The organism is Castellaniella sp., assembly GCF_036379515.1.
Lineage (GTDB): Bacteria > Pseudomonadota > Gammaproteobacteria > Burkholderiales > Burkholderiaceae_B > Castellaniella.
The window spans coordinates 1-55,354 of sequence record NZ_DASVGN010000014.1 but is presented as its reverse complement, the minus strand read 5'-3'; the positions used below and the strand labels follow the sequence as shown (position 1 = coordinate 55,354).

Genomic DNA, 55,354 nt, shown 5'->3' with positions numbered 1-55,354 from the left:
AGCAAGAACGGACAAGAGGGTTTTCATGGTCAAGGCGCAGGATCAATTCCAGGACATTCGCGATGCCATACGCGATTTGTGCTCTCAATTCGGCGACGAATATTTCCGGCATGTGGATGAGAAGCGGGGCTATCCAGCCGAGTTTGTCGACGCACTGACCAAGGCCGGGTGGCTGGCAGCGCTCATCCCGCAAGAATACGGCGGATCAGGCCTGGGCCTGACTGAAGCGTCCGTCATCATGGAAGAAATCAACCATGCGGGCGGCAACTCGGGGGCCTGCCACGGCCAGATGTACAACATGGGCACAGTGTTGCGCCATGGCTCTGAAGCCCAGAAGCAACAGTGGCTGCCCAAGATTGCCAGCGGTGAACTGCGCCTGCAATCCATGGCCGTCACCGAACCCACCACGGGGACCGACACTACCCGCCTGAAGACCACGGCCGTGCATAAAGACGGGCGCTACGTAGTCAACGGTCAGAAGGTCTGGATCTCGCGCGTGCAGCATTCGGACCTGATGGTGCTGCTTGCCCGCACTACTCCGTTGGACCAGGTCAAGCGCAAGTCTGACGGCATGTCCATCTTCATGGTGGACCTGCATCAGGCCATTGGCCACGGGCTCACGGTGCGGCCGATTCTGAACATGGTGAATCACGAGACCAACGAGCTTTTCTTTGAAAATCTCGAGATCCCCGAAGAGAACCTGATTGGCGAAGAAGGCAAGGGTTTCAAATACATTCTGGATGGCCTCAACGCCGAGCGTACGCTGATTGCCGCCGAGTGTATCGGCGACGGCTACTGGTTCGTGGACCGCGCCCGCAAGTACGTGAGCGAACGCATGGTGTTCAACCGTCCCATCGGCCAGAATCAGGGGGTGCAGTTCCCGATTGCCCGTGCCTACGTCAACGTCGAGGCGGCCAGCCTCATGCGCTATCAGGCCTGTGAGCTTTTCGATGCGCACCAGGACTGCGGCGCCCAGGCCAACATGGCCAAACTTCTGGCGGCGGATGCCTCATGGGAGGCCGCCAATGCCTGCCTGCAATCGCATGGCGGTTTCGGCTTCGCCTGCGAATACGACGTCGAACGCAAGTTTCGCGAGACCCGCCTCTATCAGGTGGCACCCATCTCCACCAACCTGATTTTGTCTTACGTGGGTCAGCATGTCCTTGGCATGCCGCGCTCGTTCTGAAGGAGATCCCCCATGTTGCCCTTGAAAGGCATGACGGTCGTCACGCTCGAACAGGCCATCGCGGCACCGTTCTGCACGCGTCAGCTGGCTGACCTTGGCGCGCGCGTCGTCAAGATCGAGCGCCCTGGCACTGGCGATTTTGCGCGTGGCTACGACGAGCGCGTGCGGGGTTTGTCCTCGCATTTCGTCTGGACCAATCGCTCCAAAGAAAGCCTCACACTGAACGTCAAGCACGGTGCGGCCGACGACATCCTGCAGCGCCTGCTGGCCAAGGCCGACGTGCTGGTGCAGAACCTCGCGCCCGGTGCAGCAGCCCGGCTGGGTTTGTCGTTCGAAGTGTTGCACGAGCGCTTTCCTCGGCTGATCGTTTGCGACATTTCCGGCTATGGCGACGAGGGCCCGTATCGTGACAAAAAGGCCTACGACCTTCTGATCCAGAGCGAATCCGGTTTCGTGTCCGTGACGGGGTCGCGCGATGAACCCGCCAAGGCGGGGTGTTCCATTGCCGACATTGCCGCCGGCATGTATGCATACAGCAATATCCTGGCGGCTCTGCTGCAGCGCGGGCAGACGGGCGAAGGCCGCCGCATCCAGGTGTCCATGCTCGAGAGCATGGTCGAATGGATGGGCTACCCCATGTACTACGGCTTTGACGGTGCCCCGCCACCGCCGCGCAACGGCGCCGCGCACGCCACTATCTACCCTTATGGCCCCTTTGCGGCAGGCGACGGCAAGACTGTCATGCTGGGTCTGCAAAACGAGCGCGAATGGCGCACCTTCTGCGAGCAGGTGCTGCAACGCCCCGAGCTGACCGAAGATGCTCGCTTTTCATCGAATTCTCGTCGTTCGGCCAACAGCGATGCGCTGCGGGCCATCATTCTCGATGGTTTTTCGACCTTGACGGTGGACGAAGTCGTCGCCAGGCTCGACAAAGCCAAGATCGCCAACGGCCACTTGAACGACATGGCCGGTGTCTGGCACCATCCTCAGCTGCAGGCGCGCCGCCGGTGGGCAACCGTGCAAAGCCCGGCGGGCGAACTGCCTGCGCTTCTGCCGCCTGGGGCCGATGATGTGGATGATGTCCGGATGGATCCCATCCCCGCCGTGGGCGAGCATACGCAGGCCATTCTGGCTGAGCTGGGTTTTGACGATGCTGTCATTGCGCAGCTGCGCACCGAAGGAGCCATATGACGATCCCCGCTTTTCTGCAGAACCTGGCGCTGCCCGTGGTGGCGGCGCCCATGTTCACGGTGAGCTATCCCGAACTGGCGCTTGCCCAGTGCAAGGCCGGCATCGTGGGTTCCATGCCGGCCCTGAACGCCCGCTCGCCCGAGCTGCTGGATCAGTGGCTCACGGACATCGCAGCCGAGCTCTCACGTCATCAGGCGCAGCATCCAGATGCCATCGTAGGGCCGCTGGCAATCAACCTCATCGTGCACGCATCCAACGCCCGGCTGGCTCAAGATCTGGACACCTGTGTGCGCCACCGTGTACCCATCCTGATTTCTTCGCTGCGGGCCCCATCCCCCGACGTGATTGCAGCCGTCCATGGGTACGGCGGCATTGTCCTGCATGACGTCATCAATTTGCGCCATGCGCACAAGGCGCTGGATGCCGGGGTCGATGGTCTGATTCTCGTGGCGGCGGGTGCGGGGGGCCACGGCGGCTTGCTCTCGCCCTTTGCGCTGGTGGGCGAAGTCCGACGTTTCTTTTCCGGGCCCCTGGTGCTGTCGGGCGCCGTGGCTTCGGGGCGCAGTGTGCTGGCTGCGCAAGCCATGGGGGCTGATCTGGCCTATGTGGGCACGCGCTTTATCGCCAGCGAGGAAGCGCACGCGGACCCGGCCTACAAGCAGGCCATCGTCGAATCGGCCGCTGCCGACATCATCTACAGCAATCTGTTTTCGGGTGTGCACGGCAACTACCTCAGATCCAGCATCGAGCGGGCAGGCCTGGACCCAGATCACTTGCCGGTGGGCGACAAGAGCACCATGGATTTCAAAACGGGTGGCTCTCGAGCCAAGACCTGGAAGGACATCTGGGGCGCGGGCCAGGGGGTTGGCCTGATCGATGACATCCCCACGACGGCAGAGATCGTCGATCGATTGACCAAAGAATACGAACAAGCCCGCACGCAGCTTGCACGAGGCGCAGTATCCACCGAGTTCTGTGGCAGTTGATAAACACCAAGGAGAGGCAAGATGATTCAAAAATTGAGCAGCCTGCTCGCGCTGGGCGCAGTGGCCCTGTGCTTTCAGGCGGGTCCCGTGAATGCCGAAGAGTTCACCGTGGGGGTCGACCTGCCCCTGACAGGGCACTTTGCCAAGCAAGGCCTCGGTCAGATGCGTGGCATCAAGATCGCGGTTGAGGCCTTCAAAGAGGCCTCGGGGGGCAAGGACAGCATCAAGCTGATCACCATCGACAACGAATCTCAGCCCGCCAAGTCGGTGGCTGCCGTCGAGAAGCTCGCCAGCCAGGGGGTCATTGCGATCACGGGCGGTTATGGGTCCAACGTGGTGAGTCCGGCCTCCGAGGCCGCCAACAAGCTGGGCGTGCCGTACGTGTCCAGCGGTGCCATCGCCGACAGCCTGACCAAGCGCGGCCTGAAGTACTACTTCCAGATTCTGAACACCGACGGCTATTCCAAGCCGGTGATCGAACTGATCAAGACTTTCAAGGTCAAGTCCGTTTCGCTCATCTACAGTACGGCCGAATCTACGTCTGCGCTGGCCAAGGATGCACAGAAGGGCCTGACGGCAGCAGGCGTGAAGGTCATGATGCACGAATACGAACCCAGCACGACCAATTTCACGCCCATCGTGAACAAGGTCCGACTGCAGGACAAGCCCGACATCCTGTTGATGGTGGGCTACCAGAACGAAGAAATCGGCATCTTGCGGGCGGCCAAACTGCTCAAGCCGACTGTCAAGGCAGTCGTGGGGACGTACGAGGTCGCCGTGCCCGAGATGGTCACTGAAAACCCCGATCTGGTGCAGAACGTCTTTGGCCTGTCGTTGCTGAGCTTCCCGGCCGAGTTCCCGACTCCGGACGGCAAGAAGTTCTCCACCATCCACCGGGCCTTGTTCCCCAAAGAGGATTTTGGCTACATCGAGGAATACGGCTACGCGGGGGCCAAGGTGGTCTTTGACGCCCTTCTGAAGGCGCAGGCAGCCAAGGAAAAAATCACGCATGACAGTCTGCGCGACATCATCGCCAAGACGGATGAAGACACGGTATTGGGCAAGATCCGCTTTGACGCGGGCGGCCTGAACACCGAATACATGCAGCACATCGGTCAGATCCAGGGCAAGAAGGTCGTGATCGTCTGGCCGGATGATCAGGCGACCGGAAAAATGGTGTATCCAGGCCTGCCGTGGTAGGTGCCTGAACGTCTGCGGGTCGGGCCTGGCTCAGGCCCGCAGGCTGCACATTCAGTAAAGGTTCTTCATGACTGATCTTATCCTACAGTCCATCTATTCCGGGATCTTGCAGGGTGGCCTTTATGCGCTCATCGGGCTGGGTCTGGCCCTGGTTTTCGGGACGATGAACGTCATCAATTTTGCCCATGGCGAGCTGATCCTGCTGGCGGCGTACATGGCCTATATGGTCGAGACCCAGCTCGGAATCAGCCCGCTCTTTGCCATTCCGGTGGCGCTGGTGCTGGTCTGCCTGTGCTCCGTGATCATTTATTGGCTCATCAGCCTGATTCGTGCGGATCGCGAGTTGAACTCGCTGATCCTCAGCTACGGCGTGGCGGTGATCATGACCAATGCCTTCCTGTTCATCTGGAAGGCTGATCCCCATTCGACCGGCTCGGCCTGGCTGCAGGATGCCTTCGTGGTGGGGCCGCTCTTCAGCATGCGCGCCCAGGTGCTGTTCTTCATCATTGCCGCCATTTTGCTGGTGGGGCTCTGGTGGTGGTTGTCGCGCAGCTGGTATGGCCGCGCGGTGCGTGCCGTAGCCAGCAATCGCGCGGCGGCCAAGCTCATGGGCATCAACCCCAACACCACCGAAATCATTTCCTTTCTGATTGCTGGCATCCTGGCCTCGTTTGCCGGGGTCGCCATCTTCAGCTACGAAGTGATTCAGCCGTCCATTGGCGAGTCGCTCACCATCAAGGCCTTCATCATCACCGTGCTGGCGGGCCTGGGCTCCATCCCCGGGGTGCTGATTGGCGGCATCCTGCTGGGGCTGGTCGAGGCTCTGACGGCGACGCTGTACAGCTCGGCGCTGCAAGAACTGGTGGCGATGGTGCTGTTTCTGCTGGTGCTGTTCTTCATGCCCAACGGGCTGTTTGGTCTCAAGGCAAGAAGGGGATGAGCATGCTGAATTCCAAAAAGACCGGGGTCTGGGTTGCCCTGCTCATCGTCGCTTATGCCGTTATTCCGTGGCTGCTGGGTAACAGCTATGTCATGAGTCTTCTGGTGGCGGCGCTCATCATCGGTGGCATTGCGCTCGCCTGGGCGCTCTTGAGCAACCTGGGCGGCATGCTGAGCTTCGGCCATTCGGCGTTCTTCGGGGTGGGGGCGTATGTCTCGGCCCTGCTCACCATGAAGGCAGGCGTAGGCGTCATGCCCGCCATGCTGATTGGTGGGGTGGGGGCGGTGGTGGCTTCGGTAGCGATGCTGCCGGTGCTGCGCCTGCGCGGGGTCTATTTTGCGCTGGCGATTCTGGCGTACGCCATTATCTTTCGTGTCATCGCGACGCAATGGGAATCCATGACGGGCGGCTCCGCGGGTCTGGCCAGCATCCCGCACCTGCCCACGGTCTGGGGGATGGATCTGTCCAGCCGGATCGGCAGCTACCTGGTGATCCTGACGCTGCTGGTCGTGTTTGCGGTGGTGTACAGGCTCATCTGGACGAGCCACTACGGCATGGCGTTGCGCGCCATGCACGGCAGCGAGGACGCCACTCGCGTGGTGGGCGTCAACAGCGTGCTGCTCAAGGCTCTGATGCTGTTCGTCTCGGCCTTCATGACCGGGGTGATCGGCGCCTTCAACGCGCACTACATCAACTTCCTGGAGCCCGATTATGCGTTCAGCGGCACCTGGGTCATCCTGCCTGTGGTCGCGGCCATCTTTGGGGGTTACCGAACCATCAGCGGACCTATCGTCGGCGCCCTGGTGGTGTATCTGGTCGACCAACTGATCTTCAAGGATTTCATTCCCGTGGGTCACCAGCTGTTGCTGGGGGCCTTGTTGGTCGCCATGATCATCGGCAGTCCCAGCGGCCTGGTGCCTCTGGTCACGCATCGGTTTCGGGCGCGTGCCTTGTCCCGATAAGCAACGAGAGTGGACATCCATGCTTAAACTTGAAGATCTCACGGTGCGTTTCGGGGGCCTGATCGCGGTCAATTCGGTCAGCCTGTCCGTCAATACGCACGAAATCCTGGGGTTGGTGGGTCCCAACGGCGCCGGCAAGACGACGCTGTTCAACGCCATCTCGGGGCTGGTGCGCCCCACCAGCGGGCACATTCTGTTCGATGCCGAGTCCATCGAGCGCATGCCATTGCATCGTCGGGCCCGGCTGGGAGTGGGGCGCACCTTTCAGGTGCCTCAACCCATGCAGGTGCTGACCGTGCGCGAGAACCTGCTGGTAGCGCAGCGCTTTGGGGCGGGGCGCGTCGACGCCGCCAAGCTCGACGAGGTTCTGGCGTTGACGAACCTGGCGGACAAGGCCGATTTCGACGCCGCCACCCAGCTGGCACTCACCGAGCTCAAGGCGCTGGAAGTCGCCAAGGCCCTCGTCACCGAACCCAAGCTGCTCATGCTCGACGAAGTGCTGGCGGGGCTGGAGACCGCTGGCAAGCAGCGGTTCATGACCATGCTCAAGGCTTTGCACGAGCGCTATTCCCTGAGCATCATCATCATCGAGCACGACATCGAGACCGTGAGCAATCTGTGTCACCGGGTGGCCGTGCTGAACTACGGCGAGCTCATCGCGGATGGCACCCCGGACGAGGTATTCCGGGACCCGGAGGTGATCAAGAGCTACACAGGAGCCGACCATGCTTGAAGTCTCCAACGTGCGGGCCGGCTATGGCGTGATCAACGTCCTCTGGGACGTGTCCATGCAGGTGCCCGAAGGGCAGCTGACGACCATCATCGGCCCCAATGGGGCGGGCAAGACCACTTTGCTGCGCGCCATCATGGGCCTGGTGCCTCTGACGCAGGGCTCCATCCGGTTTCAGGGACAGGCTTTCGAGAAGACGCCTACCTGGGAGATGCTGGGCCGGGGCCTTGCGATGATCCCCGAAGGCCGCATGATCTTCAAAGACATGTCGGTCGAAGAAAACCTGATTCTGGGCGCCTTTCCCAAGGCCAGTCGGGGCGACGTATCCACCAATTGCGAGCGCGCCTTCGAGATGTTCCCGCGCCTCAAAGAGCGTCGCCGCCAGATGGCCGGCACCTTGTCGGGGGGTGAGGCGCAGATGCTTGCCATGGGGCGCGGCTTGATGTCCAACCCCAAGGTGCTGCTCATCGACGAACCGTCATTGGGCCTGGCGCCGGTGATCGTCAACGAGCTGTTCGATACCTTGCAGCGGCTCAAGTCCGAGGGTCGGACGATTGTGCTGGTAGAGCAGAACACCCACAAGGCAGTGGGAGTGGCCGATCAGGTGCACCTGATGCGCAGCGGCAAGCTGGTGCTGTCTCAGGCCGCCCATGACGTAGACGTGGCCGAGCTGCAGCAGCGGTACTTTGCGCACTGAGTCATATCTTTTTTCTGACGTGGGGCTGAGTGGATGGAGGAGCGCTTGAGATGAGCGCTGCCACAGCTTCGGCGCGCGCTCGCCACTGGCGTGGCCCTGTCTCGTGGATGGATTCGCCGCTGGCATCGACGGCCACGGTCACGGGCATGTCACGCACCTCGAATTCGCGAATGGCTTCCATGCCCAGGTCTTCGAAAGCCAGCATGCGAGCCGACCGGATCGCCTTGGAGACCAGGTAGGCGGCGCCGCCCACTGCCGTAAGATAGGCCGATCCATGTTTCTTGATGGATGCGATGGCCTCCGGCCCGCGTTCGGCCTTGCCGATCATGGCGATCAAGCCCGTCTGTCCCAGCATCATGTCCACGAACCCGTCCATCCGGTTGGCGGTGGTGGGGCCGGCCGGACCCACGATCTCGTCGCGCACCGGGTCCACGGGGCCCACGTAGTAGATGACGCGGCCCCGGAAGTCCACCGGCAGGGATTCCCCGCGTGCCAGCATGTCGCGGATGCGCTTGTGGGCGGCATCACGGCCGGTGAGCATGTGCCCGGAAAGCAGCAGCCGCTCTCCCGCCTTCCAGGTGGCGATTTCTTCGCGCGTGAGCGTGTCCAGGTTGACGCTGCGGGCCGCCTTGTAATCGGGCTGCCAGTGGACTTGAGGCCATTCGGACAGCGAGGGGGGAGTGAGCTCGGCCGGGCCGTGGCCATCGAGCACGAAGTGGATGTGGCGTGTGGCCGCGCAGTTGGGGATCATGGCCACGGGCTTGGAGGCGGCGTGCGTGGGCCAGGTCTTGATCTTCACGTCCAGGACCGTGGTGAGGCCGCCCATGCCTTGGGCACCGATGCCCAGTGCGTTGACCTTCTGGTAGAGCTCGACGCGTAACGCCTCCAGTTCGTTTTGCGGGCCGCGTGCCAGAAGCTCGTGCATGTCGATGTCGTCCATGAGCGACTGCTTGGCCATGAGCATGGCCTTCTCGGCCGTGCCGCCTACGCCGATGCCTAGCATGCCGGGCGGGCACCAGCCTGCGCCCATGTGCGGCACGGTCTTCAGCACCCAGTCAACCATCGAATCGTTGGGGTTGAGCATGACGAATTGCGATTTGTTTTCGGACCCACCGCCCTTGGCGGCGACCTGCACGTCGACCGTGTCGCCCGGAACCAGTTCCACTTGCAGCACGCACGGGGTGTTGTCGCGTGTGTTGCGGCGATCGAAGAGGGGCTCGGCCACAATGGAAAAGCGCAGCGGATTGTCGTCGTCGCGGTAGCCTCGACGCACGCCTTCGTCGCAAAGTTCCTGCAGGCTGCGGCGCGTGTCGAAACGCACGTCCATGCCGATTTTCAGGAAGATGTTGACGATACCCGTGTCCTGGCAGATCGGGCGGTGCCCCTCGGCGCACATCCGCGAGTTGGTCAGGATCTGCGCAATGGCATCGCGCGCAGCCGGGCTTTCTTCGCGTTCGTAGGCGCGCGCCAGGTGGTGGATGTAATCCAGAGGATGGTAGATGCTGATGTATTGAATCGCATCTTCGATGGACTGGACGAGATCGTGTTCGGTAATCGTCGTCATGGTGATGCCTGTGTCAGTGAGTGGGTTCTGGAGGTTGAGCGCCCACTCGGTCATTGTCCCACCGAACCGTGGGGGGATTCATCCGGGAGGCGGGCGGGAGGGATGTGTCGGCGGCTTGCAGACGCTGCGCATGGTTTTCGGCCATGTGTCTGCGGTCTCCGGATCGCAGCGTGACGCCGATCTGGTCGAAGAATTCCAGGTAGCGGATAGCAAGACCCCGGCCGGTGCCGATGGCGTCGCGGAAGGCGGCGGCCGTGATCCAGCCGTCGGCCTGTTCCTGCGCGACGGACTGAGCGGTGTCGGCGAGACGAGCCAGTGTTTCGCGCAGGCAGAACCGGTTGGGCGCGATACGTCGCAACTCTCCGCCACGGCTCTTTCGGTGCAGGAAATCACGCAGCGCCTGCTCTCCAACCTGCAGTTGCCGGGCCAGATCCGGCAGAGGCGGGCACTGCGCTCCGGCCGCGCGCAGTGCTTCGCGCACGCGCAGCCACATCGCCTCATCCTCGGGGGTGGCCGTGCTGTCGTGCCCGGGTAGGCTCAGGAGATCGTTGGACAGAATCAGGTGCCGGCGATCGGCCAGGAGCCGTACGAAGGCGTGGAAGGCGAGTTCCGCCAACCCTGCGGCGATGGCCTCCCGCAGGCGATTCAACGGCATTCCCTGAGACTGCGGGTGCTCTTGGTGGAAGCTGCGCAATGCTGCGAGCACGGCGGCGGTCAGTGCTTCGGCCTGGCCTGGTGCCAGTCCCACGGGCGGGCGGGTATTCAGCACGACGGTGCGGGTCTTGCGCAGCGGCACCGCCATCCCCTCGGGCGTAAGGTTCAGCCCCTGCGCGTACTGGTCCAGATCGACGCCGGCCGTGCCCTGCTCCAGCAGGCCCGCCAGAATTCCGGACTCCGACGCGCGCTCATAGATCTGCCGCAGCGCCAGCGGCCGATCACGCCGCCGGCCTCGGCGGGGTGCAAAAGGGTTCAGCACCGTGCCGCCTGCCAGGGTGCGCCGTGCGCTCTGGTCGCGCAGAATGAAGCGGTCGCCCCACAGCGCGTGCATGGGCTCTTGCGGGATGATCTGCACCAGCCCCGAGGTGCCTGCCGGGATCTCGCCTTCGCCGGTCACGGCGATGCGCGCCGGGACGTCGCCCGTGCCGTGGTGCAGGTGGACAGGGGTCCAATGCCGCAGTGCGTGGGCCTCGGTGCCGAGCACCTGGATACGGGCATCGAAGCAGCCGGTGATGCAGTGTGTGGCCGTGCTCACGATCCACTGGCCGCGCGCGATCTCCTGTACGCCGATATCCGCCAGATTCAGGGCGCAGCGCTGGCCGCGTGTGGCATGGTCTGCCGACCGTCCATGGATCTGCAGGCTGCGGACTCGCACCCGCCGCCCCGCGGGCGACAGGATCAGCACGTCGCCTGCGCAAACTTGCCCGCTATGTGCGGTGCCCGTCACCACCGTCCCGATGCCGGGCAGGGTGAAGGCCCGATCGACAGGCATGCGGAATCCGTGCGTGGGGTCCTGGCGGGGGGCGGATCGCCGAGCGGCGTCGTGCAGCCACGCACTCAGATCGGCCATGCCTTCGCTCGTGCGCGACGACACGGCGAACATCGTGGCTTCGCGCAGCGTGGTGGCGTGCAGCGCCGCTTGCAGGGACTCGGTCACCTGCTGCACGCGCGCTGCCGGAACGAGATCCGTTTTGCTCACCACTACAGCGCCCACGCCTACGTGCAGCAGATCCAGAATGCGCAGGTGTTCTGTCGTCTGCGGCATGATGCCGTCGTCGGCCGCCACGACCAGCAGTGCAGCGTCGATGCCGGACATGCCTGCCAGCATGTTGCGGATGAAGCGCTCGTGGCCCGGGACGTCGATGAAGCTCACGGGCTCGCAATCGTCGAAATCCAGGTGGGCGAAACCCAGATCCAGCGTCATGCCTCGCTGTTTCTCCTCGGGCAGGCGGTCGGTGTCGATCCCGGTCAGGGCTCCGATCAGCTGAGTCTTGCCGTGATCCACGTGCCCTGCGAGTGCGACGATCAAGATGCACTCCCCATGGGTGGCAGTGCCAGTTGATCCAGGAACGCCCGCTCGCGGTCCGGGTCCAGGCAGCGCAGGTCCAGATACAGGCTGCCGTCGTGGACGCGTCCGATGACGGGGATGGGCAGGGCGCGAAAAGCGCGCGCCAGAGCCTGTGCATCCCGGGAGCCGATTTTGAGCGCATGGCTCTGGATGCCTTCAGTGGGGAGCGAACCGCTGCCCATCTGGGAAGTGACGGCCACGATTTCGACGTGGCAGCGCACACCCAGCGCCGTGCGCACCGGCGGCAGGAGCCGTTCGGCCTGCTCCTGGATGTCCGCCGCAGAGCGGGTGAGCAGGCGCAGCGTAGGCAATTCGTGGGCTATCGCCTCGGGGTGCAGGTAGAGACGCAACACGGCCTCCAGGGCGGCAAGTGTCATCTTGCCAGCGCGCAGTGCGCGCTTGAGCGGGTTGCGGCGCAACGGCTCCACCCACGCCTTGCGGCCCACGATGAGGCCGGCCTGCGGCCCTCCCAGCAGCTTGTCGCCGCTGAAGGTGACCAGGTCTGCTCCTTGGGCGAGCTTTTCCCGGGGTGTGGGTTCGTGCGGCAGGCCGTGGTGTTCCAGGTCGATCAGGCTGCCACTGCCCAGATCCGTGATGAGCGGTAGCCCGTGGCGGTGCGCCAGTGGCGCCAGTGCCGCTTCGTCGACGGCACAGGTGTATCCCTGGATGCGGTAGTTGCTGGCGTGCACCTTCATCAGCACGGCCGTGGCAGGCGTGAGGGCGGCCTCGTAGTCGGCCAGATGGGTGCGGTTGGTGGTACCGACTTCGACCAGGGTGGTGCCGGCGCGCCTCAGAATGTCGGGGATGCGGAATGAGCCGCCGATTTCGACCAGTTCTCCGCGTGATACCAGCGTCTCGCGTCCCGACGCCAAGGTATTGAGGGCCAGGAAGACGGCAGCGGCATTGTTGTTGACGACCAGCGCGGCCTCCGCCCCCGTCAGAGTCTGCAGAAGGGATTCCACAGACTGGTCGCGTTTGCCGCGCGAACCCGTGTCCAGGTCGTATTCGAGGGTGATCGGTTGCGCCATGGCGCGCGTTACGGCTTCGATGGCGGTCGCAGGCAGCGGAGAACGGCCCAGGTTGGTGTGCAGCACCACGCCCGACAGGTTGAAGACGGGCCGAAGGGCGGTTTGGTTGAGGGCCTGCAGGCGCGCCGCGCAGTGGCTGGCGCAGGATTGCGCCGAAATCGCTCCTTCGGTTGCGGGCTGGGTCCGGGCCTGGTGCAGCACGTCGCGGAGGCAGGCCAGCACTTGTGTGCGGCCGTGGTGCGCGATCAGGTGCAGGAAGGCCGGCTCGCGCAGGAGCGCGTCTACGGACGGAATCTGCCGACGCGGATCGCGAGGGGCTTTCATGCAAGGGGCGGTGTGGGTTGGCGGAAGGGAGTGGGAGTCGAACCCACGAAAGACTGCCAGGCAGCCTCAACCGGGTTTGAAGTCCGGCCGCCCCACCGGGGACGATTCCCTTCCTGGGAAATCATGATCGAGCACGCGCCTGAATGCCGAGGGCAGCGTGCCGAGCGTCTTCCAAAGCCTGTGTAAGCCCGCCCCCGAATCCGGCGCGCACCTGGCCGATGGCCCAGAGGCCGGGAAGCGCGGTTTCGCGGTGTTCGTTGGTGTGCAACGCGCCAGTGTCGTCCCGAGCGACGGTTGGAGGGGCGATTTCGCTATTGGGGACCAGCCCCGTCATGACGAAGAGGGCTGCGACCGGCAGGTCCTGCAGCGCGGTGGTAGTGGCCCGCGTGTCCTGCAGGCGCACGCCTGTGACCCCCTGGTCGTTGCCCAGCACGGCAGCAACAGTCGTGTGGGTGTGCAGCTCGACGTTGGGGGCGGCCTCGATCGGGCGCTGTGCCGCGTCGGGCGCCTGAAGCCGTTCGGACGCGCACACCAGATGGACCGTGGCGCATTCCCGCGCCAGCAGCAAAGCATCCTGTACGGCCCAGGGCCCGTCGCCTGCGATGGCCACGCTCGCACCGGTGTACAGAGGGGCGTCGCAGTCGGCGCATTCCGACACGCCCAAGCCCTCGAATTCCGCGGCCCCGGGGATCTGCAGTTTCTGCAGATGCGCGCCGCTGGCCACGACTACGAAGCGGGCGGTGAACGTTGCGTCACCTGCTGTCACGTCGAAAACGTTGCCATTGACCTGCATGGCCGTGACGGCATCCGGCACGCTGCGCACCCCTGCTTTCCGGTTGCGTACCGCCAGTGTGGCCGCATAGTCCATGCCAGACAGGCCGTTTGCCGGTTCGAAGTCCGAGAGTTCGTTGACGTTGATCACCAGACCGCCCGGGAAGCCGGGTTCGAACTGCGTGACGCTCAGGCCTGCCGCCACGAGCTCTCCCGCGCACGTCAACCCGGCGATACCCGCCCCAATGATGATGACGTCGCAGGGTTCAGTCATGTTTTCAGATTCTCCTGGTGCAGTCAGGGCGGGTCTCGTTCGATGAGAAGCGCCACGATGTGGGTGACGGCGGTCTTTGCCTTTTCGCGCAGGATTTCGTCGCTGTTGTTGGCGATCGGGTGGCTGATCACGGCAAACGGATACCCCGTCACGCCGTTGAGTTCTGCCATCAGCTGCGCGCTGCGGACGAACCGGTCCGTCATGATGCCGACGGCGGGAATCCCCAACCGTTCGGCCGCAATGGCGTCATGCAGACTGCACGACGAGCAAGAGCCTCAGTCACCAATGCCGGCGATGATGGCGTCGGCGCCTGCAATACTGGCCAGCATGGCTGCCGGTACCGGCTTGGTGGCATCGGGTTTTCGCACCCGCAGGAACTCGCGCACGCCGTAGTCGGCCCTCAGCCTTTCAGCGAGGGCGTCGAACAGCTTTTCCGTGCCGATCTTGGCGTTGTCGATCATGCCGATGACGGACCCTTTCAGGGAGTCCAGCGGTGCTGCGGGGTGAAAGTCCCCGTCATCGGCGGATAGCGTGGGATCCAGTACTCTGAGTGTCATAGGTGCTCCTCATGGGGCGGTCGTCTGGATGGGGGTGGTGACGGCCAGTGATTTCTTTCCATACCAGGGAGGCGCAATCACGCCAAATCCCCCGGCAGGCCCCCCGGCGGCAACCACGAGCAAGTCCTCGGGGGTGCGCAAAGCCTTGTAGATTCGTTCTTCATCCTTGCGGCCCGCCACGGCAGCCTTGCCCACGTCGCGCCATTGCCGGCGCTGCACCTGGGCATGCTCGAACGCGTAGCGGCGAATGTCCTGTTTGGTCCAGCCGGCCGCATTGAAGACCTCGCGGTGCTGCGGAGCCACGATCATGGCGTAATTGCCTTCCCAGATCGAGTATTCCAGCATGTTGCTGCGCATCGAGGCGCAATAGGTGTCCAGCAGCTCTTCGGGGTCTCGTGTCCACTCGTTCATGACCTGGTGGGGGGATTCCACGGACAGCACCGTGACCGCCGAGGTGCCGACGGGTACGCCGCGTTCTTGTGCCAGCGGCACCCATGCGCTGTCTTCTTCGTCTTCCGCGATGCAGAAGGTGAACTTGCCGGGGTGCCCCAGCGTAGCCCGGTCCAGCTGACCCGGCACACTGCCCAGGACGTTGATCAGCAGCAGGCGCACGGTGCGGCCGATACTGGCGTTGGCGCGGCATGCGTTGGCCAGTGCATTGTGCGTGGCATTCATGCCGAGCTGGCGGCGGATGGGCCCGTTCACGATCACCAGCGGCGCGGCGCCACCCGTGCTTGCCGTGCATCCGTGCAGCCCGAACTGTGGTTCGCACATGGCCTGGACCATGGCCCGCACCACGGGCATGTACTCGGGCAGACATCCAGCCATGACGGCTGCGATGGCTACTTTTTCAGCGCTGATGTGGCGCCGCCGTACAGGTTCGGTGCCGATGACGTCTGCGGGATCCAGCCCCATGGCTTGCACGAATGCCTGCACGCGCGCTTCTGTGGGCGCCACGATGGGCAACCCATCGGTCCAGCCGTTGCGCTGGTAGAGCTCGTTGGCCTCGAAGGCGTCGTCGACTTCGAGGACGGTGCTGGACAAAGATGCTTCGGCCATGCGCAGGTCTCCTGAGTGGAGAGGGCGTCCCGCGTAACGGGAACCCACGATGGTCCTATTGTCGTGCACGCGTCCAGGACTTCAATTGCGATTTCGTAAACACTCACTACAGTATTCAGAAAGAGCGGTTTTCTTGACAATGCTTGTGACCAACAGCTAATTTGACAAGACGCGATATTTCTGATTTTGCCCTTTAAGCGCGCTGTCATCTTCGGCGGTTTCTGGAGCCATAGGTCGTGAAAACATTACGGTCGCCGGGCGACACCAGTGGCCTTCGGAGGTAGACAAAATGAGTATTCTTCACAGAATCGGCCGCAAGACTCTATGGCCCGTGGCGGCCGCCCTGGTCGGGCTGGCCGTAGCCCCAGTGCCCAGCATGGCGGCTTCTCCCATCATCATCGGTGCCACCAGTTCCGATACGGGTCCCTTGTCGGCGGACGCCACAGAAAACCTGATGGGGATGAAGCTGGCCGTGCAGCAGGCCAATGATGCGGGCGGCTGGCTGGGGCGCAAGCTGGAGCTCAAGACCTACGATGACGAAAGCCAGCCTGGTACGGCCGTGCGGCTGTACACGCGTCTGATCACCGAAGATCACGCCAATCTGCTGGTCGGCCCGTATTCCAGTGGCATCAGCAAGGCCGTAACCCCACTGTTCAACAAATACAAGTTCGCCGCGATCGAGCCCGAGGCGTCGGACCCGTCCATCTTCAATTCCAGCAATCACTGGGCCATCCAGGGCCTGGCCAGTTCGCTGGGGTACCTGGAGCAGTTGCTGCCGTTGGCCAAAGAGCATGGCGCCAAGACGGTGGCCGTGCTGGGGCTGCAATCCACGTTCTCGCTGGCCTGCTATGACGCTCGCGTCGACCAGGCCAAGAAGCTGGGCATGAACGTGGTGTACAAGGCTACGTATTCCATGGCATCGGCCGATTTCAACGGCATGGCACTGGCCACCAAGAATGCCAAGCCCGACGTAGTCATCACCTGCACGTACTACCCGGATTCTGTCGGCATCGTAAAAGCGCTGCATGCACAAGGCTTCGCGCCCAAGTTCCTGGGATCCACCATCGGACCGGTGTCAGCGTCTTTCACCAAGGACGTCGGCCCGCTGGCCAACCGCATCTTCTCCAACACCTCGTGGTGGCCTACTTACAAGACCGCCGGCAATCAGGAATTCATCGCGGCGTACAAGAAGATGTTTGACGGCAAGGAACCCACCTACCACTCGGCGGCAGGTTACAGCGCCATCTACGTACTGGGCAAGGCGGTCGCGGCCACCAAGGGCCTGGATCAGGCCAAGCTGCGGGACTGGATGCTGAACCATTCCGTCGATACGGTACAGGGGCCTTCCAAGGTGAACAAGAACGGCCGCGAACTGGGGCTGTTGATGGAAATGGTGCAGGTGCAAAACGGCCAGCTCAAGCTCATCACGCCGCCTGAAAGTGCACAAGCCAAGCCCGAGATTCCTTATACGGGCCAGTAAGGAGCTGACTACCCGTGCTCCGCGCGTCGTGTCAGGCCCGAGAGTCTGCACGGCGCATGGCGCATGGTCCATTTGAAGACAGGCCCGCGAGCTGCGGGTTTTCATCAGGCGAGGGGCAGCGCCCATGTCGGCAGCGACAGCTTTGCAGATTCTGGTCAACGGCCTGTTGCTGGGCGGCACCTATGTGCTGGTGGCGCAAAGCCTCAACCTGATCTTCGGGGTCATGAAAGTCGTGAACCTCGCGCATGGCGGCTTCGTCGTCATCGCCGGGCTCTTCACCTTCTGGGCCGTCAATCACCTGGGGCTGCAGCCGCTGATAGCGTTGCCCATCGTCTTCGTGGGTGGGGCCATTCTGGGCGGCCTGCTCGAGCCCTTCATCATCGAGCCTCTGATGGGCAAGGGGCGCCAGTCCGAGCTGCTGAGCCTCATCGTGACCTTCGGTCTGAACTACGTGCTGACGCAGATTGCCCTGGTGTCCTTCGGGACGGACTACATGTCCGTGCCCTTTCTGCAGCGCACCTTCAATGTGGGCGGAGTCATTGTCAGCGCGGCGCTGCTGCTCACGGCGGCGTTTGCCGTCGCCATCACGCTGCTGCTGTATTTCGGGCTCAAGTACACGTACATCGGCAAGTCCTTGCTGGCGGCCTCGCAGAGCACCATCGGGGCGCAGTCCTGCGGCATTGATGTAGGCCGAGTGCGAGCGGTGGCCTTTGCGCTGGGGGTGGCCTTGGCGGCTGTCGCCGGTGCCCTGCTCATCATGGTGCAACCCATGTCGGCTTCGTCGTCCGATAGCCTCACGATCCTGGCCTTCGTGGTCATCGCGCTGGGGGGGCTGGGCAGCTATCGCGGTGCCACGGTAGCTGCCTTCGGCCTGGGGGTGGTGCAGGCCGCGGTGGGCTATCTGCTGGGCGGCAACGTCGAGGCCGTGCTTCCTTTTGTCCTGCTGATTGCGGTCATGGTGTTGTGGCCCAGGGGCATACAGCGGTCCGCCTGAAAATCTGAACCCGAGGGCTGCCATCGGCGCCGTCGGTCGTTGCGTATCAAGGAAGCTGCATGAGCTCATCCGAGTCCAAGGTTTCACCCTCGCATTCACGCAGAGTGCCGTTGCCCGCCATCGGGATGGTCATTGTCCTGTGCGTCGTCGGATTGGCGGTTCCGGCCTATGGCTCGGCCTACACGATCCAGTTTGCCACCGACATCATCCAGGCCGTGATCCTGGCCTATAGCTGGAACCTGCTGGCCGGCTATACCGGCTATCTTTCCTTTGGCCACGTCGCGTTCTTCGGCATCGGGGCCTATGCCACCGCCATGCTGGTGATGCACACAGCTGTGCCCTGGTACCTTTCGGTGTTCGTGGGCGGCATGGTCTCCGTCGCCGTGGCGGTGCTCGTGGGCCCCATCATGCTGCGCCTGCGCGGCATCCTGTTTGCCCTGGGCATGCTGGGGTTGGCGCGCATCATGGAGACAATCTTCACCGACTGGCAATTTCCGGGCGGGGCCGGGGGCACGGTCATCAGCGGCGACCTGACGCCTGTGGCGGTCTACGGGATCATGCTGTTGACCGGTGTGGCTGCGTTTGCGGCCAACCTTTTCATCGAGAAATCCGGCTTCGGGCTGGACGCCATGAGCGTGCGGGAAGACGAAGACGCGGCACTGGCATTGGGGGTGCCCACCAACAAGGTGAAGACACTGGTCTTTGCCCTCAGTGCCCTGTTTCCCGCCATTGCCGGCGGGCTGGTGGCCTGGAACCGCAGTTACATCGATCCGCCCAGCGCCTTCGACCCGACCATGGATCTGCTCACGATCGTGTTCGTGCTGTTTGGCGGCATCGGTACGCTGTGGGGGCCACTCATCGGCGCTGCCGTCCTGATGGCCGTGGCCGAGGTGCTGCTTGTCAAAGTGCCGGCCATCAAGCTCGCCCTATACGGCCTGATCGTGATCGTCGTCGTGCTGCGCCTGCCCGGCGGCGTCGTGTCGCTCATCAATCGGCTGGGCGGGCACCTGGTGCGCAAGCCGGTGCGCGTGCCGGAAACCTTCCCCGCTGACATCGAGCGACTGGCGCCGGCCGTTTCAAGCACGGCTCTGGAGGTGGTCACTGCGCGGCCGGTCCTGCAGGTACGGGATGTCAGCGTCCGCTTCGGCGGCCACGTTGCGGTGAACAAAGTGTCGTTCGAAGTGAACGAAGGCGAGATCCTGTGCGTGATCGGAGCCAACGGCGCTGGCAAGACCACCTTGTTCAATGCCATTACGGGTGCCGTGCCCATCAGCGAGGGTCAGATTTCGCTGTTTGGCAAGGACATCACCGCCGTTCCGCTGTATGGCCGCGTGCACATGGGCATTGCGCGTACTTTCCAGATCCCGCGCCTGCTGGGCGACCTCACCGTCTGGGAGAACGTGCTGGTGGCGGCGCGCCATGGACGGCAGTCGCACCGGGCCGCAGAGTATTCCGCCGCAGTCATGCATATTCTCGGACTGGAGGAACTCAAGCTCGAGCAGGCCGGCATGCTGAGTCCGGGCCGCCAGCGCGAACTCGAGATCGCCCGGGTGCTGGCGGTGCAGCCGGACGTGGTGCTGCTCGACGAGGTCATGGCAGGCATGACCCGCGACGAGCAGGAAACCGTGCGTAACGTCATCCGGCGCTTTCCAGAACTGGGGGTTCACGCCGTCATCTGTGTCGAACACGTCATCGCGGCCGTGGCGGATCTGTCCGATCGCATGCTGGTGCTCGATTTCGGGCACAAGATTGCGCACGGTGTGCCCGACGAGGTCCTCAACGATCCGGTGGTGGTCCGGTCCTATCTGGGAGACGTGGCATGACGCAGGTTCAGAATGCAGCTGCCGAGGCCTTGTCCGTCCAGGGGGTGAGCGCAGGCTTCGGGCCGCTGACCATCCTCAGCGACATTTCGTTTTCCGTGCATACGGGTGAGGTACTGGTCGTGCTGGGAGCCAATGGCGCTGGCAAGACCACGCTGCTGCGAGTCATTGCCGGGCTGGTGCCCGCCCGTAGTGGCCAGATCCGGCTGCTGGGCACGCCGCTGCACGGCAAGCCGCCTCACGTGGTGACCCGCCTGGGTATCGGCCACGTGCCCAGCGGCCGCGAACTGTTCCCCAAGATGTCAGTGGCAGATCACCTGGCCCTGGCCAGCCGCCTGTGCGCGCCCGAGCGGCGCGCCGAGGTGCGCCAGCGCGTCCTGGAGATGTTCCCGGTGCTGGAAGAGCGGGCGCAGCAGCTGGCCGGCACGATGTCGGGCGGGCAGCAGCAAATGGTGGCCATCGCTCGCGCCCTGATGACCGATCCGAAGATTCTGTTGCTGGATGAACCGTCCACTGGCCTGGCGCCCATCGCTGTCAAGGCGGTGTTCGAAACCTTGCCGCGCCTGAAGGCACATGGCGTGAGTACGATCCTGGCCGAGCAGAGCCTGACGCTGGGTTTGTCCTATGCCGATCGCGCGCTGGTGATGGACCATGGCCAGATCGTGCTGTCGGGCACTGCGAGCGAACTGGGGCACGACCGGCGGGTGGTGGATACGTACCTGGGACGGTAGGAGAAGAAGGCCACGATATCGGGCGCACGCTTTCTCGGCGACAGATTTGTCTCACAATTTCTGTTCCAATTGATATACTCGACTTGTATCAATTGAGAGCGACTTTTCATCATGTCCAGTCTTCCGAGGTATGTGCCCGAAGTCCAGGCCGAAGCCGATTTCTGGCAAAGCGTGGGCATTCCCCCGCGGGGCCAGAAGCTTTATGCCGCACTGGCCGAAGGGCTGCCCGCAGGGGTTTACGGGCGTCTGGCCGCATCCATTGGTCTTGGCCGGCAGGCGTTGGCCGTGTCGCTTGGCATCGCGCCCGCCACCTTGCAAAGGCGGCTGAAGTCCGGGCGCTTCAATCGCGATGAAAGTGACCGGCTCTATCGGCTGTCTCAAATCTTTGGCCGCACGCTTGAACTGTTCGAGGGCGATGCGCCGGCTGCCCGACGTTGGCTATGCGGTGCGGTGCGCGGCCTGGGTGGCGCGCGCCCCGTCGACATGGTGTCCACCTCGGCGCAGACCAATGCCGTGCTGGATCTCATCGGCCGGCTCGAACATGGCGTTTTTGCATGAGTTCGCCCGACGAGGTGGCGGCCTACCGTCTGGTAAAGAAAAAGTGGGCACGAAACGCATTCGATGGTGAAGGCGCCAAGCGCTATGGAGGCCGCTTCAATAGCAAAGGCCGGCCTTGCGTCTACTTGGCGGGCAGCGAGTCGCTGGCCATCCTGGAAGTGATGGTCCACCTGGATGACTATCAGCTGCTGGACCACTACGCACTCTTTCGGCTGGCTCTGCCGCTGAATTCGGTGCTGCAGCTGGATGGCGCAACGCTGCCATCCGACTGGCGCGAAGACCCCGCGCCGGCCGACACGGCTCGTCTTGGCGATGACTGGCTGTCGTCGGGCGCAAGCCTGGCTCTGGCTGTCCCCAGCACCGTCGTCATCCGTGAGACCAACTATCTGTTGAACCCCGCCCACCCCGATTTCGAGCGCGTCGTCAGCCAGGCGGAGCCTTTGTCGTTTACCGCAGATGCGCGTTTGCGGTGATGCAGGCCGCGAAGCGCTACCATAGGGTGAACGTGGAGGAAAGCAATGGCTATTCTGGGTATCCATCATCTGGGCCTGTCGGTGCGCGACCTGGACAAGACAACGGCGTTCTTCACCGAATGCCTGGGCTGGAAAGTAGTGCGCGAAGTGCCCGACTATCCGGCGAAGTTCGTCAGCAATGGCAGCGCGTTTTTCACGCTGTGGCAGACTGATCCGGGGGCGACGTCCTTCGATCGCAGAAAGAACCTCGGCCTGCACCACGTCGCGCTGCAAGTCAGCGACGAGACAGATCTGGATGCGCTGTACACAAAGCTGCAGGCCTATCCGGGGGTAGAGATCGAATTCTCACCCCAGCCGGTGGCAGGCGGTCCAGCCAAGCACTGCATCTTCCGCGAACCGAGCGGCATCCGGATGGAATTCTTCTGGGCGCCTTGAGGGCCTGAGGTCCTGCCTCTTCAAACCACGACGCCGTTTCTGACGCACCATCGATCCGCTGGCGCAGTGGCCACAGCCTGCGCGCCGTTGGCGGCCCGCACTGCCACGAAATTGGCCTTGTGGCCCACCGACAGGCCGTAGCCCTGCAGGCCTAGTACCCCCGCAGCCGCGTGGGTCGCCATATCCAGTGCCAGGAGCAGATCTTCATCTGTGTAGAACCCGGATCGGTAGCCGATCAGCATCGTGCGTTGCAGCATGTCGCCGTTGCCGTAAGGCCACCAGGCATCCTGGATGTTGTCGTTGCCGGCGAAGACCCGGACTCCGGCGGCACGCAGCAGCTTGATCGATGGGAAAGGCCGGTCGCCAGGCGCGTTCGTCATGATGGACACTCCGGCCTGCGCGAGGGTGTCGGCGGTGCGCCGGGCCTGGGCTTCCGTGACTTCGCCCAGCGAGTATGCGTGGCTGACGGCGACGCGCCCCTCCAGCTTGCGTTCGTGAGTGCGGCGAGCGATCTCGGTCAGCTGCGCCAGGCCCTGCTCCCCCGGTTCGTGCAGATGGATGTCCACCTTGGCGCCGTGGCGTTCAGCAATGTTGAAGATGACGTCCAGTTGCCCTTGGGCATCGCCATCGAAGACCGTGGGGTCGATCCCGCCGATGACGTCCGCCCCTGCGTTCATGGCTGCTTCCAGCACGTCGGCCGTGCCGGGGCACGACATGACGCCAGCCTGTGGGAAGGCCACCAGTTCGATGTCCACCCTGTCACGCCATTGTTCGCGCACTTGCGCCACCGCCTGCAGGTTTCGCAGTCCTGTGGTCGCGTCCACGTCCACGTGACAGCGCATGGCCTGGGTGCCGAACGATATGGCCTGCCGGACCAGCGCGTCGGCTCGCTCGGCGATCGGGCGCGCGGATGCCAGTTGAGTTTTTTCAGCGGCCAGGCGTGCTTTCAGGCTGGCAGCCGGCATGTGAGGATGCCAGCGGTCACCCACGAAGCTCTTGTCCAGGTGGATGTGGCCGTCAACCAGTGCAGGCAGCACGACCCGGCCTTGCAAGTCCAGGGTTTGACGCGCCTCCGCGGGCGGTGTTTGCTGTGCCGTGATGGATACCAGGATCCCGTCCTGCACGGCCAGTGCAAGAGGGTTGCCATGGATGTCGGCACCGTTGAAGAACCATTGATCGATCATTATCGTACTCGTACCGTTAGCCGTGCCACGCGTGCAGAAAGTCCAGCAGCACCTGTGCTGCGTTGTCGGCAGCGACATGCAGGAAGGTATCCATCTCGTTCTCGCCCGGCCCGCCGCCGGCCAGGTCGCTCAGCGAGCGGAAGGCAATGAATGGTACCCCGTTGCTATAGGCCACCATCGCGCACGCCGCGCTTTCCATGTCGAGCACGTTGGCGTGAAAGGTGCGATACGCGTATTGCCGGAAAGCAGCGTTGTCGACGAACGCCTGACCCGAGACCCCGTTGCCCCCTACGACCAGGCGCGGTGTTTGGCTCAGGCAGTGTTTTTGAGCGTCGCAGGCCTGTAGCCGCACGTTTTGCAGCGTACGGGCCACTGCCAGCATCTTGGGGTCCACCTCGAACCAGAATTTTTCCTGAAATTGAGTTTGGCCGGTGCGGCGCACGCGTACGTCACGTGGTTGCATCATGCCGTAGGGCGCGAATTCAGCCTTTCCTTTGGATGGCGGTGCCTGGAAATGCCCCGGTGAGGATTCGCGCATCATCACCACCTCCAGGTACTGGCCCCAGCGCTCGGGAACGCTCACGTCGCCAATGTGCAGGGTCGGATTGACCCCACCCGCGATGCCGCTGAAGATCAGTCGGCTGACGTGAAAACGATCAAAGAGCAGTTGCGTGTTCATGGAAGCATTCACCATGCTGATGCCGCTTAAAAGCAGCACCACTGGGTGCGATTCCAGCGTGCCCGTCGTAAATTCCACCCCGTTCACGGTAGTGGTCCTGGCATTCTGAAGCTTTGCTCGTAGCCGCGTGAGTTCGGGTGCAAACGCCGACATCACGGCGATGCGCGGCGTGGGGTCCAGCCATCCCGTGGTGGCTGACGTTTTGGAAATTGCAGGCTGCTGAGCGCTGGGTGCTGCGTATGACGTTGCGCCCAGCAACGCGCAGGAGAGGATCAGCGCGAGGGCCGCAAACAGGCTGGAAGGCTTGGTGGTGGTCATTGGCAGGGTTTACGGCTGCCATCGGCAGCGTGCAGTCCAGAATGGGGTTGGATGGCGTTCAGTGTAGTAGGCAAGAGAAAACTGTCACGGCTAATTTTCGCAGAAAATAGGTAATTTAGATAAAATAGTCTAAATCAGTTTATTCAACGGAGGCCACCGTGCCATTCTCGTCCGTACTCAGTCAGCTTCCTACCACTCCGGCGTCGATGCTCAAACAGAAGGGCTGGAAGAGCATTGTCCGCGAGTTGGCCACCGCTGGACGCATCGTGGTGACCAACCATCGGGAGCCAGAAGCGGTGATTTTGTCTCTCTCGCAATATAAAGAACTGGTTGAACGCACCCAACAAGTGGATGACACCGCAGGGAACGCGCTGGCTGCGTTGAGGCAGCAGTTTGATAAACGCCTGGCTGCATTGGATGCAGATGACGCATCTGACCGGCTGCGTGCCCTCATGCGTGCACCGGAGAGCCTCGTAGGAACGTCTGTCGCGTCTCGGGTTTCGCATCCCGAATGAGCCGTCCTACGCTCTACGTGCTTGCGGGCGTCAATGGTGCAGGAAAGAGCTCGCTTGGCGGATGCCTGCTCACGCGTGCGGGGCTGGCGTGGTACGACCCGGATGCGTATGCACGCGGTATTGTGCGCGCGCTGGGTGTGACGCAGATGCAAGCCAACGGGATGGCATGGCAAGAGGGTGTCAGACGATTGCAGAATGCACTCGCCCGCGGCCGTTCGGTTGCCATCGAGACCACGTTGGGTGGCAATACGATGGTCGGGCGCTTCGTGCATGCTTCAACAACCCACGACATCCTGGTTTGGTACTGCGGGCTCGCGAGCATCGAGAAACACCTCGAGCGTATCCATGCAAGAGTTGATGCTGGCGGGCACGACATTCCGGCGGAAAAGGTCCGTGAACGTTGGCGGCGCTCTGTAGAGAACCTTATTGGCCTGATGCCCTACCTGGCGCATTTAAGGGTCTACGACAATAGTCGCGATGCCGTCGGCGGTCGCCTGGCGGTGGAACCAGCGCTGGTCTTGAACGTTGTTCAGGGCGAAATCCTCTATCCATGCAGTGCCCATGAGATCGCCCGCACGCCAGATTGGGCGAAACCTATTGTCGAGGCGGCCTTTGAGCGGTAATCGTTCTGCTTTGTGCGCCCTCTAGAATCCGCCGCGCCTCGGCGCCATGGTCACGGTGGGGTGTTGCAAGCGTCGTTCAGTGGGTGGGAATTTCCGCCTGGGCGGCAAGCCAGAAGGCTTCTGCTGCCTTCCCGAGTGAGGCACGGTCGCGATATAGCCGGATCTCCAGCGCGATTGACCATTCTTCAGGCGCAGCCATGACGAGGCGGCCGCCTTCGATGTCGTCGCTGACAAGCATCTGCGGTAGCCAGGCGAGGCCTCGACCGTCGATTGCCATCACGCGCAGCACCGAAGCTAGATGGGCCGTCAGGACATTCGGTGTATACAGATGGTCAAGAATCTGCCCATTCAGCACGTGCAGGATGCGACCCAGGCCTGACTCGGCACTGTAGCTCAGCAAATGGATCTCGGTCGACTCGCCTCCGGCTGGAAGGCGATGCACCGGGCGACCATTCTTGTCGGGTGCTGATACCGGAATCAGCTGATCCGTACCGACGACCACATGTGGGCACCCAGCCTCATCCAACGGACCACGTACTTGAGCGTGGCCGTAGGCGAGCATGAATTGTGCCTTGCTCTGCAGGATAAGCGCCTCGCACTTCTGCTGAGTGTTTGAATCAAGCTGAATCGGTCCGACAGTTGTGCAAGTCTCCAGCGCACGCAGCCAGCGGGGCATGAAGGTGAACGACAGCGTATAGGTAGAGGCAAAACGCAGCGTCTTGGAACTTGCCTCGGCAATGGCGCGAGCTTCACCAGGGATACGGGTGGCCTCTGCCTGTAGATCCTGTGCTACCTGGCGAAACCATTGTCCTACTTCGGTCAGTCGAACGGGTTGCGAGCTGCGGTCAAACAAATCGACGCCGAGCCATTCTTCCAGAGCCCGCACCCGGCGGCTGAATGCCGGTTGCGTCATGTGGCGTTCGTCGGCCGCGCGCGAGAAGTTGCCGGTGGTTGTCAGCGCGAAGAAATCGTCGAGCCATGAGAAGTTTATGGTCATGACGATGCTTTCAAGGCATTAAAGACAAGATAAACGGCATTGGTCAAGACAAGGGTTTTTGATGATTATGTAGGAATTGTAATCTCAACCAATTCACAGGAAGCAGCCGTGAAAATTGTCGAAATTCGTGAGAAGACCGTCCCCATCAGCTCTGCCATCCGCAACGCCTATATCGACTTCAGCAAGATGAACCTAAGCCTTGTGGCTGTCGTCACCGACGTGATCCGCGACGGCAAGCCAGTGGTGGGATACGGCTTCAACTCCAATGGCCGCTATGGCCAAGGCAGCATGATGCGCGAACGCTTCATCCCTCGCATCCTGGAGGCTGCACCCGAAGACCTGGTTGATGCCAGTGGCGAGAACCTCGACCCGCATAAGATCTGGGCCGCAATGTTCAGGAACGAGAAGCCGGGCGGTCATGGCGAGCGCTCGGTGGCCATTGGCACTATCGACATGGCCGTGTGGGACGCCGTGGCCAAGATCGACGGAAAGCCGCTATTCCAGCTGCTTTCTGATCGCTACAGCGATGGCAAACCCGATCGCCAGATCTTTGTCTACGCCGCCGGTGGCTACTACTACCCCGGGCAAGACTACAGGAAGCTGCAGGACGAGATGAAGAGCTACATCGATCGCGGTTACACGGTGGTCAAGAAAAAGATCGGCGGCGCCTCGCTTGATGAAGACCTACGCCGTGTCGACGCCATCATGGAAGTCTTGCAGGACGGCCAGGGACTATGTGTAGACGCCAATGGTCGCTTCGATCTGGAGACGGCGATCGCCTATGCCAAAGCACTGTCTCAATATGACCTGTTCTGGTACGAGGAACCAGGCGACCCACTGGACTTCGAACTGCAGTGCACGCTGCGCCAGTACTACAAGAACCCGATGGCCACTGGAGAAGATCTGTTCTCGATGCAAGATGCGCGCAATCTGATTCGCTACGGCGGCATGCGCCCCGACCGTGACTGGTTGCAGTTCGATTGTGCATTGAGCTACGGCCTGGTCGAGTACCTGCGAACGCTGGAGATGCTGAAGGAACATGGTTGGTCACCCAGTCGTTGCATTCCACACGGCGGCCATCAGATGTCGCTGAACATCGCGGCCGGCCTTGGTCTGGGCGGCAACGAAAGCTACCCGGACCTGTTCCAGCCATTCGGAGGCTTCCCGGATGGTGTGAAGGTTGAAGGCGGCTACGTGACATTGCCTGATCTACCCGGAATCGGATTCGAGGGAAAAGCCGACCTATACCGCGAGATGCGGGCATTGTCGGATTGAGAGTCCGATCGGTGGGGCGAACGCGCCACATCAAACCAAAACGCAAACTGGAGACAAAACTATGCACGTGCTAAAGACTGTCCGCCGAGTTCCTGGCGGCATGTTGATCGTGCCACTCGTCCTGGCGGCGCTGATCCACACTTTCGCGCCTGGCGCGCTTAATCTTGGATCATTCACATCAGCCATCTTCTCGTCTCATGGCCTGGACGCCATGATCGGACTTCAGCTATTTTTTATCGGCACGCGGTTCAAGGTGCGTCAGGCCCCCGAGGCAATCAAACGCGGCGTGGTTCTGATGCTTGCCAAGTATGGTGCCGGCGCCATCCTCGGCTTGGTTATCGCCCACTTCTTCGGTCTGGGTGGCATCCTGGGTATCTCCGTGCTTGCGATTGTATCGACGGTCACTGGTGCCAATGGTGCGCTTTACCTCTCGCTTGTCAGCGAATGCGGGGATACCGAAGATTCCGCAGCGATGTGCATTCTCAACATTCACGATGGCCCGTTCCTGACGCTCCTCACCCTGGGCGTCACTGGCCTCGCCCACATCCCGGCGATCAGCCTCCTGGCGGCCGTGTTACCACTGCTGATTGGCGCCATCCTAGGCAACATTGATGAAGATTTCGAGAAGCTGTTTGCACCAGGCCTTGCTGTAGTCATACCCTTCATTGGCTTTACAATCGGCGCCAATATCAACCTCGGAAATCTGCTCCACGCCGGAACCAGTGGAGTCATTCTCGGGTTGACCACGATTGTCATCGGGGGTGGCGCAGCGATTCTGGCTGACCGCTACATTCTTCGTCGTCCGGGGTACGCCGGGGCTGCGCTAGCCAGTTCGTCCGGAAATTCGATTGCCAACCCAGCCATTGTTGCCGCGCTGGACGTCAGCTACCATCCGTTCGTGCAGCAGGCCACAATCGAAATCGCGGCATCCGTTGTGCTCACAGCTATCTTGGTGCCTTTCCTGACCTCATACTTCGCTATGCACTTCGGTGGTGGGATCGGTGCCGACGACAAAAGTTCTGGTACACAGGTCATGGATGTCTATCCAGAAGGGTAGAACTGGGCCACCACTCGACGCCGGAGGTATCGCCTGGGCTTTCGCGCAAATTTTCGCTGGATCGCGAGACAGGCCTGCGGATGCTGCTGGGCGCAAGCGGATTCAGCAACTACGTGGATATCTGCGAAGGCATGGAGCGCCAGGTTCCGGCGCTTCGGCCCACAAACGCTTGAGGCGATGCAGCCGCTCGCGTTCCAGGGTGTCAGCCAGCGGCTCGGGAGCGTGGCCCAGCGCAACAGAATCGGCGGCCACGGCTTGCACGGCAGCGCTCAGGCGCGATGATCCTGCCCGCCACCATTCGGCCAGCAGTTGATCGGGGGAATAGACATCCAGTCCTTGGCGCCGCAGCTCGGATCGATCGAAGTCCTTCAGATTCCACGTCATCACCTGTACGGTGGGGGTGCCCTGCAAGCCGCAGCGCGCTCGCCGTGCCAGGCCGGCCGCGATCACGTGAAGATCCTTCGGGTCGCTGTAGCGCAACCCGACTTCGTAGGGGGCGGTGTTGGTCTCCATTGCGCTGGGGAAGCGCTGGTTCATGGCGTCCCATTGTGCCGCCAGTGTTTCGGGCGAAATCTGCCACACGCGTGCTGCGTTGCGACGCCATTCTTCGCCGATGCGTTCGGTCCAGATCGGCTGGAATACGTCCTGGTCAGCCACGCGCAGCAACAACTGGCGCTGCAGTGTGGACATCAGCACACAGGCATCGAGGACAACGAAGGGGGGTTGGAGCAGAGCAGAGGGCGCCACAACGCGGATTTTACTGCCCAGCCCCCCATGGTGCTACAGGCTCGAAGCGCAGCTGCACAAAATCAATGAACGTGTGTGGCGGCGGCCCGCCGGACGAGGCCGCTCAGGACCATGCTGATCCCCAAGCAAGCCGAAGCGGGCACGCCGGTTCCGCAACTCTGCCGGGGGAATCTTGACCGATCTTCGGTTCACGGTTGAAATTGATAGTATTGTTGCGGCGGCTCGTTCAGCCTGAAACCAGATCCAGGGGAGACTTGATGGGGCAGAGCCTCGAAATGCTGTTGCGCAGGCTTTCGGTACGGCAACGGACGATGGCAGTCATCGCTGTGCTGTTACTGCCGCTGGCCGTGCTCAGCGCAGTGAGCATGGTGGTGTTGAACGAGCAGGAGATGGCCTTTCGCGATTCTGTCGAAGAATCCATCCATGGGCTGATTCCGCTCACTACGCTCGAATATTATCTCCAGCAGGCATTGGTCGATGAGCTGCTGGCCGAGTCCAATGACTCGGTGCCGGGCTTTGCCGGGCTCACACAGAACATCGACAAGAGTTTCTCCGGCATCAGTGTGGGTCTAGACAGCGCAGACGTACCCAAAGGCGCCCTCGAAGACGCACGACAGTCCTGGATGCAGGCACGGCCGGCTGTTCGTCGCCTGGTTCAGCAGGTGCACGACCAGCAGGCGTCCGACGCTGCAACGGCTCTTCACACGCGCGCGGAACTGGAGCAGGCGGCTCAGGATATTTCAGATGCGCGTGTGGCGCTGTCCAATGCGCTCAGGGCGCGGTACGACAATGCGGCGTCACAGCGCAAGAGCCAGCTGCACTGGTTGATGTGGAGCTGGGTGCTGACGTTGACGGTGGCCGCGTTGCTGGCCATGGTCTTCCTGCGCTCCTTGCTGCGGCCATTGCAGGCGTTGACGCGTGCTGCTCGCCGGGTTGATGACGGCCAGACGGGGGTTCGGGTCGATATCAGTGGGCGAGACGAATTGGCTGTTCTGGCCGATTGCTTCAACCGGATGACGGCCAATTGGGAGACCACCCAGGCCCACCTCGAGACCGAAGCGGCCAACGATCCGCTCACCGGGCTGCTCAATCGTCGGGGCATCCTCTCCCGGCTGGACGCTGAGCTGAAGCAGCATCGATTGCGCGGTCAGCCATTGAGCATCCTCGCGATGGATCTGGATCGCTTCAAGTTCATCAATGACCACTATGGTCACAGCACGGGAGATCGTGCCTTGATGTGGGTTGCCGAAACTGTGCGAGGCGTATTGCGTGAAACGGATCACCTGGGGCGTCACGGTGGCGATGAATTCATTGCGGTCCTGCCGCTGACCGACCACGCCAAGGCACTGGAAATTGCTCGCCGGATTGGTGCGGTTGTGGGCGAAGCAGCTGCTCGAGAGGCGATCTATCCCAAGATCACCATCGGTGTGTCCACCATGCCTGAAGATGGCGACCAGGCCAGGCCACTGCTGGAAGCGGCAGACTCCAGGCTTTACGCGCAGAAGAATCGTCGCGTCGTAGACGATGCAGTCAGCAGAGATCAGCCTTCATAGTGGTGGATGCGTTGCAAGCTCAGCCCAGGCGCACCTTGGTGACTTGTCGGTTTGTCCGTTCAGATAGCCTGGTGTCAGTTGGCTGGCTTGAAAGGCGCGGGGATCCGGCTTGCGCCCTGGCGCTCGACCATCCAGCCAGGGTAGTAAGGAGGAAGCGCACTGACGGCATCCAGGCGGTCCAGCTCGTCTGCATCAAGGACAATGTCAGCTGCGCCGAGATTGTCGTCAAGCTGATCGAGCCGCTTGGCGCCCAGAATGACGCTCGTGACGTGCGGCCTGGAGAGCAGCCAGGCGAGCGCAATCCGCGCAACGGACACGCCACGCTTGGCGGCAATGGTCCGCATGGCTGCCACGCACGCCCAGGCCCGATCGAGATCGACAGGCGGAAAGTCGAATTTGGTGCGCCGCGCACCTTCTTCAGTGGTTGCGCCCGGACCGTACTTGCCTGAGAGCAGGCCGCCCGCGAGGGGAGACCAAACGAGCAACCCCATCTGCTCTTCGGTGACAAGCGGCACCAATTCGCGTTCCACATCGCGCCCTGCGATTGAATAGTAGGCTTGCAGCGTCTCGAAGCGGGCGGCGTGCAACGCCTCGCTCAGCCCGAGCGCTTTGCCGATCTTGCCGGCTCGCCAGTTCGAGACGCCCACGTAGCGCACAAGCCCTTGCCGCACGAGATCGTCCAGGGCCCGCAGGGTTTCTTCGATCGGCGTGATGGGGTCGTTGGCATGAATCTGATAGAGGTCGATGTGGTCGACCTGGAGCCGCTCCAGACTTCGCTGAACGGAATCCATGATATGGCCGCGCGACGCGCCCTGGTCGTTCGGCTTTGTGCCCATCACGCTCGCTGCTTTCGTGGCCAGCACGATCTCATTGCGCGGCACGCCGAGGTCCTTCAGTGCCTGCCCGACCACACGCTCGGATTGCCCGAGGGAGTAAACGTCGGCGGTGTCGATGAAGTTGATCCCTGCGGCAAGCGCACGGGCGATCAGCCGGGTTGCATCCTCCTGGCCGACCGCGCCGATCGACGCCCACATGCCCGCGTCTGCCTTGCCCAGTGTCATGGTGCCGAAGCAGAGCTCCGATACGTACAGGCCCGTGCGGCCCAGTCTCTTGTACTTCATGACGATTCACTCCCAAGTTGACCGAATCAATGAGGCTGGGCGTCAGCCGATCCGCGACGTTTGATGACTTCGTCCTGGACGTGCGTACCGCACTCATCGAACTGGGTTCGGGTCGCGTCGATTTCCTCTGCAGAAAATGCTACCACCGCTGCGCCTCAGTGATTGTGCGAATGTTGGTGATGGATGTCCGGGTAGTGCGGGTGTGTGTGAGTCAATGCGTCATGATGGTGAGGATGGGAATGGGGCTCCTTGCCGTCCCAGGCAAATGTGTGTTCGTGCTGATGATGCGCATCGTGCCTATGCATGTGGCTATGCTCCAGCGGCTCATGCGTATGCTCATGCTCATGGCGTTCTTGGACATGTAGCCAAACACCGAGGGCCATCAGCGCTGCTGCCACCCAAAACAATATGCCAGGCATATCCGGCCACAACACCAGGGAGATAATCACACCAAACAACGGGGCCACCGAAAAATAGGCGCCGGTCCGTGCCGTGCCAAGTGTCCGCAGCGCTACCACGAAAAGCGTCAAACTCAGGCCGTAGCCGAAGAGCCCTATCACCAGACTGGAGCCTAAGGCGGCCAGCGAAGGCAACGATGCCCCGGTGATAAATGCCAAGGCTGTGTTGCTGGCTCCTGCCAACAAACCCTTTAGGCAGGAGACCAGCATGGCGTCATTTGTCGAGACCTTGCGGGTTAGATTGTTGTCTATCGCCCAGCACAGGCATGCCCCTACGATGAGCAGCGACCCTGCCGAGAAGGTTTTTCCACCCGGCTCCCACGACAGCAAGACACCGCCGATGACGATGGCCGCCATACCCAGGACTATTCGGTAATCAGCATTTTCTTTGAATATTACCCAGGCGATTACAGCCGTCATTACGCCTTCGACGTTGAGCAGTAGTGATGCCGATGCGGCACTAGTCTGCACCAGACCAAGTATTAGCAGTGCCGGACCGAATACGCCCCCAAACAAGATAGCGCCAAGGAGCCAGGGCAGTTCTGCAGGTGGGATATGTAGAACTTTCGAGGGATAAACGCTCTTGTCACGTATCAGGTGGCGCAATGCGAGCAGGATAGCCAAGCCGATGCCACTACCTAGATAGAGCAGGCCTGCCAACAGCACAGGAGTGACATTGCCGATCAGCAACTTTGCCAGTGGGGTGCTGGCACCGAATAGGAGCGCTGCAGCAAGAGCAGGCGTAGCGGAGCGAATCGACATGGTACTGGTAGATTACTATTCAGGCAGATATTTCGTATGGCTTGCAAGCGGGCGACCGCGTTGGGTTGGAAGCCGCAATTTACGATTGTCCGTTTCCGACCCTGAAGGGACTGATCCTGTTTATGCGCGGTAGCTAGCGGCTCGCTGCGACAGCCGCCCCGACGAAGTGGCCAAAATAGTTCGCTACCGCGCTCAAAACCCGAAAATCGTTGCGTAGCGCTCAGGCTTGAAACCAACTTCAATGCCGTGCGGCATCGTCAGCACCGGGCGCTTGATCATCGTTGGCTCTGCGACCATCAGGTCAATCGCTCTGACTTCATCCAGACCGTCTCGTGCCGCTTCGGGCAGGGCACGGAACGTCTTGCTCGCCTTGTTCAGTATCTTGTCGAGCCCCGCTTCGGCAACCCACGCCGCGACTTCGGCGCGGGTGATGCCCGCGACGCGATAATCGTGGAATGTGAAATCAATGCCATGCACACCAAGCCAAGTGAAAGCCTTCTTCATCGTGTCGCAGTTCTTGATTCCGTAGATGGTAACCGTCATGTCGGATTGCTCATTTTTGGGGTGTGGATCTTTTCTTGGACGGTGTACGTAGACAGCAGGCCTAGTGCGTGACGATACTCGATGGGACAGCAACTGGCCAGTGAGACCTTTATCCGGCGCTCGTTGTGTCGATGAATATAGGCATCGATCAGCGGTTTTTTTGGATGCTCATGGTGCGCGATCTGCTGACTCGGCTGAGGGGTCGTCGGCCTGGTTGGAATGGTGGTGGGTCGTGAGGGCCGCTATCATCGCAAAAGAGTGCATCTCGTTCGCGTCGGAGCCTCAGGCGAGTCACTCTGTATAGCGTTGACTGTCAGCGTAGGGACTTCTCTTTTGAGGCATCGATGGATGACCACTCATGGCCGCTTCTGCTTTACATTAGAGGTCTGCTTGATAATCCAGATGTGCTGAACGGCAAGGCGCTCGTCATCGCACTCGAAGTAACCTTGCCCCACGAACCTGGCTTGCTTCTTACCGACGCCAAAGATTTCTTCAGGATCGGGTGTTCCCGACGTCTTGGTTGGATCGTGCATCCAATCACTATATCTCTTGGTGAACTCTTCGGAAAAAGCGAGGTCACCATTCTCACTTTCGATGCAACATCCAAACATTCGTAGACCCTTGATGCTTCGAAGCAGTTGAAGCTTCTCTCTCGTCACCGAAAAGAATTCGGCGGCCCCGGTAACACGAGCCATATGAACGCGATCGATCACGGCAGTAAGCGCGAGCCTGTTATGCGTACTTTTCAGGCATGCAGTGAAATCATGTGTCGTGAGCCCAAAGTCCAAGAATGCCCAGTATGTCAGTAGCAGCACAATCTTGGACTCAGCACGGAACACGACAGGAAACTGTTCTTGCTCTAAACCATGGTCATTTCCATGTGCCGCGCTGTTACGGACGCACCTGATCAGCTTGAACTCGGCCTCTGACAGATTGATTATTTTCTTAATATCAGCATCCGTAGCTGCAATCGCCAGTCGATACCTGCTTTCAAAATTGGAACTATTTGACGCAAATGCTCTGCAGGCAATCTCAACAATCTTCTCCCTTTGCTGAGCAGACATGGCTGGTAGCTGGTTCGCGAGATTCAGGCAGAATTTTTTTACCTTCTTCGAAGAAGGTGGCTGGGATTCAGACGATTTCCCTCTACCAAACCGAATGGCCAGGTAGCTATCCAAGAGACTGAGATACCCCAACGTTTTGTATTCCCAGAATCCGTCGTATCGCTGCATGCCCGCCAAACGTACCCAACATACCTTTCTGTATTTGGATTGATAGTAGTGGTCGAAGATCGACTGCCACCGTCCATCCAGAGCAGGCTGCTGAATAAAGCATTGGATCCAGAAGCTATTGTCATCTTTGTTCCGTTCGCATCGCTCGAACGTAGGGAAATGGACTCGATGGAAGCGATCAGATCCCTGTGAGACCACGACACTTACGATGGTTGCCGGATAGGCCAGCAAAATGGAAAGCAGACACGAGAGCTCGTGTGTCTTTGCTTTCACATCTGCGAGACTGAACTGACTGGTCTTCGCCGAAAATACGAATTCCACATGCTCGTGCAAGACGAGATCCTCACCCAGTTGACTACGAGAGGCACGATACTCACTTCGTAAGTCGAAGTGCCCTTCGTCCGTTTTGACGGTGACGCTGATATCCTTCGGAATCCATTTCCAAGTGAGCGCTTCACCAACTGAGCCGTCAACCGTCCTCCAGTGGAGAAACCATTCCGATATCTCGCTGTACCGCACAGAGATTGAGTCGAACTCGGTGTTGCTCAAGTCACCATCGATCACATAATCTGCATAAAGGGCAATGCCGTTAGCCTTGCAGTCGCAGAGACAAAATGTGGTTCCTTCGTCTGTTACAGCCTTAACAAGATCAAATTTCGCATCGTCCGTGCGTAATTCCGGAGCATTGTCGGAGATCGAGAGATTGACACAGGCCCATTGATTACCTCCGAAATGTAGAACCCCGGAGCCTAGTCGCCCGAGTTGATCGTGACGTAGTTCGACGTCGAACTGCTTCCGTTCCGGATTGTGGCCATTCCTGGGCATGTCGTGTTCTCACTGAGGCTCACACGGGGTTACTTTCCATTTCGGAGATTGAGTTGATCCAGATCTTCAAAAGCCTTGACAATCGATTCAACTGTCTCACCATCGAAATCGTCGCGATCCGTCTCTTCATGCTTAACGTTAGCTCCAATGGTCAGATTGTCGCCAATTCGAGCATTCTAGTCAGGTGACTGCTTCTGGCCGAAGGTGAACCTTTTCCCGTTCATGATTCCAATGTGGGTAAACGTTAGATCCGTCAGATAGGCTCGAGCACACGCATCTCGATGTGCAGCCCCGCGGCGGTGGCCACATTCACTAGCGCATCGAGACCAAACACGTTGATTTTCCCGCGCATCAGATCAGAGACACGGGGCTGGGTCACGCCAAAAAGCTTGGCGGCTTCGGCTTGGCTCATCTTGACGCGAGTTATGTGCTGCTCCAGGGTTGTCATGAGGGCAGAGCGAAGCTTCATGTTTTCCGCTTCTTCTGAGGTGTCCTCGATGGCATCCCAAACGTTGGCAAATCGTTGGCTGTTCATTTGTCTAGCTCCTGCAATAGATCTCGATAATCTATCTGGTGGCCAGCCTCACGCTTGACGGAAAGAGGGAAGGCGCGAAGATCGTCAAGTGAGCTTCCCAGAAACTCGACGGCCTTAAAAGAGGGCATAAGCGACTTATGCAATATTTTGTATATTGTCGCGAGCGTCGTCGTTGCGAGCTGTTGTGGAATACCGCTGATGCTTGTGGCGTTCGATGAACTCGAAAAGACCCATGCCCGCGACCAGCGCAACGAAGAAGACGATGGCCTTGGCCTGTCCCGTACCCAGGTTCACGATGGCAGGTCCCGGGCACAAGCCCGCAATCCCCCAGCCGACGCCAAAGATCAGGCTGCCCAGCACAAGCCTGCGGTCGATGTTGTGGGCCGTGGGCAGCTTCATCTCAAACCCGAGGAGAGAGCGCTGGCGATGGCGCGCGACTGTGAAGGCTCCGATGCCCGTGAGCACCGCACCTATCATGACCAGCCCCAGGGAGGGATCCCACGCACCCGTAATGTCCAGAAACCCCAGGACCTTCGCGGGCAGCACCATGCCCGAGAGAATGAGCCCGACGCCAAAGGCCACGCCCACCAGCAACGAAGTGACGATACCCATGTTGATGCTCCTAAAAACCCAACAGGTGACGAATCACGAAGACCGTGGCAAAGCCGGCGGCCATGAAGAGCACAGTGGCCACCAATGAGCGGGGTGACAAGCGCGCCAGGCCGCAGACGCCGTGCCCGGATGTACAGCCCGAACCCAACCGCGTGCCGATACCCACCAGCAGCCCGGCCAGAATGAGGCTGCCATACCCGGTATCGATGGGCACAGCAGGCCAATGCCCGAACAAGCTGAAGAGGCCAGGTGTGACGATCAGTCCAATCAAAAATGCGACGCGCCACCCGGCATCGGCAGGGTGTGGCCGCAGCAGTCCGCCCAAGATGCCGCTCACGCCCGCAATGCGGCCGTTGAGCAGCACATACGCTGCCGCCGACAAACCAATCAGCACGCCCCCGGCCAGTGCCGACCACGGCGTGAACGCAGCCCAATCAATCATCATCAGTCCTCCTTGGGACAGTAGAGCTCGTAGAGCAGCGCCAGGATGCGCAGCAGGTTCTCATCTGCCACGCTGTAGTAGATGTATTTGCCCGCACGCCGTGCATTCACGACGCCTTCGGTGCGCAGGACCCCCAACTGCTGGGACAGCGTCGGCTGACGGATGTCCAGCGCTTCTTCCAGCTCGCTCACACAGCGTTCGCCCTGCGAGAGCTGGCACAGCAGCAGCAGGCGTTCAGGGTTTGCCAATACCTTGAGCTTGCTTGCGACATCGGCCGCAGCCGCGCGCAAGACAGATGGATCCAAGACTGTATCGGGCATGCACCCTCCGGCGAAAACGTGATTCATTATATACATACATATATTCTATTCAAATATAATGTATTTATAAATAATGATCGGGAGTGCATGACATGCTCGCTCAGATCCAGCCCTTCTTCGATACCACGTCCGGTATCGTCAGCTATGTGCTGTCCGACGGCCACGATGCAGCCATCATCGATTCGGTGCTGAACTTCGACGTACCCGGCGCGCAGACCATGACACAGGCCGCAGCTAGGGACCCGCAGTGGGAAAGCTCCGTCGCACAGCAACGGGCTGACAATATCCACGTCTACGACGGCGTCTCCGAGGTGCAGTTCATTGCTGCTCGCGAGTCATGCGACGCGACCCTCTCGCCCCCTCGCCTCATCCTGCCTGCATTGCAGGTCAACATCCGGGCCGGCTCCCTGCCCCCACCAGAAGACAACGGCGTGGCGTACCTGAAGATCCCCGTCAACGCGCTGTAGTTATCCGGCGCGTCCTCCTCTACGGAGCGGCTTTGCCCGGGCCGCACCTGGCAGGTCTGCCCACTGCGAGATCATGAAGTGATGCTCGTCGTGTGCCGCGTGAACCATCGCGGCACTGTGGCCCGGAAAGTGGCCCGGCAGCAAAAGCAAGCCTTCGTCTGCTGCGCGTGCAAGGATTCGCCTGCGGGTGGAGCGGGCTTGAGCAGCATCGAGATCGAAGCAGCAGCGATGCTCCGGATGCAGGATCTGCACTGGGCTGTGCAGCAGGTCGCCGACAAAGAGCGCACCCTGGCCTGTGCGCCGCTCGGCGATGTTCGTCCCAGTTTGCATCCTGGGTATCCGGCAGGATTTCCGTGACGGTACGGATGGGTCCCGCCCATTCGACAACCCGGGTGACGGTGGCATCACCCACGTGCAGTGTCGCGTTCATGCCGCCACCCCTTCGAGTCGATCCAGTTCGTCTGCGGGGAGCACGAGCGACGTGCTTGCAGTGTTTTCGTGCAAATGCGCAATCGACGATGTGCCGGGAATCAGCAAGATGTTGGGAGAGCGCTGCAACAGCCACGCCAGCGCCACCTGCATGGGGCTTGCCTGCAGGCGTCGCGCTACCGCGGAGAGCGTCGCGGACTGCAGCGGCGTGAACCCGCCAAGTGGAAAATAAGGCGTGTAGGCGATGCCTTGTGCGGCCAGCACGTCGATCAACGCGTCGTCATCGCGATGGGCGATGTTGTAGTAGTTCTGAACACACACGATGGGAGCAATCGCCTGTGCTTCGGCGATCTGCTCTGCTGAAACGGTGCTGACGCCGAGGTGCCGGATCAGCCCTTCCCGTTGCAGTTCGGCCAGCACGCTGAAGGGCTCGGCGATCGACCCTGGTTCGGGGTGGTCGAAGCCGCCCACGCGCAGGTTGACGATGTCGAGCGCGTCCAGCGCCAGGTGCTCGAGGTTGTCATGGACCGCCTGGCGCAGCTGTGCGGGCGCGAGCGCCTTGGGCCAGCCACCATCGGCATCGCGCAACGCGCCGACCTTTGTCGCGAAGTGAAGCCCGGCCGGATACGGGTGCAGCGCTTCCTTGATGATTTCATTGGTTACGTACGGTCCGTAGAAGTCGCTGGTATCGATGTGGTTGATGCCCAGGTGCACGACTTCGCGCAATACCGCGATGGCAGCATCGCGATCCTTGGGTGGGCCGAATACGTGAGGCCCCGCCAGCTGCATGGCGCCGTAGCCCATGCGTGCAAGCGTCAAGCCGCCGGCCAATGTGTAAGTGCTGTGGCGTGTCGTGTTCATGAGGCTGCTAATTCTCCATTTGGACGGGCAGCACGAGAAACAGCGTAGCTGTCTTCAAGCGTCGTACATGAGGCGATTTTGTCGCCCGCGAAGGATTCAAGTTTTTCTCAATGCTCATGTAAGTCCTATCGTTGTGAGCCAGTGACGGTGCTACATTGCGCTTGACTCCCATACAGGTAAAGTAGTGTCTTTATCCGGGTATAAACACCAACAGGATCACCATGGACGATGAGCGCAACAAGCTTGGCCAGTTTCTGAAGGACCGGCGCAGCAAGCTCGACCCTGAAACCTTCGGGTATCCTCGTCAGCGTCGGCGCACGCCAGGGTTGCGACGCGAGGAAGTGGCACTGCGGGCTCACGTCAGCGTGACGTGGTACACGTGGCTCGAACAGGGGCGGGGTGGGGCACCTTCAGCGGCGGTGCTGGGTCGCGTGGCTCAAGCCCTGCTGCTGACCGAAGCTGAACGTGAACATTTGTTTCTCCTGGCGTTGGGCCGCCCGCCGGAAGTGCACTATCGGGTGCCGGGCGGCATTGATGCGCCGCTGCAGCGCGTCCTTGATGCATTGGAGTACAGCCCGGCTGTCGTGAAGACAGCCACCTGGGATGTCGTCGCCCAGAACCGTGCTGCTGCCACCTTGATGGCGGACTTTCTGTCCGTCGAGCCAGGGCGGCGCAACGTATTGCGGGCCATATTCTGCGACGCGCGTTATCGCGCGGCGATGCTGCACTGGGAAAGTTGTGCACGTTTTGCAGTGGCGACGTTTCGTGCCGACGTGACGCGTGCAGGCGCCGAGCGCGAGGCCAAACCGCTGGTCGACGAGCTGTGCCTGCGCAGCGAAGAATTCAAAGCCATCTGGCACGAGCAGAGCGTGCGCTCGCAAAGCGACGGCATCAAGGGCCTGCGTCACCCCGTGCTGGGAGAGATCGAGCTCGAGTATTCAGCCTTTGCGGTGGGCGATCGGCCCGGAATGCGGCTGGTGGTCTGGAATCCTGCCCGAGCCGTGGACACCGAGCGCATCAAGGCGATTCTTGCAGGCCAGAATATTGATGGCTCATCAAGGCAGTACACCGCTCTCGCAGAAAACCTTGCAACTGGCTGATGACCGGCGTCAGCTGCGAGCGATGCGCGCAGATCAGGTGCAGCGGTGCAGGTTCTCCGTATGTCGCCGGAAACAGCTCCACCAACCGGCCCGCCGACAGATCATCGATCAGGTCCAGTCGAGATTTGTAGACCAATCCCTCACCGGAGATGGCCCAGCGACGAACTGCATCGGCATCGTCGCTGACGCGGTTGCCCGTGACGGTGACCGTGCGGTCACCACTTGGCAAAGTGAAGCGCCAGCGCTCGTGAACCTGCTCGCTCCACACATACCGCAGACAATTGTGGCGCCGCAGGTCGTCAGGCTTGGCTGGGGCTCCAAACCGCTTCAGATAGGCGGGCGCAGCACATAATGCCCGCCGATTGTCTGGGGCCAACGGGAGGGCGAGCAGCGATGAATCGGGCAGTGTGCCGTAGCGTACGACAGCGTCCAGCGGCTGGCGAATGAGGTCGGCTGCGCGGTCGCTCATCTTCAGATGCAATGACAGGCCAGGATGCAGGTGCTGGAAGTCGTCCAGCCAGGGTAGGAGCAGATTGCGTCCGAAGTCGGAGGGAGCCGACAGTCGTAGCGGACCGGTCAGCGCCGACTGACCGTCAGCCAGGGCTTGCCGGCCTTGCTCTTGGGCGTCCACCATGCCGCGCGCGTGCGGCAGGTAACGCTCCCCGGCTTCCGACAGATGCATGCTGCGCGTGGATCGCGTGAACAGTCGGGTGTCCAGGGCCTTCTCGAGTCTTCCCACCGATGCGCTCGCCTGACCGGGTGCGATGTTCAAGTGGCGCGCCGCTTCGGAGAAGCTGCCGGCCTCTGCGGTGCGGACAAAGATCTGGACGTCATCGAGCCGGATGATTTTCATTGAAATGCAGAAATTGTTTAAGTATTGAAGGTCTTTATCTTCGTATAAGGAGAAAATACCATGAACTCTCCGCATCCACTGAGGATTTCTCCCGTGAAAGCTGTCGGCTTCTATCAAAATCATCCCATCAGCCATCCGCAAGCCTTGCAGGACATCGAGCTGCCAACGCCTGATCTGCGCGACCGTGACGTGCTGGTCGAAGTCCGGGCGGTGTCGGTCAACCCGGTCGACACCAAGATCCGGCTTGGCGGTGACATTCCGGCCGATGGCGCTCGCATCGCTGGCTGGGATGCTGCAGGCGTCGTTCGCGCAGTGGGGCCGCTTGCCACGCATTTCAAGCCTGGCGACCGCGTGTGGTATGCCGGCGATATTACGCGGCCGGGCAGCAACAGCGAATTGCAGGCCGTGGACGAACGCGTCGTCGGGCAGATGCCCGCATCGTTGGATTTCGCCGAGGCAGCTTCTTTGCCGCTGACCTCCATTACGGCCTGGGAGCTGCTGTTTGACCGCCTGCGCGTCCAGACGGCCGACCCCACAGACCACAATGTGCTGCTGGTCGTCGGTGCGGCGGGCGGTGTCGGCTCCGTGCTGACCCAACTGGCACGCGCGCTGACGGGCATGACCGTCATTGGTACGGCATCACGGCCGGAAACCCGCGACTGGGTGTCGGCCCATGGGGCACATCACGTCATTGACCACCACCACCCCTGGGCGCCGCAGCTGGCGGAACTCAAAATCGCAGACGTCACTCATGTCATCGGCTTGAACCATAGCGCCGACTATGTGGCGGATATTGCGGCCGTACTTCGGCCCGAAGGCCAGTTCGCACTCATTGACGATCCGACCGATCTGAATGTCGGACCCTTCAAGACCAAATCCATTTCGATTCACTGGGAGCTGATGTTCACCCGTGCCATGTTTGCTACTCGCACGATCGACCGGCAGCACGCCCTGCTGAACCGCGTGGCCGAGCTGGTTGATCGAGGTGATCTCCGGCACACGATGACCCGGCGCATCGATGGGATCAACGCCGCGAGCCTGATCCAGGCGCATGCCCTGGTCGAGGCCGGCAACATGATCGGCAAAGTCGTGGTCGCCAATTGATGAACCGGCCTGAAAGGAACAATCACATGACATCGCAAATCATCGACGCGGCCACAATCAGTCTGGCGGCCGCTCAAACATTGCTGGCCGAGGCGCATACCCATTCTCCATGAGGGGCGTGTACTGGGCGGCATCGGTATTTCCGGCGGAACCGCCGTCCAGGATCATGAGGCTGCCGAAGAGGCGCTGCGCAATGCGGGTTTTATGTGATGAGGCGCAAGTGCGCCAACCCGCTGCCGAACTCAATGATGCCTTCTCGGGTGAACGTCGCTTAGAACAGTGCACCGCTATTGGAGCGCAATTTCATTGACCAGGTAGTCGATCAGCGCGCGCACGCGAGCGGGTTGATAGCGACCGTCGACATACACGAGCTGCATGTCAAGTTCCGTGGTCCGATACTTGTCCAGCAGCCGTACCAGCTGGCCTTGACGCAGCAGTTCTTCGGCGGCGAATGCGGGTGCGTAAAGGATGCCGAGCCCATGGACGGCTGCGCGAATCAGCAGCAGCATGTCGTCCGAGCGCATCACGGCGCGGCCATCGACTACGTGGGTGCTGCCTTCGTGGCCGGTGACCACCCAATCGCCGGGCGAGCGGGGAGCCGTGAAAACCAGTCGCGGCAGCGAGCGAATTTTTGTGAGATCGTCGCGCTCGTGGCTGGGCAACATCGTGGGTGAACAGAATATGCCCATAGCGACGTGACCGATTCTCCGTGCGCGCAACGTCGAGTCTGGAAGCTGTCCGATGCGCAAGGCGACGTCCAGCCGGTCGTCGATCAAATCCGCGTAGCGGTCATCCGAATGCACCTCAAGTGTGATTGCTGGATGCATGTTGCCGAACACGGTCAGGATGGCGACCAGGCGCAACTGGCCAAACGCGCGGGGCACGCCTATTCGAATAGGCCCCGCAAGCTGGTTCCGAGCACCTCGAGCCTCCGCATCGGCATCGGCCATGGCGTCGATGATTCGTATGGACGCCGATAGGTATTTTTCGCCGGAAACGGTGAGCGACAGGGAGCGCGTGGTTCGCTGGATGAGCTGCGTGCCTAGGGTGGATTCGAGGGTAGCGAGGTATTTGCCGGCCATTGCAGGGGACAGCCCAAGCGCGCGACCCGCGGCAGCAATGCTGCCGAGTTCAACAGTAGCCTTGAAGATCTCGAGTTGGCGAATATGGTCCATCTGATGATTCGATCAGGATGAGATATGGCATACGTCATCAATGACGTATTCTATCTTCTCATGATCGGTATCACACTGAGAGCTCCTTCAACACCTTAGGATTCTCGTGATGATGATCGAAACGGACAGCGCCAACCTGCATATCCTCACGGAGGGAGTAGGAAGCCCGGCGCTTGTGTTTTTGCACTATTGGGGTGGGACTGGCCGCACATGGGCGGACGTCATGGGTCGCCTCAGCCATCAATGCCGCTGCCTCGCGCCTGACCTGCCGGGTTGGGGTGGGTCAAGCCCATCCAGACACGGGTACCACATCGGACATCTCGCGGCGTGCATTGGCGCGATGATTGACATGCTTGGTCTCCAGGATGTCGTGCTGGTTGGTCATTCGATGGGTGGGAAGATCGCTCAATACCTTGCCGGACAGCGGCCTGCATGGCTGAGGGGGTTGGTTCTCGTCGCATCGTCGCCGGCGGTGCCAATGGAAGTTCCGGCACCCCAGCGCCTGGCCATGCAATTGGCCTATGCCTCGCGCGCAAACGTCCAAGAAACCCTGGACAACGTGCTGACCGCGACCCCGATCCGAGGCACGGCACGCGAGCAAGTGATTACCGACAGTCTGTCGGGTCATCGCGACGCGCAAATAGCTTGGCCGACCCATGGCATGCTCGAGGACATCAGTGCGATGAGCCTCCGCATTGACGTGCCAACCTTGCTTCTGACCGGTGAGCTTGACCGCGTAGATCCTCTGGCGGTGCTCGCTGAACGACTCGTGCCATATTTGCCGGACCCGGAGGTACACCAAATTCCGTCCGTTGGGCACCTGCTACCGTTGGAGGCTCCAGCGGAAGTGGCCAGCTGCATTGCTCGTTGGCTGGACGGCGACCGCACTTCGGCACGCTTACGACCGAATTCCGTCGCCTCTCAATGATAGCGGTGATTGTCGAGCTAGTTGCGGCGCGTAGAGGCGATCAGGCTGCCCGCCAGGGCTGTTTCCGGTGGAGATGGTGTGAGCCGGGCACTGTGCGCTAGTCATCCTTATGCAGGGTTGTAAGGGTCAAGCGAAGCCGCCATTCACCCGGAGCACCTGGGAGTTGACCCAATCACCGTCTTTTCCGACCAGGAAGGAAACCGCGTTGGCGATGTCCACCGGCCGACCTAGACGCTCCATGGGAGGCATCTTCGCCAGCATCGTGATCTGCGCCTCTGTCTTGCCGTTGAGGAACAACTCTGTGGCAACCGGTCCCGGGGCAACCGCGTTCACCGTGATGTTGCGGCCCCGCAGTTCATTGGCAAGCACATGCACCAGACCTTCGACGGCGGACTTGGAAGCAATGTACGGCCCATAGCCCGGCGCCGCCTTGGCAATGACGCTGGTGGACAGGGCCACGATGCGCCCACCGTCACCAAGTACTTCAGCGGCCTTGGACAGAACGAGGAATGCGCCCCGCACGTTCGTCGTCATCATCCGGTCCAGCGCCGCTACGTTGCCCGTCTTGATCGGTGCGAGATCCATGATGCCGGCATTGCTGACCACCGCATCTATTTGGCCAAACGCCTGCCGGGCCAATGAGAACAGGCTAGTCACGTCGTCCGCATCGGCAACGTTGCCCTTGATGGCGACGGCGGTGCCGCCTTTCGCCTGAATCTCGGCCACCACCGCGTTGGCCTGCTGCTGGTTGCTGGCGTAGCCGATGGCGATGGCGAAACCATCGGCGGCGAGCCGCAGCGCAATGTCCTTGCCGATGCCGCGGGATGCACCCGTCACAATGGCTGCTTTGCTGGGGTTGGTACTCATGTCATGGCTCTTGGTAGTAGTTGAATTGGCGTTGTGCGATCGTCGTCGTCGGCAGTATCAGTTGCTCAAGCGCACGAGAACCTTGCCGCGCGCGTGTCCGGTAGCCAGTTTCTCCAGTGCTGAACGTGTTTCATCCAGCGGAAAGATCGATTCGATGATGATCTGGAGGTGTCCGGCCCGGAACTGTCGGACGGCTTCCGGCAGATAGGGCGTTGCGCTTGCGAAGAACGCGAATTCACCCGCCTGTTCGCCCCTGGGCTTGATGCCGAACTCCACGAGGCTCGCGATACGCCCGCCGGCACTAAGCACCGACCATGACTTCTCAAGAGTCTCGCCGCCGATCGTGTCGAGCACGAGGCCGATGTTGCGCACCTGGGTGAAGTCTTCTGTGTGGTAGTCGATGACTTCATCCGCGCCCAGGCTCTTCACCAGTTCGATGTTTCTGGCCGACGCCGTGGCGATGACATGGGCACCCGCATGATGAGCCAGCTGGACGGCCATGCTGCCGACGCCTCCCGCTGCAGCATGGATCAGAACCCGCTGCCCTCGCTGGAGATGACCGACGTCAAAGAGGCCTTGCCTGGCCGCGCCGAATGCGGTCGGCAAGGCTGCCGCCTGCTCGAAACTCATCTCCGCCGGAAAGACGCAAAGGTCGGTGGCCTCGATCACCACGTTCCTGCCGAATGCGCCACCAGCACTTGGAGCAGTGCGACCGAACACGCGATCGCCGGGCCTGGTGTTCGTCACCTCCGTGCCGACTGCATCGATCACACCGCTGAAGTCAGTGCCCGGAACGTACGGAAACCGGATCGGAAACACTTGCTGCATGTATCCGGCGATGATCTTCAAATCCAGCGGGTTTGCACTCGCCGCTTCGACGCGTACGAGGGCCTCGTTCGGCCCCAGGTCACGCGAACCGACTTCGCCGATCGTGATGAGATCGGTGCCGCCAAAGGATTTGAGAAGTGCCGCTTTCATAGGATGCCTCATTGAATTGAGTCGATCAGTGCGAATTCGTTCGGAGAGGTCAGTGTTGGAGGTGTTCATCGCTTTTTCCGGTTCTGGTTGCTATCAGTGATGAAATTTTGGGACTGGCGGTACAATCTGTCTAACAAATAAGCCGTATATATATTTATTCGTCATATGAATTTTCATGGCATCGATATGAACCTGCTGGTGGCTTTCGACGCCCTGATGAACGAGCGGAATGTGACTCGGGCTGCAACCCAGGTCGGTGTAAGTCAGCCGGCGATGAGTGCAGCGCTTTCCAGGTTGCGCAAGTTCTTCGGCGACCCGCTGTTCTTGCGCGGCACCGGCGGCCTGCTGCCTACAGCGCGTGCACGAGACTTGTCCGAACCGATCGCGCAGGCATTGCGACAGATCGAATCAACGCTCGTGAAGGAGCCCCAGTTCCTACCCGAGAAGGCTTCGTTGACCTTCAAATTGGGACTGTCTGACTATCCGGCCTTCGTGTTGCTGCCTTCATTGCTGCAGGCACTTGGAAAGGAGGCGCCAGGCGTGTCATTGGACGTGCATGCTTTCAACGACCGCGATCATGCGGTCGACCTGCTCGACGCAGGTGCGATCGATGCGGCTATCGGCGTGCCGCCCACGCATTCGGATCGCCGAATACTGACGCGTCCTATCTTGCAGGACGAGTTCGTCACCATTGTTGCCAGCGATCATCCCGCAGCGAGGCGCGGAATGAGCATGGAAACCTACCTTGCCCTGCCTCATGTGCTCGTCTCTCCCGAGGGAGAAAGGCATGGTCTTGTGGATCAGGCTCTTGCTCAACAAGGCAAGAAGCGCAGGCTGGGGTTGACGCTGCCGCAGATGTTCGCGGTGCCGGCCATCGTGGCTCGAACGAGCATGACGGCCACAGTCATGAAGCGTGTCGCCCTTCACTCGCCGGTCGGCCGCAAGTTGGTGCTATTTCCGCCACCGATCTCGTTGCCTGAGGTCGTATTCGGCCTTATCTGGCACCGGCGCAATGACTCTCACCCTGCCCAGGCGTGGCTCAGAGAATTTGTTGCAAGGCACGCTGCGACCAGTAATTGCTTGACTAACCAATAGCCGGATCGCGCTGTCGCGGAGCAGCGCAAGGGATTCTTCGGTCCCTGTGGCGACCAGCAGGTCGACGGCCACAGTGCTGGCATTATCGAAGAGCACCTCCTGCCCGCGCTTTGCGCAGCGTGTACTGCTGTGCCTGCGCGTCACGCAGGCACAGCCGCACCTCCCAGGGGGTCAGTATTACACCGGCGGCAACACCTGCCGTATGACGGTGATACGTCGTTCACGACTCCTTCTTGAACAGGTCCTGGAAGATCAGGGGTCCCCAGGTCCCGTCCCGTGCGTGCACGAGCGCGCCCCCCTCGGCGAGCGCCCCAAGATTGACAGGCGCGAAGCCCAGCCGCTCGGCCAGAGCCGCCACCGACGCCGCTGCGCCGTCATCGTCGCTCGCCAGGAACACAACTCGTCTGCCACCGTGTGCGGCCGGGTCTTGGGCAAGGACGGCGGCGGCCAAATGGTTGAAGCCTTTCACCAAGCGGGCTCCAGTGAACGCCTTCGCGACGACGGCAGAGGATGGGAGACCCCCCAGTTCCTCAAGCGCGGCCAAGGTGTTCATCGCGTCGATGATGGTCTTCCCCTTCCAGTCGGGCAGCGCCTTCGCGACATCCGGATGCGACTCGAAACGGACAGCCAAAAAGATGGTGTCGGCCTTGAGGGCCTCCGCCAAGGTTTTGGGAATGATCGTGGGCCCGATTGCGGCGGCATCGGATGCAAAGCTTGCCGGGTCACGCGTGGTTGCAACGGACACCTCGATGCCATTGCGGACAAACGCTTTTGCAAGAGCGCGGCCAATCTTGCCAAAACCGATAATTGCGTAACTCATATATTCTCCTTGGCTTTTCGGTGCGTCAGAGCTTGTAGCCGCCGCTTGCCTCGATTGTCTGGCCAGTCACCCAGTGGCCTTCATTGGAAGCCAGGAATGCCACGACGGCGGCGATTTCCGAGGGTTCGCCAAAGCGTCCCAGCGCGATTTCGGCCTCGACCGCCTCCACGAGCTCGGGGTTCTCTCGAAAGGCGGCATTTGCATCCGTGCGCGTATAGCCCGGCGCAACGGCATTCACTGTGATTCCGCGCGGCCCCAGCTCGGACGCGAGCACATGCGTCAAGGTGTTGATGGCCGCCTTGGCCATCGAATAGACGGGTGCGGCGGTCATAGGCTTTGTGGCGGCGGCGGAAGAGATGTTGATGATGCGTCCACCGTCGGCCAGACGATCAAGGGCAGCCTGGGCGATGAAGAAGGGCGCGCGGGCGTAGACTGCCATCAGAGTGTCCCAACTGTCCGGCGTCGCATCTTTGAAGCCGACCCAGCCGGAATTGCCAGCGTTGTTGACCAGGATGTCGAGGGTCTTGCTTCCGTTTCGCTTGGTGAGCTCATCATCGAGCCTTGCAAATAGGGTCGGGACAGTCGCCGGGTCAACGAGGTCTGCGTGGATTGCGAACGCAGTGCCTCCCGCTTTCTCAATGACCGCGACCGCCTCGTCTGCGCCAGATTTGCTGGCGTTGTAAGTCAACGCAACCGTTGCGCCATCCTTTGCAAGACGTTCGGCAATGGCGCGGCCAATACCTCGCGATGCTCCGGTGACGAGAGCCGCTTTTCCTGTGAGAGAGTGTTCCATGTGATTTTCCTTTAGGGATGTTCGCTTGGCCGGACCGCTGCGGCGACCAGCCGGGCGTGAGGTCTCAGAGTTGCGCCAGGCCACCGTCAACGGCAGCCTTGCCGGCGGTCATGAAGCTGCTGTCCTGAGTCTGTTCATGATGTGTCGCCGAGTCGGCGCCTTTTGTTGAAGCTAGAAATCAGTCTAAGGTTCTTGACGCATCAAAACAATTGACTAAAAATTGCTTAATACCATCTATTAAATAGATGAAATATGCTTGATAACGTCACTATCAACCAACTGCGTGCATTCGTCGCCGTATGCGATCAAGGAAGTTTTTCTGGTGCGGCGCGCGAGCTCCGGCGCGCGCAGTCCGCCATCAGCCATGCAATCAAGGCGCTGGAAAGCGCATTCGATGTCGAGCTGTTCGAGCGAAACACACGGAAGGCGCAGCTCACCGCAGCGGGGGGCAGCCTTTTGCCGGATGCGCGGGCAGTGATCTCACGCACGGAAGAGATGAAGAATCGTGCCAGCTCGATCGCCAGAACCGGGGTGCCACAGGTATCGGTTGCGATCGATGCCTACTTCCCCCGCGCCCACCTGATCGACTGCTTGCAGACACTACAAGCGGAATTCCCCACCGCAGTGATCAATTTGCGAATCACGACCATGCAAGGCGGCGAGAGTCTGGTGCTCGAAGGAGTGTGTGCTTTGGCCGTCACGATAGAGAACGTGCCGGAGGTGAACCCCGATGCGATAGAACGCCACCGGTTGTGCGAGACGGAGATGGTGACAGTATGTGCACCTGTGCACCCCCTTGCTGTAGCACTGAAGCCCGTCTCGATGGATGAGTTCGGCAGACACGTTCAGATTGTCGTTACGGATAATCAGCCGGGAGCAGAAAAGGCCCAACAGGGCGTCGCCGGAAAGCGTCAGTGGCTAGTCAATGATCTCGGCGCCAAGCGTGATCTTCTGAACGCCGGTCTCGGCTGGGGGCACTTGCCTCGGCACTTTGTTCGAGACGATCTGGCAAGCGGGCGGCTCGTCGAACTCGAACGCCGGGCCTGGCACATCGGTGCGCTCACGTTCATGATCTCGCAACGGCGGGGGTTTGAACTCTCCTTTATCGAGTCGCGGCTGGTCGAGCTTCTTGGCAAATCTGAGCCCATCCATCCTTTGCGTGGAGCTGCGATATGAGGCACCTGCTGCCGGCCGCGGCCGGGGCAGCCTACCTGATCGCCGCCCGCTCATCCAGCAGCCGCTTCCTTCATGGAGACCCCCGACTACGATTCCGTTCTATGCCCAGACGTGATGAAGACAGAAAATTTGGGAATTGTCCCTACTGATTTTCAAGGGGCTTTCTTCAAGTCTTCACAGAAAGTCTGGCCAAGTGTTTACGAATAGTTGGCCAATTCTTCCGTCCACCCCTGCGTACGTATCAGCTTGCAAATTCGTCGATGAGCAGATGCGAGACGGACCAAGCAGTGGTGCTGGCCGATTCGGCGAGTTTGAGGATGGTGCTCTCGCCTTGGTCGAGAAGGTGGTTCATCCAGCCGTCACAGTGGTGCAGGTACCCACGCATCCGAATAGCCGCATCGCGGAGCTGCTGCCGCATCGCTGGCAACCTGCTCGATAAGAAAACAACGCCCGCTCACGCGGGCGTGTCAATATGAGGTCGCCAGACGCTTACAGTGCGCTTGCCCCGGGCCAAGCCAAAGAGCGCAGGTCTGCGAGACTACGAGAAAAAGGCGTCGTACCTGTTGCGGATGCTGATCGCGCAGAAGAACCTACGCCTGAAGGCCGTGAGTGCCCCCGCCGGAGAAGCGCGAGATTCGCGAGTCGGAAAAAGGACTGTCAGCCAAGATGGCAAAAGGCACCTTTTCGGCCGCGTACCTCTTGGCCATCAGGAAGGTGATCAACAGTCTCTAAATTCTTAGCCGATTGATTTGCAAGCATTTTTCTCCATCCGCCTGAATAGGCGCCCTCTCACAAAAAAGGGGCATCCGGGTTGACGGCGGTCGAGAGCTGTATAAATAATCAGCAAGGTGAAGTAATTATTGCCTTTATATTCGTTACGCTCTACTACCAACGGAAACGGCCCGCAAGCGTCGTTAGGTGGTTTCAGATCGCGCTAGAAGCTGTCCTGTGCACCGACCTAATGTGATTGTGTCAGGCCACAAATAGACAGCTGGTCCTGCTAGCGATAGATCCAATTGCAGAATTTCTTGTCCCATGCTAAACACAGATCTACGGGTTAACAAATTGTGTCTACGCTGGGGGAATCACTGTGAAGAAGCATCCGTTTCTAGTTTCAGTCGCGACGGCAACGGCCGCCATTTCAGTGGGCGCTACCGCCAGTGCGAAAGTCCAGCAACCGGTGGAGGGGCCTTCGGGAATCCAGTCCAAGAGCGAAAACGTTCAGTCTTCCCCAGGTATCAACAACATTCGGGTGTACAACCTCGGCAAGGATCTGCACTCGTTTCTTATGAAGCCTTCGGCAAGCGGCAACTTGGTTGCATACCATCATTCTCATTATTCGCATTCTAGTCACTCTAGTCATCGTTCGTCGTACTGACCATGAAGGCGAGAGTACGAAAAAATATAGCTGCGCAGTTACCAGTGAACATCTCTGAACCAAGGCAAGTATCTTTCGATGCAGCTACGTTCCCAATATTGGTGGTTCAAAAGGCTTGCCATAGGCTTTCTCACTTGGCTTCATTTGATATTTGCCAAACTAGTGAAGCAACAAAGATCTTGGTAAGTATCTATCCGAAGGTGAAGGATGCAGAGTTGCTCGCACAATCACTCCGAGATGAGGTGCTAGATCAGCGGATGCGTGAAGTGGTTCGAACGGAGACAGAGGGTGTTCGAAATCTTATACTGGCGCATGCATTCTCTCGCACAGGATTGATTTCCGATGCCCCACCCACAGAAGGGGTCGAATGAGCGGTTTTCGAGGCGTTGAATATTACGCAGAGTTGGCAGACGACGCGGCTCCCAGTTATAAGCTGCTCCCATTTAGATTCACGAAACTAGATGGCGATCACTATGTTGTGACCAATATGGCAGGGGAGTACGAGATACTCGGGCGTTCTGTAATAGAAGAATTGGTAGACCATCGCCTCTCTCCCAAGGCACCCGAGTATGTCTCCCTACGGTCTCGTCATTTTATTGCCGATCACCATTCGAGGCTAGGGCCAGATTTCCTCGCGCTAAAGGTGAGAACTCGAAACGAAAGAGTCTCTCATTGGACTGGATTGCATATCTTTGTCCTGACGTTACGGTGTGAACATGCTTGTCCTTATTGCCAGGTGTCTCGGCAGTCGGAAAACAAAACCGCATACGATATGTCTGAGCAAAACGCAGACAAATCTATAGTGTTAGCGTTGTCGTCACCAAATCAGGCGATCAAGATCGAGTTTCAAGGAGGAGAGCCGTTTCTTAATTTCGAACTAATGAAGCATGTCGTGGCAAAGTCCACGGAGTGGAATGCGCAGCTGCCAAATCCGAAAAGTATATCGTTCGTCGCAGCAACCAACCTCGCAGTCGTTACTGACGAAATGCTCGAGTTTTGCAAAGAACATGATATTTTTATATCTACGTCGTTAGACGGCCCGGAAGGATTGCACAATAAGAATCGTCCTCGTCCAGGTGGCGATTCTTACTTTCGTGCCGTATCTGGGATCCAACGCGCGAGACAGATGCTTGGTCGCGACAGGGTCAGTGCGCTGATGACGACAACTGCCTCCAGCCTTCCATTTGTGCGGGAAATAATTGATGAGTACTTGCGTCAAGGGCTTCCGGGAGTGTTTCTGAGGCCACTCTCTCCATATGGCTTTGCAGTCAAAACAAAGGCCATACGAGCATATAACGCTTCTCAGTGGCTAAAATTTTATGACGATGGTCTCGATTATGTTATTGATCTAAATCGTCGCGGCATTGATTTTCGGGAATATTACGCATCTACTATAGTTACCAAGATGTTCAAGGATGAGGACCCTGGTTACGTTGATCTGACTTCCCCTGCTGGAGTTGGTACGGGAGCAGTGGTCTATAACTATGACGGCTCTGTTTATGCAAGTGATGAGGCACGGATGCTGGCAGAGATGGGGGATGAGACATTTAAACTTGGCTCTGTGTCGGATAGCTTTGAAAAAATTTTCACTAATGACACCTTCTTGACAGCACTAGATGAGAGCTTCGCATACTCGTCACCGATGTGTAACGATTGTGCCTTTGAGCCGTGGTGCGGCGCTGACCCAGTTTTTCACTGGGGCAACAGCACGACTTCTGCGGCAAGAAGTGGGACAGCGAGTTCTGCTCCAGAAACATGCATATATTCAGAACCCTGGTTGGCCGTATGGAGTCCGATTCATTCGTAAAAAAGCTGTTTCGCAAGTGGGCGAGCTGATGCTTAAATTACGCGGGCGTGTTAGCGAGATTTCTGAAAATCGTGGTACCTTAGGTTCTGAGTTACTGTATGTTACGACTAGAGTCGATCTTCCACAAGGGGCACGTGGAAAGTATGCGCTCCTCCTTCGATCCGAAGATATTTGTGGCGTCTCTGAAGATATTGACGGTTTTGGTGTGATTCTGGTTCTTGAAAGAGATTCTGGAAAGAATATCCTTCTGGAGGCTCAAGGTGTGGTGGGTCTAGTTCCCGCATATTTACTCCCGAACGATTACAGTTATCTTGCGGAGGGGGATATAGTCCGCATAACACCTGAATCAGAAAGGATATCGGTTGTCTTTCGTCGAAACACCCCAAACAATTCGATTCTCCTGACAGAGCAGTGCAATCATCATTGCTTGATGTGCAGTCAACCTCCGAAGAATGTAGATGATAGTTGGCTCTTGGAGGAGGCAAATGCGCTTCTTCAAATGATTCCACGGGATACGGAGAACATTGGGTTCACTGGGGGGGAGCCTACCCTTTATGGAGATGGCTTTATATCGCTCGTTGCTGCTGCGAAGGTGAATCTTCCGAACACATCCCTAGATGTATTGAGCAATGGTCGAGCGTTTTCGGATAGGAACTTCGCTGCTAAGCTGGCCGCCGTGGGTCATCCAGATTTTCAAATTGGGATTCCACTTTACTCAGACGATCCTGTGACGCATGACTTCGTCGTGCAGTCGCGTGGTGCCTTCGATGAAACTCTCAAAGGAATTTTGAATCTCAAACAACTAGGAGTAAGGGTTGAGATCCGTTTTGTGATACATAAGCAGACGCTCCCCCGCTTGGTAAAAACGTGCGAGTTTATCGCGCGGAACCTATTGTTTGTGGATCACGTGGCGCTTATGGGGTTGGAGATTGCTGGGTTTGCACGCGCGAACCTGGATACGCTCTGGGTAGATCCGTTTGATTATAAAGACGAGCTTTCCACCGCTGTGGAGGTGCTCAAGTCTTCGGGGCTGAGGATTTCCGTTTATAACCACCAGTTGTGCGTCGTAAATCATGATGTTGAGAGGGAGTGCAGAAAGGCGATATCTGATTGGAAGAACGAGTATCTTCCAGAATGCGCGGGTTGTGCGAAGAGAGGCGTTTGTGGCGGTTTTTTCTCAACACAGGTCCAGTACCGACACAGCGATCATATAGCTCCTTTCTTGGATGATGTTCACAGTGCACGGTTACAATGATTAGGTTTGCCCTCTTCGCTGAGATTTCGCTGTGTTGAGTCGCAGTATGCAAAGCAAGCGCGTGCAGCTAATGGCGTCTGCCTGCATTCATGGTCTCGATGCCGATATGGAAGTGCAGGCTATCTGCTGAGGCATCACGCCAAAGCATTTAGAAGATGACCGCCAATTAGGCGGTCATTTCCTCTTTTCCTATGAATGGCCAACTTATCTGAAAACTAACAAGCCTCAAACGTCAATATTCCCCGCCTGCAGCGCGTGTTCTTCAATGAACGCCCTGCGGGGTTCCACCGCGTCTCCCATCAGTGTCACGAACACCTCATCAGCCGCGATGGCGTCTTCGACGCGCACTTGCAGCAGGCGACGTGAGGCGGGGTCCATGGTGGTGTCCCAGAGCTGCTCGGGGTTCATTTCACCCAGGCCTTTGTAGCGCTGTTTGCTGATGCCG

The 55,354-nt window shown here is 60.2% G+C and carries 57 protein-coding genes, 1 tRNA gene and 2 pseudogenes; 32 read left to right on the top strand and 28 right to left on the bottom strand.

The features are described from left to right. Positions 1–25: 25 nt before the first annotated feature. The 8 genes from VF285_RS04800 (at position 26) to VF285_RS04765 (ending at position 7,892) form a co-directional block, all read left to right on the top strand. Positions 26–1,186, top strand: coding sequence for an acyl-CoA dehydrogenase family protein (locus tag VF285_RS04800; protein ID WP_346951486.1), 1,161 nt, complete (start codon positions 26–28; stop codon positions 1,184–1,186). A gap of 12 nt (positions 1,187–1,198) precedes the next feature. Continuing rightward, positions 1,199–2,377, top strand: coding sequence for a CaiB/BaiF CoA-transferase family protein (locus VF285_RS04795; protein ID WP_346951485.1), 1,179 nt, complete (start codon positions 1,199–1,201; stop codon positions 2,375–2,377). Then, entirely contained in the window at positions 2,374–3,363 is a 990-nt protein-coding gene (locus tag VF285_RS04790; RefSeq protein WP_346951484.1) for a nitronate monooxygenase family protein, read from the top strand. The genes VF285_RS04795 and VF285_RS04790 overlap by 4 nt, the downstream gene beginning before the upstream one ends. A gap of 21 nt (positions 3,364–3,384) precedes the next feature. Then, positions 3,385–4,563: an ABC transporter substrate-binding protein gene (locus tag VF285_RS04785; protein ID WP_346951483.1), complete on the top strand. Its 1,179-nt coding sequence runs from the start codon at positions 3,385–3,387 to the stop codon at positions 4,561–4,563. Between the two features lie 67 nt (positions 4,564–4,630). After that, the gene (locus tag VF285_RS04780) at positions 4,631–5,503 is read left to right on the top strand and encodes a branched-chain amino acid ABC transporter permease (RefSeq protein ID WP_346951482.1); all 873 of its coding nucleotides are present in this window, start codon (positions 4,631–4,633) and stop codon (positions 5,501–5,503) included. A gap of 2 nt (positions 5,504–5,505) precedes the next feature. After that, positions 5,506–6,465, top strand: coding sequence for a branched-chain amino acid ABC transporter permease (locus tag VF285_RS04775; RefSeq protein WP_346951481.1), 960 nt, complete (start codon positions 5,506–5,508; stop codon positions 6,463–6,465). Between the two features lie 19 nt (positions 6,466–6,484). Continuing rightward, entirely contained in the window at positions 6,485–7,198 is a 714-nt protein-coding gene (locus VF285_RS04770; RefSeq protein ID WP_346951480.1) for an ABC transporter ATP-binding protein, read from the top strand. Next, positions 7,191–7,892: an ABC transporter ATP-binding protein gene (locus tag VF285_RS04765; RefSeq protein ID WP_346951479.1), complete on the top strand. Its 702-nt coding sequence runs from the start codon at positions 7,191–7,193 to the stop codon at positions 7,890–7,892. The genes VF285_RS04770 and VF285_RS04765 overlap by 8 nt, the downstream gene beginning before the upstream one ends. 1 nt (position 7,893) lies before the next feature. Here the strand turns inward: VF285_RS04765 and VF285_RS04760 are convergent, their stop codons facing one another. The 7 genes from VF285_RS04760 to VF285_RS04730 all read right to left on the bottom strand — a co-directional run bounded on the left by VF285_RS04760 (position 7,894) and on the right by VF285_RS04730 (position 15,534). After that, complete coding sequence (locus VF285_RS04760) at positions 7,894–9,456, bottom strand: fumarate hydratase (protein ID WP_346951478.1); 1,563 nt, start codon at positions 9,454–9,456, stop codon at positions 7,894–7,896. 13 nt (positions 9,457–9,469) lie between these two features. Beyond that, entirely contained in the window at positions 9,470–11,482 is a 2,013-nt protein-coding gene (gene selB, locus VF285_RS04755) for a selenocysteine-specific translation elongation factor (RefSeq protein ID WP_346951477.1), read from the bottom strand. Next, positions 11,479–12,873: an L-seryl-tRNA(Sec) selenium transferase gene (gene selA, locus VF285_RS04750; protein WP_346951476.1), complete on the bottom strand. Its 1,395-nt coding sequence runs from the start codon at positions 12,871–12,873 to the stop codon at positions 11,479–11,481. The genes selB and selA overlap by 4 nt, the downstream gene beginning before the upstream one ends. A gap of 18 nt (positions 12,874–12,891) precedes the next feature. After that, a tRNA-Sec gene (locus tag VF285_RS04745) sits at positions 12,892–12,987 on the bottom strand. Between the two features lie 7 nt (positions 12,988–12,994). Next, a complete protein-coding gene (locus VF285_RS04740) occupies positions 12,995–13,918 on the bottom strand; it encodes an NAD(P)/FAD-dependent oxidoreductase (RefSeq protein ID WP_346951475.1) in 924 nt (307 codons plus the stop codon). A gap of 23 nt (positions 13,919–13,941) precedes the next feature. Beyond that, entirely contained in the window at positions 13,942–14,475 is a 534-nt protein-coding gene (locus VF285_RS04735) for a UGSC family (seleno)protein (RefSeq protein WP_346951474.1), read from the bottom strand. Positions 14,476–14,484: 9 nt separating this feature from the next. Then, the gene (locus VF285_RS04730) at positions 14,485–15,534 is read right to left on the bottom strand and encodes a hypothetical protein (RefSeq protein WP_346951473.1); all 1,050 of its coding nucleotides are present in this window, start codon (positions 15,532–15,534) and stop codon (positions 14,485–14,487) included. Between the two features lie 289 nt (positions 15,535–15,823). Between VF285_RS04730 and VF285_RS04725 the strand changes: the two genes are divergently transcribed. The 7 genes from VF285_RS04725 to VF285_RS04695 all read left to right on the top strand — a co-directional run bounded on the left by VF285_RS04725 (position 15,824) and on the right by VF285_RS04695 (position 22,025). Further along, positions 15,824–17,014, top strand: a complete 1,191-nt coding sequence (locus VF285_RS04725; RefSeq protein ID WP_346951472.1) for an amino acid ABC transporter substrate-binding protein — start codon at positions 15,824–15,826, stop codon at positions 17,012–17,014. 124 nt (positions 17,015–17,138) lie between these two features. Next, positions 17,139–18,008: a branched-chain amino acid ABC transporter permease gene (locus VF285_RS04720; protein WP_346951471.1), complete on the top strand. Its 870-nt coding sequence runs from the start codon at positions 17,139–17,141 to the stop codon at positions 18,006–18,008. A gap of 59 nt (positions 18,009–18,067) precedes the next feature. Beyond that, complete coding sequence (locus VF285_RS04715; RefSeq protein WP_346951470.1) at positions 18,068–19,831, top strand: branched-chain amino acid ABC transporter ATP-binding protein/permease; 1,764 nt, start codon at positions 18,068–18,070, stop codon at positions 19,829–19,831. Continuing rightward, positions 19,828–20,559: an ABC transporter ATP-binding protein gene (locus VF285_RS04710; RefSeq protein WP_346951469.1), complete on the top strand. Its 732-nt coding sequence runs from the start codon at positions 19,828–19,830 to the stop codon at positions 20,557–20,559. The genes VF285_RS04715 and VF285_RS04710 overlap by 4 nt, the downstream gene beginning before the upstream one ends. A gap of 111 nt (positions 20,560–20,670) precedes the next feature. Continuing rightward, a complete protein-coding gene (gene parS, locus VF285_RS04705; RefSeq protein WP_346951468.1) occupies positions 20,671–21,117 on the top strand; it encodes a type II toxin-antitoxin system Xre/ParS family antitoxin in 447 nt (148 codons plus the stop codon). Next, entirely contained in the window at positions 21,114–21,590 is a 477-nt protein-coding gene (locus tag VF285_RS04700; protein ID WP_346951467.1) for an RES family NAD+ phosphorylase, read from the top strand. Before parS ends, VF285_RS04700 begins: the two co-directional genes overlap by 4 nt. Before the next feature lie 45 nt (positions 21,591–21,635). Then, on the top strand, positions 21,636–22,025 hold the full coding sequence (locus VF285_RS04695) for a VOC family protein (protein ID WP_346951466.1): 390 nt from the start codon (positions 21,636–21,638) through the stop codon (positions 22,023–22,025). Between the two features lie 20 nt (positions 22,026–22,045). On the opposite strand, the gene VF285_RS04690 is transcribed toward VF285_RS04695, so the two are convergent. Both VF285_RS04690 and mtnN read right to left on the bottom strand, forming a co-directional pair. Continuing rightward, a complete protein-coding gene (locus VF285_RS04690; RefSeq protein WP_346951465.1) occupies positions 22,046–23,209 on the bottom strand; it encodes an amidohydrolase family protein in 1,164 nt (387 codons plus the stop codon). Positions 23,210–23,225: 16 nt separating this feature from the next. After that, a complete protein-coding gene (mtnN, locus tag VF285_RS04685; protein ID WP_346951464.1) occupies positions 23,226–24,206 on the bottom strand; it encodes a 5'-methylthioadenosine/S-adenosylhomocysteine nucleosidase in 981 nt (326 codons plus the stop codon). Between the two features lie 206 nt (positions 24,207–24,412). On the opposite strand from mtnN, the gene VF285_RS04680 reads away from it, so the two are divergent. Together VF285_RS04680 and VF285_RS04675 are read left to right on the top strand one after the other, a co-directional pair. Next, positions 24,413–24,721, top strand: coding sequence for a type II toxin-antitoxin system prevent-host-death family antitoxin (locus VF285_RS04680; RefSeq protein ID WP_346951463.1), 309 nt, complete (start codon positions 24,413–24,415; stop codon positions 24,719–24,721). After that, positions 24,718–25,344, top strand: a complete 627-nt coding sequence (locus tag VF285_RS04675; protein ID WP_346951462.1) for an AAA family ATPase — start codon at positions 24,718–24,720, stop codon at positions 25,342–25,344. Before VF285_RS04680 ends, VF285_RS04675 begins: the two co-directional genes overlap by 4 nt. Positions 25,345–25,420: 76 nt before the next feature. Here VF285_RS04675 and VF285_RS04670 read toward each other — a convergent pair whose 3' ends face one another. Further along, entirely contained in the window at positions 25,421–26,341 is a 921-nt protein-coding gene (locus VF285_RS04670; RefSeq protein ID WP_346951461.1) for a LysR family transcriptional regulator, read from the bottom strand. A 108-nt stretch (positions 26,342–26,449) separates the two neighbouring features. Here VF285_RS04670 and VF285_RS04665 point away from each other — a divergent pair, with 108 nt between their 5' ends. After that, a complete protein-coding gene (locus tag VF285_RS04665) occupies positions 26,450–27,616 on the top strand; it encodes a mandelate racemase/muconate lactonizing enzyme family protein (RefSeq protein WP_346951460.1) in 1,167 nt (388 codons plus the stop codon). 61 nt (positions 27,617–27,677) lie between these two features. Continuing rightward, the gene (locus tag VF285_RS04660) at positions 27,678–28,673 is read left to right on the top strand and encodes a 2-keto-3-deoxygluconate permease (protein WP_346951459.1); all 996 of its coding nucleotides are present in this window, start codon (positions 27,678–27,680) and stop codon (positions 28,671–28,673) included. A 102-nt stretch (positions 28,674–28,775) separates the two neighbouring features. On the opposite strand, the gene VF285_RS04655 is transcribed toward VF285_RS04660, so the two are convergent. After that, entirely contained in the window at positions 28,776–29,363 is a 588-nt protein-coding gene (locus tag VF285_RS04655) for a PIN domain-containing protein (protein ID WP_414648066.1), read from the bottom strand. Positions 29,364–29,677: 314 nt separating this feature from the next. On the opposite strand from VF285_RS04655, the gene VF285_RS04650 reads away from it, so the two are divergent. Then, entirely contained in the window at positions 29,678–30,973 is a 1,296-nt protein-coding gene (locus VF285_RS04650; RefSeq protein WP_346951457.1) for a diguanylate cyclase, read from the top strand. A gap of 74 nt (positions 30,974–31,047) precedes the next feature. Here VF285_RS04650 and VF285_RS04645 read toward each other — a convergent pair whose 3' ends face one another. The 8 genes from VF285_RS04645 to VF285_RS04610 form a co-directional block, all read right to left on the bottom strand. Then, positions 31,048–32,094 (bottom strand): aldo/keto reductase, encoded by a 1,047-nt coding sequence (locus VF285_RS04645; RefSeq protein WP_346951456.1) that lies wholly within the window; start codon positions 32,092–32,094, stop codon positions 31,048–31,050. Positions 32,095–32,249: 155 nt separating this feature from the next. Continuing rightward, complete coding sequence (locus VF285_RS04640) at positions 32,250–33,314, bottom strand: DMT family transporter (RefSeq protein ID WP_346951455.1); 1,065 nt, start codon at positions 33,312–33,314, stop codon at positions 32,250–32,252. A gap of 192 nt (positions 33,315–33,506) precedes the next feature. Then, positions 33,507–33,857, bottom strand: coding sequence for a Spx/MgsR family RNA polymerase-binding regulatory protein (locus VF285_RS04635; RefSeq protein WP_346951454.1), 351 nt, complete (start codon positions 33,855–33,857; stop codon positions 33,507–33,509). A gap of 356 nt (positions 33,858–34,213) precedes the next feature. After that, on the bottom strand, positions 34,214–35,914 hold the full coding sequence (locus VF285_RS04630) for a hypothetical protein (RefSeq protein WP_346951453.1): 1,701 nt from the start codon (positions 35,912–35,914) through the stop codon (positions 34,214–34,216). Positions 35,915–36,167: 253 nt separating this feature from the next. Next, on the bottom strand, positions 36,168–36,449 hold the full coding sequence (locus VF285_RS04625; protein ID WP_346951452.1) for a helix-turn-helix domain-containing protein: 282 nt from the start codon (positions 36,447–36,449) through the stop codon (positions 36,168–36,170). 135 nt (positions 36,450–36,584) lie between these two features. Further along, the gene (locus VF285_RS04620; protein WP_346951451.1) at positions 36,585–37,061 is read right to left on the bottom strand and encodes a YeeE/YedE family protein; all 477 of its coding nucleotides are present in this window, start codon (positions 37,059–37,061) and stop codon (positions 36,585–36,587) included. A 10-nt stretch (positions 37,062–37,071) separates the two neighbouring features. Further along, entirely contained in the window at positions 37,072–37,506 is a 435-nt protein-coding gene (locus VF285_RS04615; protein ID WP_346951450.1) for a YeeE/YedE family protein, read from the bottom strand. Beyond that, the gene (locus VF285_RS04610; protein ID WP_346951449.1) at positions 37,506–37,823 is read right to left on the bottom strand and encodes a metalloregulator ArsR/SmtB family transcription factor; all 318 of its coding nucleotides are present in this window, start codon (positions 37,821–37,823) and stop codon (positions 37,506–37,508) included. The genes VF285_RS04615 and VF285_RS04610 overlap by 1 nt, the downstream gene beginning before the upstream one ends. Positions 37,824–38,059: 236 nt before the next feature. On the opposite strand from VF285_RS04610, the pseudogene VF285_RS04605 reads away from it, so the two are divergent. Then, positions 38,060–38,290: pseudogene (locus VF285_RS04605) on the top strand (MBL fold metallo-hydrolase); the annotation flags it as partial. 198 nt (positions 38,291–38,488) lie between these two features. Further along, on the top strand, positions 38,489–38,647 hold the full coding sequence (locus VF285_RS04600; RefSeq protein WP_346951448.1) for a hypothetical protein: 159 nt from the start codon (positions 38,489–38,491) through the stop codon (positions 38,645–38,647). Between the two features lie 69 nt (positions 38,648–38,716). Here VF285_RS04600 and VF285_RS04595 read toward each other — a convergent pair whose 3' ends face one another. After that, a complete protein-coding gene (locus VF285_RS04595; RefSeq protein WP_346951447.1) occupies positions 38,717–39,580 on the bottom strand; it encodes an aldo/keto reductase family oxidoreductase in 864 nt (287 codons plus the stop codon). A 221-nt stretch (positions 39,581–39,801) separates the two neighbouring features. On the opposite strand from VF285_RS04595, the gene VF285_RS04590 reads away from it, so the two are divergent. Continuing rightward, positions 39,802–40,680 (top strand): helix-turn-helix transcriptional regulator, encoded by an 879-nt coding sequence (locus VF285_RS04590; protein WP_346951446.1) that lies wholly within the window; start codon positions 39,802–39,804, stop codon positions 40,678–40,680. On the opposite strand, the gene VF285_RS04585 is transcribed toward VF285_RS04590, so the two are convergent. Continuing rightward, positions 40,598–41,527 (bottom strand): LysR family transcriptional regulator, encoded by a 930-nt coding sequence (locus VF285_RS04585; RefSeq protein WP_346951498.1) that lies wholly within the window; start codon positions 41,525–41,527, stop codon positions 40,598–40,600. The genes VF285_RS04590 and VF285_RS04585 overlap by 83 nt on opposite strands. A 99-nt stretch (positions 41,528–41,626) precedes the next feature. Here VF285_RS04585 and VF285_RS04580 point away from each other — a divergent pair, with 99 nt between their 5' ends. Both VF285_RS04580 and VF285_RS04575 read left to right on the top strand, forming a co-directional pair. Continuing rightward, positions 41,627–42,637 carry a zinc-binding alcohol dehydrogenase family protein gene (locus VF285_RS04580; RefSeq protein WP_346951497.1) on the top strand — a complete coding sequence of 337 codons (1,011 nt, stop codon included), beginning with the start codon at positions 41,627–41,629 and terminating at the stop codon, positions 42,635–42,637. A 96-nt stretch (positions 42,638–42,733) separates the two neighbouring features. Next, complete coding sequence (locus tag VF285_RS04575) at positions 42,734–42,847, top strand: heme-binding protein (RefSeq protein ID WP_346951496.1); 114 nt, start codon at positions 42,734–42,736, stop codon at positions 42,845–42,847. 77 nt (positions 42,848–42,924) lie between these two features. Here VF285_RS04575 and VF285_RS04570 read toward each other — a convergent pair whose 3' ends face one another. Next, positions 42,925–43,812 carry a LysR family transcriptional regulator gene (locus VF285_RS04570; RefSeq protein ID WP_346951445.1) on the bottom strand — a complete coding sequence of 296 codons (888 nt, stop codon included), beginning with the start codon at positions 43,810–43,812 and terminating at the stop codon, positions 42,925–42,927. Positions 43,813–43,921: 109 nt separating this feature from the next. On the opposite strand from VF285_RS04570, the gene VF285_RS04565 reads away from it, so the two are divergent. Next, complete coding sequence (locus VF285_RS04565) at positions 43,922–44,740, top strand: alpha/beta hydrolase (protein WP_346951444.1); 819 nt, start codon at positions 43,922–43,924, stop codon at positions 44,738–44,740. Positions 44,741–44,866: 126 nt separating this feature from the next. Here the strand turns inward: VF285_RS04565 and VF285_RS04560 are convergent, their stop codons facing one another. Further along, the gene (locus VF285_RS04560; RefSeq protein WP_346951443.1) at positions 44,867–45,607 is read right to left on the bottom strand and encodes an SDR family oxidoreductase; all 741 of its coding nucleotides are present in this window, start codon (positions 45,605–45,607) and stop codon (positions 44,867–44,869) included. Between the two features lie 57 nt (positions 45,608–45,664). Further along, positions 45,665–46,585, bottom strand: a complete 921-nt coding sequence (locus VF285_RS04555) for an NADP-dependent oxidoreductase (RefSeq protein ID WP_346951442.1) — start codon at positions 46,583–46,585, stop codon at positions 45,665–45,667. Positions 46,586–46,750: 165 nt separating this feature from the next. Between VF285_RS04555 and VF285_RS04550 the strand changes: the two genes are divergently transcribed. Then, positions 46,751–47,680: a LysR family transcriptional regulator gene (locus tag VF285_RS04550; protein WP_346951441.1), complete on the top strand. Its 930-nt coding sequence runs from the start codon at positions 46,751–46,753 to the stop codon at positions 47,678–47,680. A gap of 220 nt (positions 47,681–47,900) precedes the next feature. Here VF285_RS04550 and VF285_RS04545 read toward each other — a convergent pair whose 3' ends face one another. Both VF285_RS04545 and VF285_RS04540 read right to left on the bottom strand, forming a co-directional pair. Continuing rightward, positions 47,901–48,500 (bottom strand): NADPH-dependent F420 reductase, encoded by a 600-nt coding sequence (locus tag VF285_RS04545; protein WP_346951440.1) that lies wholly within the window; start codon positions 48,498–48,500, stop codon positions 47,901–47,903. A 25-nt stretch (positions 48,501–48,525) separates the two neighbouring features. Beyond that, positions 48,526–49,293 carry an SDR family NAD(P)-dependent oxidoreductase gene (locus VF285_RS04540; RefSeq protein ID WP_346951439.1) on the bottom strand — a complete coding sequence of 256 codons (768 nt, stop codon included), beginning with the start codon at positions 49,291–49,293 and terminating at the stop codon, positions 48,526–48,528. 252 nt (positions 49,294–49,545) lie between these two features. Between VF285_RS04540 and VF285_RS04535 the strand changes: the two genes are divergently transcribed. Then, positions 49,546–50,469 (top strand): LysR family transcriptional regulator, encoded by a 924-nt coding sequence (locus VF285_RS04535; RefSeq protein WP_346951438.1) that lies wholly within the window; start codon positions 49,546–49,548, stop codon positions 50,467–50,469. Positions 50,470–50,710: 241 nt separating this feature from the next. Here VF285_RS04535 and VF285_RS04530 read toward each other — a convergent pair whose 3' ends face one another. Beyond that, entirely contained in the window at positions 50,711–50,887 is a 177-nt protein-coding gene (locus tag VF285_RS04530) for a hypothetical protein (protein ID WP_346951437.1), read from the bottom strand. A gap of 191 nt (positions 50,888–51,078) precedes the next feature. On the opposite strand from VF285_RS04530, the gene VF285_RS14455 reads away from it, so the two are divergent. From VF285_RS14455 to hxsC, 4 genes are all read left to right on the top strand, one after another. Then, positions 51,079–51,201 (top strand): DUF6471 domain-containing protein, encoded by a 123-nt coding sequence (locus tag VF285_RS14455; protein WP_414648065.1) that lies wholly within the window; start codon positions 51,079–51,081, stop codon positions 51,199–51,201. 358 nt (positions 51,202–51,559) lie between these two features. Continuing rightward, positions 51,560–51,847 (top strand): His-Xaa-Ser repeat protein HxsA2, encoded by a 288-nt coding sequence (gene hxsA2 / locus VF285_RS14450; protein ID WP_414648064.1) that lies wholly within the window; start codon positions 51,560–51,562, stop codon positions 51,845–51,847. Between the two features lie 367 nt (positions 51,848–52,214). After that, the gene (gene hxsB / locus VF285_RS04525; protein ID WP_346951436.1) at positions 52,215–53,654 is read left to right on the top strand and encodes a His-Xaa-Ser system radical SAM maturase HxsB; all 1,440 of its coding nucleotides are present in this window, start codon (positions 52,215–52,217) and stop codon (positions 53,652–53,654) included. A gap of 16 nt (positions 53,655–53,670) precedes the next feature. After that, a complete protein-coding gene (hxsC, locus tag VF285_RS04520) occupies positions 53,671–54,909 on the top strand; it encodes a His-Xaa-Ser system radical SAM maturase HxsC (RefSeq protein WP_346951435.1) in 1,239 nt (412 codons plus the stop codon). Positions 54,910–55,134: 225 nt separating this feature from the next. Here the strand turns inward: hxsC and VF285_RS04515 are convergent. Then, a pseudogene (locus VF285_RS04515) lies at positions 55,135–55,354 on the bottom strand (hypothetical protein); the annotation flags it as partial.

Coding starts and splice junctions, on each gene's coding strand:
- VF285_RS04800 (WP_346951486.1), top strand. CDS start 26: ATGGTCAAGGCGCAGGATCAATTCCAGGACATTCGCGATGCCATACGC.
- VF285_RS04795 (WP_346951485.1), top strand. CDS start 1,199: ATGTTGCCCTTGAAAGGCATGACGGTCGTCACGCTCGAACAGGCCATC.
- VF285_RS04790 (WP_346951484.1), top strand. CDS start 2,374: ATGACGATCCCCGCTTTTCTGCAGAACCTGGCGCTGCCCGTGGTGGCG.
- VF285_RS04785 (WP_346951483.1), top strand. CDS start 3,385: ATGATTCAAAAATTGAGCAGCCTGCTCGCGCTGGGCGCAGTGGCCCTG.
- VF285_RS04780 (WP_346951482.1), top strand. CDS start 4,631: ATGACTGATCTTATCCTACAGTCCATCTATTCCGGGATCTTGCAGGGT.
- VF285_RS04775 (WP_346951481.1), top strand. CDS start 5,506: ATGCTGAATTCCAAAAAGACCGGGGTCTGGGTTGCCCTGCTCATCGTC.
- VF285_RS04770 (WP_346951480.1), top strand. CDS start 6,485: ATGCTTAAACTTGAAGATCTCACGGTGCGTTTCGGGGGCCTGATCGCG.
- VF285_RS04765 (WP_346951479.1), top strand. CDS start 7,191: ATGCTTGAAGTCTCCAACGTGCGGGCCGGCTATGGCGTGATCAACGTC.
- VF285_RS04760 (WP_346951478.1), bottom strand. CDS start 9,456: ATGACGACGATTACCGAACACGATCTCGTCCAGTCCATCGAAGATGCG.
- selA (WP_346951476.1), bottom strand. CDS start 12,873: ATGAAAGCCCCTCGCGATCCGCGTCGGCAGATTCCGTCCGTAGACGCG.
- VF285_RS04740 (WP_346951475.1), bottom strand. CDS start 13,918: ATGACTGAACCCTGCGACGTCATCATCATTGGGGCGGGTATCGCCGGG.
- VF285_RS04730 (WP_346951473.1), bottom strand. CDS start 15,534: ATGGCCGAAGCATCTTTGTCCAGCACCGTCCTCGAAGTCGACGACGCC.
- VF285_RS04725 (WP_346951472.1), top strand. CDS start 15,824: ATGAGTATTCTTCACAGAATCGGCCGCAAGACTCTATGGCCCGTGGCG.
- VF285_RS04720 (WP_346951471.1), top strand. CDS start 17,139: ATGTCGGCAGCGACAGCTTTGCAGATTCTGGTCAACGGCCTGTTGCTG.
- VF285_RS04715 (WP_346951470.1), top strand. CDS start 18,068: ATGAGCTCATCCGAGTCCAAGGTTTCACCCTCGCATTCACGCAGAGTG.
- VF285_RS04710 (WP_346951469.1), top strand. CDS start 19,828: ATGACGCAGGTTCAGAATGCAGCTGCCGAGGCCTTGTCCGTCCAGGGG.
- parS (WP_346951468.1), top strand. CDS start 20,671: ATGTCCAGTCTTCCGAGGTATGTGCCCGAAGTCCAGGCCGAAGCCGAT.
- VF285_RS04700 (WP_346951467.1), top strand. CDS start 21,114: ATGAGTTCGCCCGACGAGGTGGCGGCCTACCGTCTGGTAAAGAAAAAG.
- VF285_RS04695 (WP_346951466.1), top strand. CDS start 21,636: ATGGCTATTCTGGGTATCCATCATCTGGGCCTGTCGGTGCGCGACCTG.
- VF285_RS04690 (WP_346951465.1), bottom strand. CDS start 23,209: ATGATCGATCAATGGTTCTTCAACGGTGCCGACATCCATGGCAACCCT.
- mtnN (WP_346951464.1), bottom strand. CDS start 24,206: ATGACCACCACCAAGCCTTCCAGCCTGTTTGCGGCCCTCGCGCTGATC.
- VF285_RS04680 (WP_346951463.1), top strand. CDS start 24,413: ATGCTCAAACAGAAGGGCTGGAAGAGCATTGTCCGCGAGTTGGCCACC.
- VF285_RS04675 (WP_346951462.1), top strand. CDS start 24,718: ATGAGCCGTCCTACGCTCTACGTGCTTGCGGGCGTCAATGGTGCAGGA.
- VF285_RS04670 (WP_346951461.1), bottom strand. CDS start 26,341: ATGACCATAAACTTCTCATGGCTCGACGATTTCTTCGCGCTGACAACC.
- VF285_RS04660 (WP_346951459.1), top strand. CDS start 27,678: ATGCACGTGCTAAAGACTGTCCGCCGAGTTCCTGGCGGCATGTTGATC.
- VF285_RS04655 (WP_414648066.1), bottom strand. CDS start 29,363: ATGTCCACACTGCAGCGCCAGTTGTTGCTGCGCGTGGCTGACCAGGAC.
- VF285_RS04650 (WP_346951457.1), top strand. CDS start 29,678: ATGGGGCAGAGCCTCGAAATGCTGTTGCGCAGGCTTTCGGTACGGCAA.
- VF285_RS04645 (WP_346951456.1), bottom strand. CDS start 32,094: ATGAAGTACAAGAGACTGGGCCGCACGGGCCTGTACGTATCGGAGCTC.
- VF285_RS04640 (WP_346951455.1), bottom strand. CDS start 33,314: ATGTCGATTCGCTCCGCTACGCCTGCTCTTGCTGCAGCGCTCCTATTC.
- VF285_RS04635 (WP_346951454.1), bottom strand. CDS start 33,857: ATGACGGTTACCATCTACGGAATCAAGAACTGCGACACGATGAAGAAG.
- VF285_RS04630 (WP_346951453.1), bottom strand. CDS start 35,914: ATGCCCAGGAATGGCCACAATCCGGAACGGAAGCAGTTCGACGTCGAA.
- VF285_RS04625 (WP_346951452.1), bottom strand. CDS start 36,449: ATGAACAGCCAACGATTTGCCAACGTTTGGGATGCCATCGAGGACACC.
- VF285_RS04620 (WP_346951451.1), bottom strand. CDS start 37,061: ATGGGTATCGTCACTTCGTTGCTGGTGGGCGTGGCCTTTGGCGTCGGG.
- VF285_RS04615 (WP_346951450.1), bottom strand. CDS start 37,506: ATGATGATTGATTGGGCTGCGTTCACGCCGTGGTCGGCACTGGCCGGG.
- VF285_RS04610 (WP_346951449.1), bottom strand. CDS start 37,823: ATGCCCGATACAGTCTTGGATCCATCTGTCTTGCGCGCGGCTGCGGCC.
- VF285_RS04595 (WP_346951447.1), bottom strand. CDS start 39,580: ATGAACACGACACGCCACAGCACTTACACATTGGCCGGCGGCTTGACG.
- VF285_RS04590 (WP_346951446.1), top strand. CDS start 39,802: ATGGACGATGAGCGCAACAAGCTTGGCCAGTTTCTGAAGGACCGGCGC.
- VF285_RS04570 (WP_346951445.1), bottom strand. CDS start 43,812: ATGGACCATATTCGCCAACTCGAGATCTTCAAGGCTACTGTTGAACTC.
- VF285_RS04565 (WP_346951444.1), top strand. CDS start 43,922: ATGATGATCGAAACGGACAGCGCCAACCTGCATATCCTCACGGAGGGA.
- VF285_RS04560 (WP_346951443.1), bottom strand. CDS start 45,607: ATGAGTACCAACCCCAGCAAAGCAGCCATTGTGACGGGTGCATCCCGC.
- VF285_RS04555 (WP_346951442.1), bottom strand. CDS start 46,585: ATGAAAGCGGCACTTCTCAAATCCTTTGGCGGCACCGATCTCATCACG.
- VF285_RS04550 (WP_346951441.1), top strand. CDS start 46,751: ATGAATTTTCATGGCATCGATATGAACCTGCTGGTGGCTTTCGACGCC.
- VF285_RS04545 (WP_346951440.1), bottom strand. CDS start 48,500: ATGAGTTACGCAATTATCGGTTTTGGCAAGATTGGCCGCGCTCTTGCA.
- VF285_RS04540 (WP_346951439.1), bottom strand. CDS start 49,293: ATGGAACACTCTCTCACAGGAAAAGCGGCTCTCGTCACCGGAGCATCG.
- VF285_RS04535 (WP_346951438.1), top strand. CDS start 49,546: ATGCTTGATAACGTCACTATCAACCAACTGCGTGCATTCGTCGCCGTA.
- VF285_RS04530 (WP_346951437.1), bottom strand. CDS start 50,887: ATGCGGCAGCAGCTCCGCGATGCGGCTATTCGGATGCGTGGGTACCTG.
- hxsB (WP_346951436.1), top strand. CDS start 52,215: ATGAGCGGTTTTCGAGGCGTTGAATATTACGCAGAGTTGGCAGACGAC.